Source organism: Calothrix sp. CBUCES-K 9914, assembly GCF_059640475.1.
The window spans coordinates 1-57,671 of sequence record NZ_JBXXZH010000017.1 but is presented as its reverse complement, the minus strand read 5'-3'; the positions used below and the strand labels follow the sequence as shown (position 1 = coordinate 57,671).

General features: G+C 37.8%; 41 protein-coding genes and 1 tRNA gene (1 of these 42 running past the window's edge). 13 read left to right on the top strand and 29 right to left on the bottom strand.

Features of this window, described 5'->3' with window-relative positions; translation table 11 throughout:
* The 4 genes from ligA to AC2JBO_RS05835 all read right to left on the bottom strand — a co-directional run.
* Positions 1 to 580: the 5' portion of an NAD-dependent DNA ligase LigA gene (gene ligA, locus AC2JBO_RS05850; protein ID WP_496952692.1), read on the bottom strand. It extends 1,511 nt beyond the left edge of the window; the window shows 580 of its 2,091 coding nt (coding positions 1-580); its start codon is at positions 578 to 580; its stop codon lies off the left edge, out of view.
* 151 nt (positions 581 to 731) lie between these two features.
* The gene (locus AC2JBO_RS05845) at positions 732 to 1,790 is read right to left on the bottom strand and encodes a vWA domain-containing protein (protein WP_496952691.1); all 1,059 of its coding nucleotides are present in this window, start codon (positions 1,788 to 1,790) and stop codon (positions 732 to 734) included.
* Between the two features lie 483 nt (positions 1,791 to 2,273).
* The gene (locus tag AC2JBO_RS05840) at positions 2,274 to 3,644 is read right to left on the bottom strand and encodes a hybrid sensor histidine kinase/response regulator (protein ID WP_496952690.1); all 1,371 of its coding nucleotides are present in this window, start codon (positions 3,642 to 3,644) and stop codon (positions 2,274 to 2,276) included.
* A 52-nt stretch (positions 3,645 to 3,696) separates the two neighbouring features.
* On the bottom strand, positions 3,697 to 6,051 hold the full coding sequence (locus AC2JBO_RS05835) for an ATP-binding protein (protein WP_496952689.1): 2,355 nt from the start codon (positions 6,049 to 6,051) through the stop codon (positions 3,697 to 3,699).
* A 310-nt stretch (positions 6,052 to 6,361) separates the two neighbouring features.
* Between AC2JBO_RS05835 and codA the strand changes: the two genes are divergently transcribed.
* Positions 6,362 to 7,615, top strand: a complete 1,254-nt coding sequence (gene codA / locus AC2JBO_RS05830) for a cytosine deaminase (protein ID WP_496952688.1) — start codon at positions 6,362 to 6,364, stop codon at positions 7,613 to 7,615.
* Positions 7,616 to 7,945: 330 nt separating this feature from the next.
* Here codA and AC2JBO_RS05825 read toward each other — a convergent pair.
* The 3 genes from AC2JBO_RS05825 to AC2JBO_RS05815 all read right to left on the bottom strand — a co-directional run bounded on the left by AC2JBO_RS05825 (position 7,946) and on the right by AC2JBO_RS05815 (position 13,072).
* A tRNA-Gly gene (locus tag AC2JBO_RS05825) sits at positions 7,946 to 8,016 on the bottom strand.
* A gap of 49 nt (positions 8,017 to 8,065) precedes the next feature.
* On the bottom strand, positions 8,066 to 9,568 hold the full coding sequence (locus tag AC2JBO_RS05820) for a hypothetical protein (RefSeq protein WP_496952687.1): 1,503 nt from the start codon (positions 9,566 to 9,568) through the stop codon (positions 8,066 to 8,068).
* A 48-nt stretch (positions 9,569 to 9,616) separates the two neighbouring features.
* Positions 9,617 to 13,072, bottom strand: coding sequence for a response regulator (locus AC2JBO_RS05815; protein WP_496952686.1), 3,456 nt, complete (start codon positions 13,070 to 13,072; stop codon positions 9,617 to 9,619).
* Between the two features lie 712 nt (positions 13,073 to 13,784).
* Between AC2JBO_RS05815 and AC2JBO_RS05810 the strand changes: the two genes are divergently transcribed.
* Together AC2JBO_RS05810 and AC2JBO_RS05805 are read left to right on the top strand one after the other, a co-directional pair.
* The gene (locus tag AC2JBO_RS05810) at positions 13,785 to 14,393 is read left to right on the top strand and encodes a GNAT family N-acetyltransferase (protein ID WP_496952700.1); all 609 of its coding nucleotides are present in this window, start codon (positions 13,785 to 13,787) and stop codon (positions 14,391 to 14,393) included.
* Positions 14,394 to 15,159: 766 nt separating this feature from the next.
* The gene (locus AC2JBO_RS05805; RefSeq protein WP_496952699.1) at positions 15,160 to 15,711 is read left to right on the top strand and encodes a hypothetical protein; all 552 of its coding nucleotides are present in this window, start codon (positions 15,160 to 15,162) and stop codon (positions 15,709 to 15,711) included.
* A 50-nt stretch (positions 15,712 to 15,761) separates the two neighbouring features.
* On the opposite strand, the gene AC2JBO_RS05800 is transcribed toward AC2JBO_RS05805, so the two are convergent.
* The 5 genes from AC2JBO_RS05800 to AC2JBO_RS05780 all read right to left on the bottom strand — a co-directional run bounded on the left by AC2JBO_RS05800 (position 15,762) and on the right by AC2JBO_RS05780 (position 21,515).
* Positions 15,762 to 16,901 carry a histidinol-phosphate transaminase gene (locus AC2JBO_RS05800; protein WP_496952685.1) on the bottom strand — a complete coding sequence of 380 codons (1,140 nt, stop codon included), beginning with the start codon at positions 16,899 to 16,901 and terminating at the stop codon, positions 15,762 to 15,764.
* Positions 16,902 to 16,960: 59 nt separating this feature from the next.
* Positions 16,961 to 17,590: a YqiA/YcfP family alpha/beta fold hydrolase gene (locus AC2JBO_RS05795; protein WP_496952684.1), complete on the bottom strand. Its 630-nt coding sequence runs from the start codon at positions 17,588 to 17,590 to the stop codon at positions 16,961 to 16,963.
* A gap of 114 nt (positions 17,591 to 17,704) precedes the next feature.
* Positions 17,705 to 19,084, bottom strand: a complete 1,380-nt coding sequence (gor, locus tag AC2JBO_RS05790; RefSeq protein ID WP_496952683.1) for a glutathione-disulfide reductase — start codon at positions 19,082 to 19,084, stop codon at positions 17,705 to 17,707.
* 122 nt (positions 19,085 to 19,206) lie between these two features.
* The gene (gene gorA / locus AC2JBO_RS05785; RefSeq protein WP_496952682.1) at positions 19,207 to 20,553 is read right to left on the bottom strand and encodes a glutathione-disulfide reductase; all 1,347 of its coding nucleotides are present in this window, start codon (positions 20,551 to 20,553) and stop codon (positions 19,207 to 19,209) included.
* 320 nt (positions 20,554 to 20,873) lie between these two features.
* Positions 20,874 to 21,515 carry a restriction endonuclease subunit R gene (locus AC2JBO_RS05780; RefSeq protein WP_496952681.1) on the bottom strand — a complete coding sequence of 214 codons (642 nt, stop codon included), beginning with the start codon at positions 21,513 to 21,515 and terminating at the stop codon, positions 20,874 to 20,876.
* 104 nt (positions 21,516 to 21,619) lie between these two features.
* On the opposite strand from AC2JBO_RS05780, the gene AC2JBO_RS05775 reads away from it, so the two are divergent.
* The gene (locus AC2JBO_RS05775) at positions 21,620 to 22,558 is read left to right on the top strand and encodes a competence protein CoiA family protein (RefSeq protein ID WP_496952680.1); all 939 of its coding nucleotides are present in this window, start codon (positions 21,620 to 21,622) and stop codon (positions 22,556 to 22,558) included.
* On the opposite strand, the gene AC2JBO_RS05770 is transcribed toward AC2JBO_RS05775, so the two are convergent.
* Positions 22,555 to 23,010 carry a hypothetical protein gene (locus AC2JBO_RS05770; protein WP_496952679.1) on the bottom strand — a complete coding sequence of 152 codons (456 nt, stop codon included), beginning with the start codon at positions 23,008 to 23,010 and terminating at the stop codon, positions 22,555 to 22,557. The two genes, AC2JBO_RS05775 and AC2JBO_RS05770, sit on opposite strands and share 4 nt — an antisense overlap.
* A 35-nt stretch (positions 23,011 to 23,045) precedes the next feature.
* On the opposite strand from AC2JBO_RS05770, the gene AC2JBO_RS05765 reads away from it, so the two are divergent.
* Together AC2JBO_RS05765 and AC2JBO_RS05760 are read left to right on the top strand one after the other, a co-directional pair.
* On the top strand, positions 23,046 to 23,525 hold the full coding sequence (locus AC2JBO_RS05765; RefSeq protein ID WP_496952678.1) for a DUF4112 domain-containing protein: 480 nt from the start codon (positions 23,046 to 23,048) through the stop codon (positions 23,523 to 23,525).
* Positions 23,526 to 23,672: 147 nt separating this feature from the next.
* On the top strand, positions 23,673 to 24,701 hold the full coding sequence (locus AC2JBO_RS05760; RefSeq protein WP_496952677.1) for a cyanophycinase: 1,029 nt from the start codon (positions 23,673 to 23,675) through the stop codon (positions 24,699 to 24,701).
* Positions 24,702 to 24,915: 214 nt separating this feature from the next.
* Here AC2JBO_RS05760 and AC2JBO_RS05755 read toward each other — a convergent pair whose 3' ends face one another.
* Positions 24,916 to 26,097: a serine aminopeptidase domain-containing protein gene (locus tag AC2JBO_RS05755; protein ID WP_496952676.1), complete on the bottom strand. Its 1,182-nt coding sequence runs from the start codon at positions 26,095 to 26,097 to the stop codon at positions 24,916 to 24,918.
* 155 nt (positions 26,098 to 26,252) lie between these two features.
* On the opposite strand from AC2JBO_RS05755, the gene AC2JBO_RS05750 reads away from it, so the two are divergent.
* Both AC2JBO_RS05750 and AC2JBO_RS05745 read left to right on the top strand, forming a co-directional pair.
* Positions 26,253 to 26,552, top strand: coding sequence for a type II toxin-antitoxin system RelE family toxin (locus tag AC2JBO_RS05750; RefSeq protein ID WP_496952675.1), 300 nt, complete (start codon positions 26,253 to 26,255; stop codon positions 26,550 to 26,552).
* A complete protein-coding gene (locus tag AC2JBO_RS05745) occupies positions 26,549 to 26,791 on the top strand; it encodes a hypothetical protein (protein ID WP_496952674.1) in 243 nt (80 codons plus the stop codon). The genes AC2JBO_RS05750 and AC2JBO_RS05745 overlap by 4 nt, the downstream gene beginning before the upstream one ends.
* An 8-nt stretch (positions 26,792 to 26,799) precedes the next feature.
* Here AC2JBO_RS05745 and AC2JBO_RS05740 read toward each other — a convergent pair whose 3' ends face one another.
* On the bottom strand, positions 26,800 to 27,435 hold the full coding sequence (locus AC2JBO_RS05740) for a macro domain-containing protein (protein ID WP_496952673.1): 636 nt from the start codon (positions 27,433 to 27,435) through the stop codon (positions 26,800 to 26,802).
* A gap of 182 nt (positions 27,436 to 27,617) precedes the next feature.
* Between AC2JBO_RS05740 and AC2JBO_RS05735 the strand changes: the two genes are divergently transcribed.
* Positions 27,618 to 28,562, top strand: a complete 945-nt coding sequence (locus AC2JBO_RS05735; protein WP_496952672.1) for an NAD(P)-dependent alcohol dehydrogenase — start codon at positions 27,618 to 27,620, stop codon at positions 28,560 to 28,562.
* Between the two features lie 244 nt (positions 28,563 to 28,806).
* Here the strand turns inward: AC2JBO_RS05735 and brxL are convergent, their stop codons facing one another.
* The 6 genes from brxL to dpdE form a co-directional block, all read right to left on the bottom strand.
* Positions 28,807 to 30,255 carry a BREX system Lon protease-like protein BrxL gene (gene brxL, locus AC2JBO_RS05730; RefSeq protein ID WP_496952671.1) on the bottom strand — a complete coding sequence of 483 codons (1,449 nt, stop codon included), beginning with the start codon at positions 30,253 to 30,255 and terminating at the stop codon, positions 28,807 to 28,809.
* Positions 30,256 to 34,785 (bottom strand): methylation-associated defense system protein kinase MAD6, encoded by a 4,530-nt coding sequence (gene mads6, locus AC2JBO_RS05725; RefSeq protein ID WP_496952670.1) that lies wholly within the window; start codon positions 34,783 to 34,785, stop codon positions 30,256 to 30,258.
* The gene (locus tag AC2JBO_RS05720; RefSeq protein WP_496952669.1) at positions 34,785 to 40,196 is read right to left on the bottom strand and encodes a hypothetical protein; all 5,412 of its coding nucleotides are present in this window, start codon (positions 40,194 to 40,196) and stop codon (positions 34,785 to 34,787) included. The genes mads6 and AC2JBO_RS05720 overlap by 1 nt, the downstream gene beginning before the upstream one ends.
* Before the next feature lie 63 nt (positions 40,197 to 40,259).
* Entirely contained in the window at positions 40,260 to 40,688 is a 429-nt protein-coding gene (locus AC2JBO_RS05715; protein ID WP_496952668.1) for a hypothetical protein, read from the bottom strand.
* Positions 40,678 to 41,502: a hypothetical protein gene (locus AC2JBO_RS05710; RefSeq protein ID WP_496952667.1), complete on the bottom strand. Its 825-nt coding sequence runs from the start codon at positions 41,500 to 41,502 to the stop codon at positions 40,678 to 40,680. Before AC2JBO_RS05710 ends, AC2JBO_RS05715 begins: the two co-directional genes overlap by 11 nt.
* A gap of 653 nt (positions 41,503 to 42,155) precedes the next feature.
* Positions 42,156 to 45,566: a protein DpdE gene (dpdE, locus tag AC2JBO_RS05705; protein WP_496952666.1), complete on the bottom strand. Its 3,411-nt coding sequence runs from the start codon at positions 45,564 to 45,566 to the stop codon at positions 42,156 to 42,158.
* A gap of 279 nt (positions 45,567 to 45,845) precedes the next feature.
* On the opposite strand from dpdE, the gene AC2JBO_RS05700 reads away from it, so the two are divergent.
* Positions 45,846 to 46,499 carry a 3'-5' exonuclease gene (locus AC2JBO_RS05700; protein ID WP_496952665.1) on the top strand — a complete coding sequence of 218 codons (654 nt, stop codon included), beginning with the start codon at positions 45,846 to 45,848 and terminating at the stop codon, positions 46,497 to 46,499.
* A 66-nt stretch (positions 46,500 to 46,565) separates the two neighbouring features.
* On the opposite strand, the gene AC2JBO_RS05695 is transcribed toward AC2JBO_RS05700, so the two are convergent.
* The 6 genes from AC2JBO_RS05695 to AC2JBO_RS05670 form a co-directional block, all read right to left on the bottom strand.
* Positions 46,566 to 47,477: an ABC transporter permease gene (locus AC2JBO_RS05695; RefSeq protein WP_496952664.1), complete on the bottom strand. Its 912-nt coding sequence runs from the start codon at positions 47,475 to 47,477 to the stop codon at positions 46,566 to 46,568.
* Complete coding sequence (locus AC2JBO_RS05690) at positions 47,470 to 48,492, bottom strand: ABC transporter permease (RefSeq protein WP_496952663.1); 1,023 nt, start codon at positions 48,490 to 48,492, stop codon at positions 47,470 to 47,472. The genes AC2JBO_RS05695 and AC2JBO_RS05690 overlap by 8 nt, the downstream gene beginning before the upstream one ends.
* A gap of 229 nt (positions 48,493 to 48,721) precedes the next feature.
* Entirely contained in the window at positions 48,722 to 49,297 is a 576-nt protein-coding gene (locus AC2JBO_RS05685; protein ID WP_496952662.1) for a DUF1877 family protein, read from the bottom strand.
* 3 nt (positions 49,298 to 49,300) lie between these two features.
* The gene (locus AC2JBO_RS05680) at positions 49,301 to 50,728 is read right to left on the bottom strand and encodes an ABC transporter ATP-binding protein (RefSeq protein WP_496952661.1); all 1,428 of its coding nucleotides are present in this window, start codon (positions 50,726 to 50,728) and stop codon (positions 49,301 to 49,303) included.
* A gap of 48 nt (positions 50,729 to 50,776) precedes the next feature.
* Positions 50,777 to 51,775, bottom strand: a complete 999-nt coding sequence (locus AC2JBO_RS05675; RefSeq protein ID WP_496952660.1) for a BMP family protein — start codon at positions 51,773 to 51,775, stop codon at positions 50,777 to 50,779.
* 133 nt (positions 51,776 to 51,908) lie between these two features.
* Positions 51,909 to 53,303: a transglutaminase domain-containing protein gene (locus AC2JBO_RS05670; RefSeq protein ID WP_496952659.1), complete on the bottom strand. Its 1,395-nt coding sequence runs from the start codon at positions 53,301 to 53,303 to the stop codon at positions 51,909 to 51,911.
* 313 nt (positions 53,304 to 53,616) lie between these two features.
* Here AC2JBO_RS05670 and AC2JBO_RS05665 point away from each other — a divergent pair, with 313 nt between their 5' ends.
* The 3 genes from AC2JBO_RS05665 to AC2JBO_RS05655 all read left to right on the top strand — a co-directional run bounded on the left by AC2JBO_RS05665 (position 53,617) and on the right by AC2JBO_RS05655 (position 55,322).
* The gene (locus tag AC2JBO_RS05665; RefSeq protein ID WP_496952658.1) at positions 53,617 to 54,063 is read left to right on the top strand and encodes a DoxX family protein; all 447 of its coding nucleotides are present in this window, start codon (positions 53,617 to 53,619) and stop codon (positions 54,061 to 54,063) included.
* 109 nt (positions 54,064 to 54,172) lie between these two features.
* Positions 54,173 to 54,667 (top strand): ureidoglycolate lyase, encoded by a 495-nt coding sequence (locus AC2JBO_RS05660; protein ID WP_496952657.1) that lies wholly within the window; start codon positions 54,173 to 54,175, stop codon positions 54,665 to 54,667.
* A gap of 133 nt (positions 54,668 to 54,800) precedes the next feature.
* Complete coding sequence (locus tag AC2JBO_RS05655) at positions 54,801 to 55,322, top strand: DUF4330 domain-containing protein (RefSeq protein WP_496952656.1); 522 nt, start codon at positions 54,801 to 54,803, stop codon at positions 55,320 to 55,322.
* Between the two features lie 52 nt (positions 55,323 to 55,374).
* Here AC2JBO_RS05655 and AC2JBO_RS05650 read toward each other — a convergent pair whose 3' ends face one another.
* Positions 55,375 to 55,818 (bottom strand): retroviral-like aspartic protease family protein, encoded by a 444-nt coding sequence (locus AC2JBO_RS05650; RefSeq protein ID WP_496952655.1) that lies wholly within the window; start codon positions 55,816 to 55,818, stop codon positions 55,375 to 55,377.
* A gap of 19 nt (positions 55,819 to 55,837) precedes the next feature.
* A partial coding sequence (locus AC2JBO_RS05645) for a poly(A) polymerase (RefSeq protein ID WP_496952654.1) occupies positions 55,838 to 57,671 on the bottom strand: 1,834 nt, incomplete at its 5' end.

Genomic DNA, 57,671 nt, shown 5'->3' with positions numbered 1-57,671 from the left:
GTAACGGTAAAAACGTCTCTCCTCGTACTTCCACACGTTCAGGGATGGCGCCACCAAAAGCTTCGGCATTTAACCGTAATGGTATTGAACGTATTGTGCGTACATTTTGAGTAATATCTTCACCCGTTAGACCATCACCTCGTGTGGCACCGCGCGTTAATAAACCATTCTCATATGTTAAAGCTAGGGCATTACCGTCTATTTTTAACTCACACACATACTCAACGTCTTTCTGGTTCTCCTTTATTAAAGACGGAGGTAAATGTCGGCGCCAGCGTGCATCCCAGTTTTTTAGCTCATCAACATTAAAGGCGTTTTCTAAACTATATAGCGGCACATTATGACGTACCGTAGTAAATTGCGTAGCAGGTCTTTCACCAACCCGTTGCGTTGGACTATCAGGCGTAATGGTTTCAGGATACTTAGCTTCCAGGTCTTGCAATTCCCGATAAAGCCTATCATAGACAGTATCCTCCATAATCGGGTTATCTAGAACATAGTAAGCGTAGCTGGCTTTCTGTAAAAGCAACCGCAGTTCTATAATTCTCGTTTTTACATCCGTTACCGTCGATTCAACCATATTCACTTTCATCGCGCGCTGGATTTATATAGTAATAAGGGAAAGGGGAAAAGGGAAAGGGGCTAAAGAAGTAGAAAGTGCGCTCGTGCTAGGTGCTGAGTATCTTAACTCCTAACTCTACTCAGCACGAGCGCACTTTTAACTTAACACTCTATTTATGCCAGTCTTCTACTTCATAGAGGAATTTTGTACCACCGATTAACTTACGATTTGCAGAGGTACTTTGCACGAAAACCATGTACTTTTCCAAGTTGTTTGGTTTTATACGCGCGGTTTCACCTTCGGGTAGACCCAACATTTCGCGCGCAGCTTGTCCCTCAAATAAGTCCCCTGTTACCCTCTCCATCAAAATAATTTCTTTATAACCTTGAATAGTCTCTGTTTTGGTAAACTCGTAAAAACCGCGTCCAACTTTGAAATTTAAACCGTTTTCTAAAACAAATCCTTTTATAGAAACATTATTGTCAATGTCGAGAACCTGAAATCTACCTGGAGATACCGCGCGTAAATCAGCAGCTTGAAACATTGTAGTTTCTTCACGGTTCAACATCGAGTTAAAAATCCGGTTTAACCCACGACTCATTCTTCCTTGCGCGACTACTTCTTGTTCGTATGCTTGCAGTTGTTCGTTCGAGGACTGCTGATAACAAACTGCTAAGAATAAATCAGTAATATATGAAAACTGGTCAAGATTAACGTGAAAACCACCTGATTGTTCAGCTAATTCTTTATAAAATGGTGTTGCATGTGAACGATTCAGCGCTTGCACTCCGTAAACTGTAACGCCTTTGTCTGCTAGTTTGTTTATTTCCTGGCGCCAGTTTAATTTTTGCGGGTTTTGTGCAGGTGCATGAGGAATATCATCACCAATTAATACTAAAGATTTTGATGCCGACTCAGACCAAGCAAAAGACTGCGCTTCGTGTAATACCAATTCATAGCATTCTGGTGCATCACCACCACCTGTTGGTTCAACGTTTTGAACAAAATTACAAATCGCATCTATATCGCTTGATAAATTGAAATGTTTGGTGACATATGTTGAACCTGCATCGCAATAGTCACCATGTGCAATAATACCAATCTTAATTAATGGAATCTCATTCATTAACCGAGTTACGGTTTCTTTGATTTTTCGTCGTACCTGTGTTAAGCAAGGATACATACTGCCTGTAGTGTCAAAACTAAAAACAACTTCTATGCTGCTCATAATCAAAGCCTCTTTTTTACTAGTTTTTTGTGTCGATTTTAACTTTTATTAGTCAGGAAGTTACAACAAACGCGCGTAAAATTTATCTAAGTTTTACACTTGCGTTTATATTTAATGAAGTACTAAAAATTCTGTTGTTTACGATTTTGATCCCCCCAACCTCCCTTAATAAGGGGGCTTAAAAAATACTATCCTTGTTCCCCTTCGATGCGAAGGTTAAGAAAGACTATTCTTGTTCCCCCCTTATTAAGGGGGGCTAGGGGGGATCAATTATCGAAAGTTATGTTTGCAATTCTTGTAAGCAGGGTTGAATTATAACTAGAGTTATAACAGGCAAGCAATCGCTGAAATTTAGCATTGTAGGCGCCTTCCTTAACTTGTTAGTAATATTATACTACGAAAATCAAAAAAAAGCAAGGTTATTCATGAGATTTGCTTGATTTAATAAAAATTAATTTAGTTTAACTTAATTTAATACAAGCCTTACTTAGTATAAAAAGGAAGCTGAATAATAAACTCTGTACCTTTACCAGGTGAGGAAATACATTCGAGGGTGCCACCATGTTTTTCGGTAATGATATGGTAACTGATGGAAAGACCTAAGCCAGTACCTTTACCTTCAGGCTTCGTAGTATAAAAAGCTTGAAATATTTGGTCACGTATTGATAAATCCATTCCTTTACCGTTGTCACCGATTTGAATTGTGACATTTTCCCTATCAGCGGTGGTGCAAATACAGATTAAGGGAATTGTGAGTACATTGTCAGGAGTTAAATATTTATCTTTAGTAGTTGGGTAGTCACTATCTTGTAGTCCTTCATCAATAGCGTCGATAGCGTTAGCGATAAGATTCATAAAAACTTGGTTAAGTTGTCCCGGATAACATTCAATTAAGGGTAGATTTCCATATTCCTTGACAACATGAATTGCTGGACGAAATGTTTGGGGTTTGAGACGGTGTTGAAGAATCATTAAGGTAGTTTCAATACCTTCATGAATATCCACAGCTTTTTTCTCTTTTCCATCAGCGCGTGAATAAGTTCGCATCGACTGCATAATTCCACGTATTCTGTCGCTTCCCAATTTCATAGACGAAATTAATTTTGGCAAGTCTTCAGCAATATGGTCTAAATCTACTGACTCAATAATTTCTTCAATCTCACTACCTGGTTCGGGAAACTTTTCTCGATAAAGTTTAAGTAGGTTTATCAAATCGCGCGCATACTGGCTAGCATGATATAAATTAGTTGAAATAAAGCCAATAGGGTTATTAATTTCATGTGCAACCCCCGCAACCATTTGTCCTAGTGAGGAAATTTTCTCGGTTTGCACTAGTTGTAACTGAGTTTTTTGAAGTTCTTCTAATGCTTCTGTAAGTTCAGAAGTTCTTTGAAGAACCCGCTCTTCTAACTTTTGTTTCTGCTGATCTAACTCGATGTTTAAACGTCGTAGCTTTAATTGTACATTAATTCGCGCGATTACTTCTTCTTGCTGAAACGGTTTTATTATATAGTCTACAGCTCCCATCTGGAAACCTTTAACTTTTTCGCTAGTGTCAGATAAAGCTGTCATAAAAATAATGGGAATATCCTTTGTGAGGGGATTTGAGAGTAACTTACGGCAAGCTTCAAAACCATCTATTTTTGGCATCATTATATCGAGCAAGATTAAATCGGGTGGATTATTTAGTGCTTGCTCAATACCGGAAAGTCCATCCATTTCTATCAATACTTCATACCCAGCATCTGATAATGTTGTATATAGAACTTCTAAGTTAGTTGGACTATCGTCGATTACCAAGATTGTTTCGACTGGTCTAATATCTGAATTTTGTGTTTGATTATCGTTTATCATTGTTTTACGTTATAGTATTTATTTATATGTATAATAATTTAACTCAGTTTCTTTATGACCGTATATACTCCTGTATAAAGTTTCTGATCTTTTGTATATTAAGATTCTTTACATACTTATTCAGTTGCCTAACAAAAATATGATATTTTTCATCCATTCGGGCAATTTTATCTAATTCTTGTTTTATTCCTTTTATTTGTCCTTTGCGTGCGTATTCTAGCAGCATTGTTAAATCTGAAACTGGCGGTATTACCATTGCGCTTGTGAATACTGTTACAGACTCACTCGATGACTCAACAGGAGGCGCCGCATAAGTCCAATTAATTTTGAGATGCTTGGTTAACATGTTATATAATTCCTCTGGCTGTATTGGTCGCGTCAGAAAACCATCGGCGCCAGCGACCAAAGTTTTTTGACGGTCGATTGCATAGACATTCGGTGATGCAATAATGATTACAATATCTTGAAAAACTTCTGATTGACGCATTTTAGACAGCATTTCCCATCCGTTCATTATTGGCATAGTGATATCAGAAATTATTAAGTCAGGATGATATTGATGTGCTTTATGAATACCCTCCTTACCATTACTAGCTTCAATAACTATAAAACCGAGCGGTTCGAGTAAACTAATAAATAAGGAGCGATTTTCCCAAGAGTCATCGACAATTAATATCTTCCTCTCATTACCCGAATAACCAATAATTTTACCGCGACTAGTAATAGTGCTACTTTCTGTCCAGTCTTCAGCAATTCGACATTCGATTTCAAATTCAAATAAACTACCAACTCCCACTTGACTTTTTACTTGAATATTACTACCCATCATTTCTATAATCTTTTGGCTAATAGTCAATCCTAATCCAGTGCCTTCGTTTTGTATTTGATTACTCATCACCTGTTCAAAAGGTAAAAATATTAGTTCCATTTGCTCAGGTTTCATTCCAACACCTGTATCTACAACAGTAAAATTAATCTTGATATGATTGGATTTACTAGTATAAAATTTTACTTGTAATTTGACACATCCGGCATCGGTAAATTTGATAGCATTACTAAGCAGGTTTATTAAAACTTGTCGTAATCTTTTTTTATCAGTGCTGATTCCTGCAGGTAAGTTAGGAGGTGATTCGTAGACAAAATCAATACCCTTTTGTTCAGCTTTAATTCGACATACTTCAACAACTCCTTGTAGGAAAGATGGTAAATGAAAATCTACAAGCTGTAGTTCCATTTTTCGCGCTTCAATTTTGGATAAATCTAAGATGTCATTGATTAAGTTAAGTAAATTAAAGCCACATTCATATATCGTTTTAATTCCATGCTTTTGTTCTTCTGTTAAATTTTGTGAGTTAGCCAGAATTTGAGCATAACCAAGAATACCATTGAGTGGAGTTCTTAATTCATGACTCATCGAAGCCAAAAATTTGTTTTTAGCCTGATTTGCTGTTTCTAAGCTTAATTTGGTCTTTTTGTGTGCTTCCACGACGGCTTTAAACTGGTTTAATAAGTCATAAACAGAATTCGCTAGTTTTGATGTATCATAGTCTTTAGTTACAGGAAATTGAAAGTCAACTTGAGAATTTTTTTTGACTTGATTACTTGCTCGTTGAGTTATATCAATGATATTTGTAATTGGATTTGCAATTTTATAACTTAGTGAGCGAATAAATACATATGTAAATACAAGACTTATATTAATACTAACAACAATAATAATTATCCGGATTAATTGTAAGCGACTGAAATCGTTTTCGGCTTTTTCTTCTTGCTGCTCTGCTATTTCGATTACACTAGCTAGTTGGTGTGTAAATTCTTGCGTTTCTTCTGTTTCCTTACTGACATATAAATCCGAGAATGATTCTTTAACTCGAAATGCTTGCCTTTCTAACGATTTAATATCGGTTTTCTTCAACACGTTTTCTAAACTTTGAAGATAATCTAAATAGTTATCCCTATATTTATCGAATAAATGCTTAAACATTTGATTCGAGGATTTTTCTTTTTTGCGGTTGAGTTCTGTAAATACTTGTCTACTTTGTGTGATTCGTGTTAAAGCTGCTGATTTTGCCTGTTGAAAGCTTTTTGGTTTTTGTAGTGAGCTTGGAAAACTATTCACTGTTAATAAACTCAGTGTATTTGAGTGTAAATCACTTAATAACTTACGTTCACGTCGTACTCGAAGACGCTGCTCATTCGCTTGTGATTGAAAAGAATCACTAATTACAATAGGCGCTAAACTACCAAACATCGCTATGAATACCGCGATTACATATCCAAAAAAAATTTTTCTTTGGATAGTCAAGCGATTATTTTGATTTACTAAGTTAAGTAGCCATTTCGATATTGCTACTCTCGGTTGTCTCTTGGGAGCTGGATTTGAGTTTCCATTTGCACGGTGGTTCATGAGTAGCACATAATTTAAGTAAAATAACGTAGACGCTAGTAGCACATATTTAAATTTTTACGTATTACAACAGTTGACAATCTCCAGAATGTAGAGACGTGATATATCACGTCTCCATAACCCCAAATATCAGAATGAACGTGTATCTGTATAAGATTTACATCCTCCTAATTTATAGTTCCCAAAAAGGAAGTAAGAATTTACACACTTTTTAACTTTAAATTGGCGCCTGTTGGTACAAACGGTGATGTAAGTATTATTATTGAAGAAGTGCTGAAGCATTTATTACGAGTAAGGGATGCACGCGAGTATGACTCGTTATGATTTACTGTTACGCCAAGCTAAACTGATAACGGTGCCCCATAATTCTGGGTTGGTCGATATTGGTATTAAAGACGGGCAAATTGCTGAAATTGCATCCGCTATCACTGGTGATGGATTAGTCGAGCTTAATCTAGATGGTAAATTAGTATCACCACCCTTTGTTGAGTCACATATTCATTTAGATTCGGCGTTAACTGCTGGAGAACCTCGCTGGAACGAAAGTGGCACTTTGTTTGAAGGTATCCAAATTTGGAGTGAGCGCAAACAAAACTTATCGGTAGAAGATATAGTGACGCGCGCTGTCGCAACTCTTAAACAGCAAGCCGAACAAGGAATTTTATTCGTGCGAACACACGCGGATGTTAGCGAACCGCAATTAATTGCACTCAAAGGTTTACTCGAAGCGCGCGAACAAGTAAAAGACTGGATAACTGTACAAGTAGTTGCATTTCCCCAAGATGGTATTTTCTCAAATCCTGAAAACGAAGTGCTACTCGAAAAAGCTTTACAAATGGGCGCCGATGTCGTAGGAGGCATACCCCATTACGAACTTACCCGTGAATATGGGGTAAAATCGGTTGAGCGAACCTTTGAATTAGCTCAACAATACGACCGCTTGATTGATATTCATTGTGACGAAGTTGATGATGAGCAATCACGGTTTCTTGAAGTTGTCGCAGCAGTTGCCACACGTACCGGAATGGGTAAGCGTGTCACAGCAAGCCATACAACTGCCTTTGGCTCATACAATAATGCTTACGCTTTTAAATTAATGGGGTTTTTACAGCGTGCGCGAATCAACTTTATCGCTAATCCACTCATTAATATTACTTTACAAGGACGTGCTGACACATACCCCAAACGTCGAGGTGTAACGCGCGTTAAAGAACTTTGGCAAAACGGATTAAATGTTAGCTTTGGACACGACTGTATTCAAGACCCCTGGTACAGTTTAGGTACAGGAAACATGCTCGATGTTGCCCATATGGGTGTTCACGTATGCCAAATGACTGGAATACCTGAGATAAACGCTTGCTACAATATGGTAACTGTAAACGGCGCCAAAACTTTACACGTCGAACATATATATGGTATAGAAGTTGGAAAACCCGCATCGCTAATTGTACTAGATGTCGATAGCTGTTATGATGCGATTCGGTGCCGTACTAAACCACGCTATGTAATTTCACAAGGTAAACTACTCACTCAAACTACACCTGAAGTAACAAAATGGTTGTAAATTTTGATGCTGTCAAGGTTTAGCTTCATTTTGACTCTCGAGCTGCTCTATCATATTGATGTGTCTTCGTGCTTTTTGTGTAGGGAATACTTCCAGAAATACAAAAGTCAGCTATCAATCCCTGTGCGGGTATAGTCGAGAAAACTTTTATGCTAGCTTCCTGGGCTAATCGTTCTTGAGTTGACTGTTAAAGCTGGTAAGCTCGATGATAAGGGCTTCATGTTTAAACATTTTTCACTGTCAATTAAAATGACCTTTCCCAAATACTAACGAAATTTCAGCTTCATGCTATTCTGCCATAGAAGCCTGACAATATATATTATAATAGTAAGCGGGTGAGGGGAATCGAACCCCTATCATTAGCTTGGAAGGCTAAGGTTTTACCACTAAACTACACCCGCAAATTTCTACTCTAAAATTTGCGCTCTATATAATATATCAAAACTTTGGCTATGGGTCAAGCATTCGTCCTGGTAATTTATCTTTTGTGTTTGTAGTATCGGTGGGCTGGATGGTTAAGCTAACTGCTAATTCACCTGCTAATGGTTTTCCTTTTCCGTCTTGGGCTGGTTCAAATCGCTTTTGCTCGAAAATTTTTATCAAAAACTGCTCGTATCGTTTTGTATCTTCAGGGTTTAATTGGGGTTGTGCTTGAATAATTCTTGGTCTAACGGCAGCTGCTTGTGTTCCAGACTTCACACTAGTTAATAATTTACCTGTTTCGTCAATTGGTAGCACAACTTCTAAATTGACTTTTTCTATTTTGATACCGCTTTCGGTTAAAACTTTGACAGGAATATCAATCGAGGTGTTGCCTGTGTATTGAGGTATTTTATCTGGTAGTGGTGTGCGAATTTTTTTTTGTTCAAATAAATTTTGTAGTGTTTCGCGTCCTAAAGGTGTGAAATTTGCCACTATTGCCGTACTCTGCGACGCCTCAGATGGAGTGTTATTAGTGCGCGCGGGAGAGGGATTAGTTGATGGCGCCTGTCCAGTATTATTTTGGGGTAGTGTAGAAATTCGTTCACCTGGAGAATTTGGAGTATCTTTCTCTCTGCTGCCTGTTCGATCAGGATTGTTATTTATATCACTGTTATTATCATTAATATTTGGATTTTTTGTAGGCGCCTCTGGTGGTTGAGTATTTTGAGAAATTGGAGATTGAGTATTCACAGGGGGTTGAGCAGGTTCAATGTTTTGACCTGCACCCTGCTTCACAGGTGGTTCTGCTGGTTGGGTATTTTGAGGACGTGAAGGTCTAACAGGTGGTTTTGCTGGTTGGGTATTTTGAGGACGTGAAGGTCTAACAGGTGGTTTTACTGGTTGAGTATTTTGAGGAGTGGGAGGTCTAACAGGTGTTTTTGCTGGTTGAGCATTTTTTAATGGAGTGTTTTTAATATTTGGTACTTGTGCAACCTGATTGTTTTTTATAGGTGATTTTTTTTGCTGGATAGCTTGTGTATTTGTACGAGGGAATGGTCGCAAGGTTTTGGCGACAGGTTTCTTAGGAGTTTGCTTGCTTACAGGTTTCCTAGGCGATGCAATTTTTTTATTGGTATTCTTTTTCTTTACATCATTTGTAAAGGCAATTGTGTCCTGTGGTTGTGTCTCCGTTTGAACTGGTTTGACCTCACTAACTACGGGTGCTTTTGGGACAGGCGCCGTTTTGACCTGAACTTGCTGCGATGGTTGTTGTACCTGGGGCTTTTGTGCAATTACTCTCTTGGTGTTTCTGGTTTTTCTAGGTACAACTTCTACAACTTGAACTGGTATTGCTCCAGCATTTGACCTACGACTAACCAAATTTAATTTGGATGATAACATCAACCAAACTAACAGTGAGTGTAGCACCACAGAACCAATCAGAATGGCTATCCACAAACCCGGTGGGTCAATGTGGCGCCGTTCGATTGTTGTTGGTATTGGAGTTTTATCAGCTACCGATTCAGGCATTGATTAAATTTTCGCGCTGGCGGTTATTATAAATAAACACTTGCCATTCTAGCGATTTGCTACTACTTCTGGTGTAACTACAAAAGTTAAAACTGTCTCATCAACTCCTTTTAGTTCCAATGAACTACCTTTAATTATTTCTTCATCCTGCAGGTAATCTGCAACTGCTGCTGAAACAAGAATAGTTCCTGGTTTCGCTACTTGCTGTAAGCGCGCGGCAATATTAACGCTTGGACCAATTGCTGTATAGTCCGCACGTTCAGAACTACCGAACATTCCAACTACTGCCGTACCTTGATGGATACCGCAGCGGAACAAAACACCGTTTCGTCCATCAGTATCAAAGACTCCTTGGTCTCGCCAGCGTTGGTTCAATTTTTCAAGACAACGTAACATTGCCCTTGCCGTGTTAATCGCTCGCCGCACTTGTTCGTTAGGTGTCATTTCTTCAGGCGCCCCAAATAGTGCCAAAATTGCATCTCCCATAAACTTATCGACGGTTCCACCATTGTCAAACACTGCTCGTGTCATTGTTTCGAGATACTCGTTGAGCAATTCCGCAACTTTGCGTGACCTGAGTGTATTCGATAACTGCGTAAATCCTACGATGTCACTAAACAGCACCGTAATTAATCGTGGTTCAGGGCGTAAATCGAGGACTAAATTGCCTGCTGCGGCTTTTTGTACCAGTGCAGGAGGTAAAAAACGCTGCAATACAGATTCAGTCAGGTACGTATTTAATTCAAGAACGCGGCGTTCGTTTTCCTTTAATGCGACGAGATTTCGCACTTCTGCAAGTAACTCACGGTCATTAAAGGGTTTTGCCAAGTAAGCATCGGCGCCTAACTCCGTACCGGATATACGGGTTTCTTCGTCGATTTTGGCGGTTAAGAGAATAATTGGTGTTCCCTTTAATTTCGCTTCATTACGAATCATGCCAATCATTTCCAGTCCTGTCACCAACGGCATCATTAAATCGGTGACAATCAAACTTGGTTTGAGATTTTGGGCACTCTTGAAACCTTGGGCGCCATTACGAGCAGTATGCACCGTATACCCATTGGCGCGTAAAATCCCCGAAACATATCCCCGTAAATCTGGATTATCGTCAACTACGAGAATAGTATGTCCTGTAGGAGTAATTTCCTGATGAGCTTCAGAAAAATCATAGGCGCCCGTAGGAGTCTCATCAATATCTACAAGTTCTAAATCAGCCAGTTCGACGGAAGCACGGTTAATATCCAACTCAGCAGGTGCATCAATAACGCGGTCGGTTGCCAAATGGTCGCTTCCAGCAAGTAAGTTAATAGTAAAGGTTGTTCCTTCACCATAAACTGAGTTAACTGTGACTTTACCACCATGAAGTTCCACTAGCTCTTTAACCAAAGACAAACCTAAACCGCTACCTTCATACGAACGGTTTTCCGAACCTTCGGCTTGACGGAAGCGCTCAAATAGGTGTGGAAGTTGTTCTGCCGCAATGCCGATACCAGTATCCTGAACTTGGAGGATACAGTTAGAGCTATTTGCAACTAAGGAAATGGAAATTGTGCCACCATCAGGTGTAAATTTCATCGCATTTGACAGCAGGTTATAAACCACCTTGTCAAATTTTTCTAAATCCAAATACACAGGTGGACATTTACCAAAGTTACTAATTAGCTGCAATCCTTTTTTCTCGCAGTAGGTGCGGAATGACTCGACTATCTGACTGGTAAATTCTACCAAATCGCACTTGCGGAAAGTTGGTTGCATCCGACCCGCATCAAGACGTTGTAAATCAAGTAACTGGTTAACAAGTCGCAGTAATCGACGCGAGTTACGTAGAGCAATAGTACTCTGTGCGTAAGATAACCCTTCTTTACTAGCAACAGCTGATTCGAGTGGCCCTTGAATTAGTGTGATTGGTGTCCGAAACTCGTGCGAGATGTTTTGGAAAAACTCAGTTTTTTGTTTGTCCAATTCTAATAACCGTTCGGCTTGTTCGCGCGTTTTTTGGTACAAACGTGACTGCTGCACAGCAATTGCAGCTTGAGCAGCGACAGCTTTCGCTAGCTCGATTTCTGAGAAATGCCATTTGCGAGCTTTTTTGTCTTCTCGCAACGTTATGCTACCAATACTTTTCCCATCTGCCAGCAAAGGTACAACTATTAATGAACGCGAATGACCTCGCAAAGGTAAGTTAAACCCTGCTAACTCTGGCGTACAGTCATTCATATCCGTTACCACAACTGGTTCGAGTGTTCGTAACATGTGTTGTAGTATTGGATTTCCTTTTATCGGCGCCGAAGATTGAGGTAATTCATCTAAGAATATATCATGTTCTTTTTGTATAGTTTTATTATCTAGATGAGATTCGTCGCTTTCGTATAAACCGACACACTTAACATATTCATCGTCCTCAGTCCATAATGACAAGACGCAACCGTCTACTTGTAAAGCTTGTCCAAGTTGTTGGGTGATAGCAGCAAAAATATCTTGCTGGTTAAGGCTGGAACGAATGGCACTCGTAATTGTGTTAATGAGTGCTTCTCGTTTTGCTAGCGACCTTACCTGTTCATAGGCGTAAGCTTGTGATAGCGCCAAGGCAGCTTGGTCTGCCACCATTATCACCAGTTTAACTTCATCATCGCTCCACATACGAGCTTCGTGACATTGATGTAGCGCTAACACCGCCATTAATTCTTGCCGAAGAATTAATGGCACTACCAAACTCGAACTGATATTTGCTGCTGCAAACGCTTCTGCTCTACTAGTTAATTCGGGTGCCTCACCCTGGATACGCTCATCACTGTTTACATCATTAATGATTTGCACCTCGCGCGTTTCCCAAACGGTTTCACCCAGGAGGGAAGATGCATTATTTGATTCCAAATCATTGTCCGACGTGGTGGTCAGGGGCGCCTTTTGATAGATAAAACCCTCGTCTGCTAACTGTCCATTTAAATTTGGACGTAATAAACAAACATCGACTTCGAGCATGTGACCAACAGTATCGACAATCGTTTGTAAAATTTGCCGATAATCAAGGGCACTGCGAATAGTATTTGTAACTGTATTTAGTAGTGACTCCTGACGCAACGTTCGCGTCAGTTCGCGAGTGCGGGCTTTTAAGACGTTGTGAGTATCCAAAGCTTGGCGTACCACAGCCTTTAATTCTTCCGCTTCCCACGGCTTTGTAACATATTTAAATACTTTACCAGCATTAATCGCTTCTACCAAGTCTTCGACATCGGTATAGCCAGTTAGAATAATCCGAATAATATCGGGATACTGTGTAGCTGTCAGACTCAAAAATTCTGTACCGCTCATCATTGGCATTCGTTGATCAGAGATGATGACTGATATATCTCCTTCAATAGCCAATAATTCGAGCGCCTCAGGACCTGAATTAGCTTTAATCACCTTATATTCACGATAGAAGGTGCGGTAAAGCAAATCAAGGTTGTCGGGTTCGTCGTCAACAACTAAAATTTTGGGCTTACTGTTTGCTTGGGGTTTCATGCACCGCTTTCCTGAAGCAACGGTATTTGGATAATGAACTTACTCCTCAAGTTATAAAACACAGAGAAGTTAATAGAGAAGTTAAAAGTGTCGCAGAACCAAACGGTGGTTAGGGCTTGGCGCCTGCACAACTGCACTTTAATCAAGTATGTGTTCACGTTAGTTTACCCCAATCGCCTTGCATAGTTTGCTTTTGAGTACACCGGCAGGACTTGTGACTGGTGTTATCCCTGTAAAAAAATATTTTGAGAAAGCGTACCAATTACCTTACCTCCAAGCTCGAACAGTTGAAGCGGACATGCAGCTACTCTCGACTAACTGTCTTGTCCACATGTATCCGCATATTAAGTTTTCCCGTTTAAGCCCCAACACTAACATTTACCCTGTTAATTTTATTTATCTTGCTCATTGTAAAGTAAAAAATATTACATTCCTTCCGGAAAGTACAAAGTATATTATTAGACATTTGTGAGAAAATAGTTTTTACTTTAAAACGCCACTCACACGGACTCTTGGCTTTCAAAGAGCGGGCAATCATCATTTACAGTTTTAGGCAACTTATCGGTTTCTCCCCTGTTTTAACGTTTTGGACGTAATATTGTCTCAGGAGCAAAGAAAAAAGAATGCGTGATTATAGTTCTTTTTTCCTTCCTAACAAGAGCGCAGTTAATACATAACCTTGTTTTTGTACAATCATCATTACCTACTTACCTTGATTCCCTGGTTTTCCAATTCATCTTACCAACCTGACTCTCACGCTGCTCACTCGTCAGAGTCCTCGTTCCAAGTACGTAATGCAACGTATCATGATTTAAATGATGTTGCCCAAATTATCACCGACAGTTTTCATTCGCCACATGGGTTTTGGGGATGGACTTTACCTCTCCTACGCTTGGGCATTTATGAAGATTTGAGGCATCGTTTGGCATCGCCCGCACCATACCATACGTGTTTAGTAGCGGTTGATACAACTATAACTTGCTATAGCTTGGCTGGCACTGTTGAATTGGGTGTGCGTTACAGTGATGCTTGGGCACAAAAAAGTAAAAGTTTTGTTTATTTATCTAATTTAGCAGTACACCAAAACTATCGCAGGCAGGGTGTTGGTTCCAGTCTGCTTATCGGTTGCGAAAAGCTTGCTACTGAATGGGGATTTCAGGATATTTATCTCCATGTCTTGGAAAATAATCATTCCGCGCGTCAACTTTATTTTAAGCTCGGATACTGTGTACATAAAGTCGAAACCGGGTTTACTCCCTTTTTCTTTAAACGCGCGCGGCAAATACTTTTACACAAGCGCTTGAGTTCAGACCGCCTATAATCGTGCGTAGAGACAGTATTGTTAAGTATCATTAATAATAATTCAATAAATTCCTTTGATCACAGATACTTATGTATCTAAAGACGTAGATTATTTAAAAGCAATTAGACAACTATGTTACTCAAAAGTATTATGTCACCTGGAATTAATATATCTTAGGACAGGTAAACTATTAAGATGTAAGGGGTTAAGTATAATCATTCTAAGCTAATTAGCTATTCAAAACTTGGTTTCTACATTAACAAGAGCGAAATTGAGGAGTTTTGATAATAAGTCTTTATTCTTTATCTAGACTTTACAAAACTATAGAATATTATAAAACTATAAAATATAAAGTCTCAAATTGTTGATTAATTATGAAATTAATGGTTTTATCAAGCCAATAACCACTTTTTGACGTTTTTTTCATCACTTGATAGGCAGATGCTTATTTATGGTTAAATAGTCGAATTAGACTTACACTCATTAAAATTCCATACTGTCATCAGTAATAATACGTGAAAAAGGGCTTGAATTTCTTACCATAACTTTGTAATCTAGATATTCAACTTTATAAAAACTTTAAGGAAAAACTTCTGTTTATCAAGACAAAATTAGTTAAATCTCATAAAATAAGATTACTAAATTATTTCAAGATATTGATTAGTTCTTATCTAACTTGAATAATTGAGTAAATTATTGATAATAAGAAGAACTCAGCGATTACCACTGTCCAGATTCGTCATGAAAGTTCACATTAGAACTAACTGTATAAATTAAGAAAAACATCGATAGCCAAAAGTTAAGCTATCAGGTTATTATGGTATCAACTTATTATCCTGACACCAGTTTTCTCGAATATATTGTAGCGCCAGATGGAACGGAGCAATTTTATGGCTCGGACTTTCTGAGTATGTTACATAGCGGTCAAGTGTTTATGGTCAACAGCCGTAGGCGAAATGGTCTAATATTGTTTAAACGTTACCACGCCGAGTTTGCAGGACCTGGAGCTGCTGTTGGTGGTGACTATGACCGTGATTGCTTATACGCCTTGCCAATTGGTAATCTTTCTTTATTGAGTCCTGAAACTCATGAAGAACGCCAAAAAGCATATTTAATTAGGCGCCAATGGATTCGATTAATAAAGCAAATTACTGAGTCTTCAGTCGCTTCTAAGCGAGTATTGAAGATTCTCGACCAATTTGAGCAATATTTTCCGTCAGAGATGGTATCTCGATTGCCGGATGAAGCATTTGCACTACTAGTCGGTGTATTACCACAAACGGTAGGAATGGTGCGTCGTTCAGCTAGTGATATCGAAAATAAGTTTGATGATTAAAATTATTTTACAGAGAACTGAATATAAATAAAATGATATTAATAAAGCTTTTATATAAGCTTTTCTAACACTTTGTTGATATTGCTCAAAGTGCGTGCATTTTCTTGAGGAGTTCCAACAGTGACTCTTAACCCACCCCCAGTTTGACGCAGCAAAGTACCCATCGCTCTCAATTCCTCAGCAAGACAAGTTAAATAATTCTCAACCGAATCGGTTTTTTTAATTTTTGGCTGTAGATAAACAAAATTAGCAGCGCTATCCCAAACTTTTAATTGTGAGTGTTGTGCTAAACCCGCTTTTAGTTTCTCTCGTTCACTAATCATTTCGGGTATTGCCTTAAGGAGTAAGCTGCGATTTTGCATCGCGAGTAATGCAGCAGCAATAGAAAAGCTAGGAAGATTGTAAGGTAAACGGACTTTTTCGAGAACAGATATTAATTCTGGATGAGCGATGCAATATCCAACGCGCATTGCAGCAAGTCGAAAAGCTTTAGAAAAAGTTCGCATCACTACCCAGTTTGGATGTTGAGATAGCTCTGACACAAGAGTATTCTGGCTGAACTCAAAATAAGCTTCGTCAATAACTATTAATATATGTTCCGATATACTTTTAAGCCATGCTAATTCTCTATTCGTTAATGCATTCGCGGTAGGAGAATTGGGATGAACAACGAAAATTGCCCGTATTGGGGGATTTTGCTGCGTAGAAAGCGCTAGTGTTGCCGCATCTAAATCAATTTCAAAATCAAGATTCCGCGCGACGTTGACCACGTTAACTCCGAGCGTTTGCGCTAAAATCCCATACATGGAAAACGTCGGATTTGCCACTAAAATCGAACCATTACCTCCGACGCAGCTAGCGATTAACAGTGAACGTATTAGTTCATCAGAACCATTACCTATAGATATATTAGATTGAGTGATAGTTGATGGCGCCTCAACTGATTCGTTAACATATTCGGCAATCGCGCGCTTTAGTTCTGAGTGTCCACCATCTGGGTAACGATTTGTTTCAATAAGTTGCTCATAACTCAAAGCTAGCTTCTGTTTTAACTCAACTGGCAAATCATAAGGACTTTCATTGGTATCAAGTCTATCGAACACAGTTGCTACAGGTGAAGCTGTATCACTTGCTGGATGAGGCTTGTAACTGTTAAACTGTGCGAGGTCTTGACGAATATAAGGAAGCATAGGGATTTTTGGATTTTACTGCGTATATGAATGGATTTTGGACTTAAGATTATACAGTATTATTGCAACTGGCAAAACTGTGAAATCGCGATATTGATTTCTGAGACTACATTTAACAGTGCGTGGTCGCTGTCTAGTTCAATTAATTTCACCCAAGGACGGGAACGCGCGAAGTCTCTGCTAGCCTGAATTGGTATAACGTCATCATTAATACCGTGTAATATCAGAGTTGGTATTGGGCGCCGTAATTTTTCTTCTTGATACTGCGCGGCATCTGTAACAAAATCGTAATGTAAAGGTAACTCGGACAGCGAGCCATGATGGTAAACCATCCTATACTGGGTTTGCTGCCAGCGCTCTTGTTGTTCACCAAGTTTAGGCAACCAGTGCGATAAAAAATTAAAAGCAGGTGCAAGTAGAACAAGACGTTGCACACAAAGATTATTTTCACCTAAGTGAGCGGATGTGAAACCACCTAAACTTGAGCCAATAAGTGTTACGGGTGTTCCATCTGACAGCAATTTCTCTACTTGTTTGAGTTGACGAGTGATGGTTAAGTGCGAAAAATCCCCGTTGTTTAAATCAGGGATTTTGATATCTATTTGTAAATTGGCAAAAAATGACTTGATTTCGCGTGCTTTAACTGAATTTGGGCTAGACGCAAACCCGTGTAGGTAAATATAATGCATAGTTATGAGTGCTGAGTGCTGAGTGCTGAGTGAGGAGTGAGGAGTGAGAATTAGGAGTAAAGAGCTAAGAGTTAGGATATTTACTCAGCACTCAGCACTCAGCACTTTCTACTTTTATCTCATTGTTACGAATTCTTCAGCAGCTGATGGGTGAATACCAACGGTTGCATCGAAGTCTTTTTTGGTCGCGCGCATTTTGACTGCGATGGCAACTCCTTGGATAATTTCGGCAGCGTTGTCACCTACCATATGGGCGCCTAATACTCGGTCGGTGTCGCTATCGACTATTAATTTCATCATTGTTCGTTCGTCGGCACCTGGTAGGGTATAGTACATTGGACGGAAACGAGTTTTGTAGATTTTAATATTATCTCCGTATTTATCCTTAGCTTGTTCTTCGGTTAATCCAACGGTTGCTGCTTCGGGTGTGCTAAATACGGCTGTTGCAATGTCATCGTGACTAAAAACACGTCGGTTATTACTGAATTCACTATCCGCAAAAGCACGTCCTTCACCAATTGCAACTGGAGTTAGGTTGACTCTATCTGTAACATCACCTACAGCATAAATGTTTTCCTGAGAAGTTTGACTATATTCATTAACGGCAATGGCTCTCATTGTACTGTAGCCCGGTCCCTCAATTAAACCTTCCACTAATTCAACTCCAGCATTTTCCAAGCCTAAATTGTCTACGTTTGGCGCCCTTCCCGTAGCAATTAAAAAGACATCAGCATTTAAAGGCGCCAAGTTTTCATCGGATAAAGTCAACTTTAAACCGGATTCAATTTTCTCTACCTGTTTGACAATATTATTACGAATCAAGTTGATACCATGATTCTTCATGCCCTCTTCAATATTGTCGCGAATATCTTCGTCAAATCCTTTCAGAATTTTTTGCCCGCGTGTGATTTGAGTTACCTCACATCCTAAACCCCGCATGATGCAAGCAAACTCAGTTCCGATATAACCAGCACCGGCAATAACAATGTGCTTGGGTTTCTCCTTGAGGTGGAATATTTCGTTCGATGTAATGCCATATGAGTCAAAACCTGGCATATCTGGTTTAACTGGGCGCCCACCGACAGCGATTAAAATTTTGTCAGCAGTATATTTCTTATCGCCAACTTCAACAGTGTGAGGGTCTAATATTTTACCTTTGCCAGAGATTAATTCAACTCCAGCTTTTTCCAAAAAGTTGATATGCAAATGCGACAACCGCCGAACTTCTTTATCAATGGATGTAATAAAGTGTTCCCAGTCTAATTCCGCGTCACCAACTTTCCAACCATAACCAGCTGCTTCTTTGAATATCGCAGGAAAATGCGAAGCGTAAACCATCAGCTTTTTTGGTACACAACCCCGAATGACGCATGTACCACCAACTAAATCATTTTCAGCAATTGCAACTTTTGCCCCATAACTTGCCGCACGCTTGGAAGCTGCTAAACCACCTGAACCGGCGCCAATAACGAACAAATCATAATCGTATGTCATATTACAAGTTCCTGGGCTATACAAAACTGAAGACGTATTTTATCTATATATATATGTTAAACAAATACGATTTAATGCTGGATTTGAAAGCACAGGTAAGATACCTGTGCCACCAGATTATATCAGAGGGTCATGAATTCTTCGGCTGTAGTGGGGTGAATACCGATTGTTTCCACTAAATCTTGCTTGGTGATACCCTTTCTAATGGCGACACCTAAACTTTGAATGATGTCGGCAGCATGTTCTCCTACCATATGGGCGCCTAATACTCGTTGATTTTCACTTTGAACAACGATTTTCATCATCGCTTTCTCATCTATACCACCAAATTGTGATAATAGCGGTTTGAATTCGGTACTGAAACATTCTACAGCATCACCACCAAATTTTTGGCGCGCTTGTTTTTCGGTGATTCCAAAACTAGCACCTTCTGGACGGGAGAACACCGCAGTCGGAACTTCTGAATAGTTTACTGTTTTGGGTGTCTTACCAAAAACAGTTTTAGCAAAAGCTTCACCTTCTGCTTTCGCTACAGGTGTTAGCTGCAAACTACTCGAACAGTCACCAACTGCAAAAATATTTTCTATGTTGCTGCAACTGTACTCGTTTACTTTAATAGTGCCTTTTTCACCTAGTTCGACACCAACTTTTTCCAAACTCAGCTTTTCGAGGTTCGGCTGGCGCCCTGTGGCAACTAAAATAGTGTCAGCGGCAACGGTCGCTTGTTTATCACCTTTAACATTTACAAGCAACCCATCCTCGCCAAGTTTAATTTGTTTTGCGGTGCTGTTGTGAAAAAACTTGATACCTCGGTGGGTTAAACCTTGCTGAATGCGAGAGCGAACGTCATCATCAAACCCTGATAGAATTAGTTCATCGTTGTTGATGACGGTAACTTTACAACCTAAAGCGTTCATCATGCTGGCAAACTCTACACCAATATAACCACCGCCAATTACTACAAAGCGTTTGGGTAAGTAAGGTAGATGAAACATCTCGCGCGATGTTATGGCAAATTCAATACCAGGAATATCTGGTAAATTTGGGCGGGCGCCAACAGCGATTAAAATTTTGTCAGCCGTAATTTTGCGCTCACCTACTTGGAGGGTATGGTTATCAACAAAGCTTGCATAACCGTTTATTACATCTATCCCTGCTTTCTCTAGCTGTTTTGAAAACGAGTCGTTGAGACTTTCCAGGTGCTTGTCTACTGACTTAGTAAACCGCGTCCAGTCAAAATAATTATCACATTCGCTCCATCCGTAGCGGTTCGCCATTTGATTTTGTAGCGCAAAATCAGCAGCGTAAACAATCAGTTTTTTTGGTATGCAGCCACGATTAGCACAAGTACCGCCTAAAGCTTCGTGTTCTGCTATACCAACATGGGCGCCGAAGCTTGCAGCTGCTTTGGCTGCTGCTAGTCCACCTGAACCAGCACCAATTACAAACAGGTCGTAGTCAAAAGTCATGAAAACCTCCTAGAGTTTGGAAACCCCTACCTGAAGATAGGAGAAGAAAAACGAAATAGACCCGTTTTAACGGGCGTGTAATTTCGTTAGTTCAGGCATGAAGCCTCATACCCTAGTACGGGGTGCTGACGGCTGTAGAGATGATGGCGTTTTCTATTATCTTTACAAATCTTTACTATTTTGGCATCTACCTCAAATAGATATTTATCAAAAATATAAATCTAGCCAAAGTTTGAAAACCACATCTTGTAGCACAAGTATCTTGACTGTGCAGTCATAGTATTTATTTTTACCACAGAGGCACAGAGGACACAGAGGGGTTATTTTCGAGGTTCTGAGATAACTGAGTGAGTAATACCCTTAAGAATTTTCAAAACATCATACAATTCATTATCAGGGTTGCGAAGTTCAAAAATCTTGGAAGTAGCATACTGTGGTTGTTCTGTTTGAACTAGCTTTATAAATACAAAACTTCCTCCTGTTGTAATCATGCCAAAGGTAGGTTGATTTTGGTAAGGATTTGCTAACATATAAGCTAGTATCTGTGCTAAACCTGCTTCTATAGAAAAAGCTGCTTGTTTAGATTCAATTACCATTAGCCATAGCTGGTCTTTTAAAACGAGGACATCCAAGTTTCCCTTGATAATGGTATCTTTATCAAGAGCAGAAATTTCGATGGACTTTTCAGACTTGACGCAGTATGGCGAAAGATAGAAATCACCAATAAATAAAAGTGGGTCTAACACTGCCATCTTAACAACGTTTTCAAGAAAAGGCGGATATCTAAGTAGGTTGAAGTATCCGGCCTGTACTTTATCTAACTGCTGCTTTTCTAATTCGGTCAGTTCTGGTAAATTATCTTGCCATTCACGAAAAAATTGTCTATCTCTAATTAGTTGAATGCCAAATAAGGTTTCTAATTCCAATAATGTGGTATCTCTTGGCTGTATTGTCTTTACCATAATGTTGATGGTAGTGTAGATGTTCTTATTGTATAGCAATGTTTGAGTAACGAACCGCAAAGGACACAAAGGACACAAAGAAAGAAAGAAGAGGATTTTTAACTGTGTGGTTAAATTATGGTGTAGATAATGAAGGGTTTTTGGTATATACTGAGGATGTTAGTCGAGGGAAGACAAGACTGAAGTGTCCGTATTGTAACGGTGGGTTGACTGCTAAGAAGGGTAAGAAGAAGGAACACCACTTTGCCCATACTGATGAAACTTGTCGTTCTGTGGCTAATGAGGAATTTCCGGTTTTACCTTTCTATGACAGTTTTGATATTCATTTATCTGGTAAGGATTTAAAGTTACTTAAGTTACTGTGGACTGAGTATGGTTCTAGAAATTATGCTGTAAGTTCTCAGTTGCTTACTCCTGGTTTATTGAAGTCTGGGTTGTTAAATAAGAATGTTTATATAATACCACCTGGGTATGAGTTTAATGATTTAGGCAAAATACCTGTTGGCGCCCTCGACTTGGCATTATTTAATTTGGTGCAGGAACCTTTGATACTAAAGAAATTATTAAAGTTGGAGTTGGCGGTCGAACACGCTACATTTAAGAAAAGTTTTGATTTGTCTAAGCGAATTATTGATTTACAGCTATATCGCGCACAGCTAAAACGGATTTTATCATATACTCTGTATTTTTTGAAAATTCAGACGGATAAGGAACTGTTCTATAAAGTTGGTGTTACTGGGCGCCAGATTCAAAAGCGTATCAAAGAAGTAGAAATAGATTTGGTAGCACATTACAAAAATATTGATATAAAAGTATTGGGAACTTGGGAAAATCGCGGAAATATTGAGAAATACTTTAAACACCGTTATCAAAGCTTTAATTATCCAATTGGCAGTTTGACGGAATATTACAAATTTAGTGCAGAGAAAGCCAAAGCTGTAATGTATGATTTGCAAAAAATGCAACCGAAACAACTTAGTTCAATCGAGTTAGATTTATTAGCTGAAGATGCTAATCAGTTGAAAGTAGTAGTTCGTCGTTAAATAATACTTACTTTTTCTGTATTAATTAGAACAAAAACACTGTTTCCATACTTAATGTCAGGTATGGGAACTGCAATAATCTCCATAACAGAAGTGTCTTGAAAGTGATTGATTTTAGTTTCAGGATGTGGGTAGTATATTAGTGCATCATAGCTACCACCGTTAAATATTACTTGACAATGGGAAAAAGAAAAGTCTTCTGTATCATGTTCAGGCGACCACTTAACATTTCTAAATGTATATTCTGGATTATTTAGCTTAAACTCTTTAGGGCTAATCGATATATTCAAAGTGCCCAGGTAGTATTTACTTATGTTAAGTCCTAAATCTTGAAAAAAAGGTAGCTGCATTTCTAAAGTGCCTCTAGGATAAGGACTATTTTTGGATTTACCGGAAGCGACTTGATATCCAGATGTTACAACTCCTTCAACAGTTGTCCATTTTTGACTCATAATTCATTCAGCTAATCATTACGTTTCCTTATTATATGCATGATACAAGTGCCAAACTAGCCAAACTGCAAAATTTACGCAAACTAAGTGATTTATGGGACCGTTCGCTTGGTGTTCCCGGAACGAGATTTAAAGTCGGACTAGAGTCACTTGTGGGATTATTACCTGTAGGGGGGGACTTTATTGGTATTTTACTATCAGTATATATATTATTCCAGGCAATTCAATTTAAACTGCCTAAATCTTTATTAGCTAGGATGATATTTAATATAGTGATTGATGGTGCAGTTGGCTCAATTCCGATATTAGGAGATATATTTGATACAACATGGAAAGCAAATACTAAAAATGTAAACTTACTCGAAGCACATCTACGTGAACCAGTTAAAAGTCGTCAAAAAGATGAATTGTTAATTAACGTAGTTTTAGGTGTATTAATTTTGATTCTAATTGGCTTAATATGCTTATTCGCTTTTGCCATTTGGTTAGCAGTGAGATTTTTTGGAAATCGGTAATGTACGTCCCGGCACCAAACTCATAATCAAAATGTGCGGTGCCAATAAAAATTAATAAACATCTTGGACAGTTTTCACAGCATAAATATAAAATATAAGTCTCTGCCTTACGCTTCACAGGCAAACTAAATAACTTAAATCATATATATGCCAAATCTGTTCTCAACTATCTCCTCAGTAATTGTCCAAATCGATAAGTTAAAATACTTCCATCTAGCAATTATTACCTTACTTGTTACAGTTATTTCACTTCCTGTTGTAGCTCAAAACCGTTATATTCTTGGCAACCCGAAGAACGTAAACCCGCCCCTTGCTGGGTCAGTTTATAATTTGGGTGGTGGTGGAACTGATGTAGATTCTGCAATTCAATGGATGATTAATCAAGCGCGCGGGTGTACAAAGTGTTCCAACAAAGTTGATGTAGTAATAATTCGCGGTTCAGGTGATGATGCTTATAATGAACCAATTTATCGAATGGATGGTGTAGACTCAGTAGAAACTATAATTATTAATGATAAGAGTATCGCAAATGCAGCAAATGTAGTAGAAAAAGTTAAAAATGCCGAGGTAATTTTCTTTGCAGGTGGCGACCAGTGTAAATACCTTCGTAACTTCCAAAATACTAAATTAGAAAGTGCTATTGAATCGGTTTCTGCTCGTGGTGGCGCCATTGGTGGCACAAGTGCAGGTGCCATGATACAAAGTAGTTTTGTTTACAATGCTTGTGGTCGTGCCGTAGAATCGCGCGATGCATTGTATGACCCATACCGCAATATCGAGTTTACCTACAACTTTTTACCGTGGTCTAGTTTGAGAAATACGATTGTAGATACACACTTTGATAAACGCGATAGAATGGGGCGCCTGATGACATTTATCGCGCGGCAGCTTCAAGACAGAAAAGCGAAATCTGTATTAGGTATTGGGATTAGCGAACAAACATCTGTCGTAGTTGATAGACATGGAATAGCCAGAGTCATGGGTAGAGGGCCTGCATATTTTGTACTTGGTGACCATCAGCCAGAAGTATGTGAAAGAAATAGATATTTAACTTATAAAGATTTTAAGATTTGGAGAGTTAATAGCGGAGAAACATTTAGTTTGAGAAACCGACCAACACGAGGTTATTACTTGAGAAGCGTCGAAAGAGGCAGGTTAAATTCCAACCCATATTAATTACACAAAACCCCTCACAAAAATGTAGAGACGTTACATGTAACGTCTCTACAATAACAATATATATAGCAATCCTATATGAGTTGTAAAAATTATATCTACGTAGAGACGCGATGTTCCTCGCGTCTCTACAACACGCGGATTTACCTGCGGTACACTTCGTGAACAAAAATGATGCGCGGATTGCTATATAACGGCGCCACATTCTGAAGAATTAAACAGGCGCCACCTGTGGTAAATTAGGGTCTTGTTCAACGGTGTCCATATTGCTAGGGTCATATTCACCCGTTGTTAAAAACCTGAAAGTCTCTTGATACAAACTTTGCCAAAAGCGGTTTGTCATTCCCTGACTTTGAACATTAGGTTCAGCGAGTGGATGGGGTACTAAGTCGGAAGCTGCATATTTAAACAAACGATGTCCTGCATCAGTTCCACCAATTTTACTGAAAAAGTCTTCATTGGTTGGAATACTCGCAGCATCTTCATTTTCTGTAAGCACCATCCAAGTAGGAACATTTTTGAGTGCTTTAATATTTTTAGGTTCACGTACAAAAGCACCATATTTAGCTGCTGCACTTAAGGCGCCTACAGGAAAACTTTCTCCAGGGTGCCAACTCTTCTCGTACATATCCAAAGGACCTGCTAGTTCAATATACCGCTCAACCGTTGGCTCGTAAAGTTTTAATAGCGGTGTGTATGCAACTACTTTTGCTATACGTTTTGGTTGGTCTGCTGCTAATCCTAATGCTATCGCGGCGCCTACCGATAATCCAATAACATAAATTGGTCCCGGCATTGCTTTGAGGTCGTCCAAACGTTGACGCGCGTCGGTGAGATAATCCATGTGATTGGAAATAAAGTAGCGCGAGAAATTTGGGTCATTATCGTTTTCTGCTGCTGCCATAATACTCATCAAACGTGGTTCGATTAACATTAACCGCGAGACTATATTAGCCATTTGCAGCATTGGGGGACGCTCATATTTACTTGGGTCTTCTGGTAAACTGGCGATGAACTTCTGTAAAACAGGGTCTTTCTGTACTTTTTCGCGTAGAGGATTGAGAATTTCTGGCTTTAGATCAATTTGACACCAAAACTTATCAGGTGGTTGTAATGTATGATTAGCTAGGTTTGCTTGGTAATAATTAAAACCGTTATTGTACAAATAATCAGACAGCGCAGATAACTGAGTTGGTTTAGCGCTAAAACCGTGAAATATAATTACCGTACCGCGTACAGCTTCGCCAGCAGCATGAAAACCATAAAATGGAGCAGAACCTGTACGGTAGTTAGGGTTAGCTTCTACATTTTTAATATAAGCGTTTATCTGGTTTTTAGTACGCGCGATTTGGTCTCCAGTGGGAGTCACCCAAGTTTCAGAATCAGCAGTCATCATATATAGTAGCTCTTAATATAGTCTCTTAAGTAGAACTACCCAAGATGTATATACAATTCCGCAAAATAAGAAAATTATCTCCGTGGAACAGGTGTCTCGCCTGTCCTACAATATAGACACTTCCTTGACTGGTCAATTGCCAAGCAATACATGTAATGTACGAAATTATCTATACGGAAAGCGTTTTTCAGGATTTGAGAGAACTACGTGCTGATAAACGAGCTAAAATCTTAGATAGCATAGAGGAACAGTTAACTTATGAGCCAACCAAGATAACGCGAAATAAAAAGATTTTGGTTAATTTAGTACCTCCTTGGGAGTATGTCGAGCCAATATGGGAATTACGGATTGATCAATATCGAGCTTTTTATGATGTGAATGAAGAGGATGCATCTGTTACCGTTCGAGCAATTCGGCATAAACCACCGCACAAAACAACAGAAGAAATTTTATGAAAGAAGTAAACTTAGAAGCAATTACGTTAGAAAACTGTATTAACGATGCTCAAAAAGAGCAAATACTGATTAATCGTAACGGTAAGCCTGTTGCTTTGATAATAGGACTTGAAGATATGGACTCCGAGCAGCTAGAACTCAGCAAAGACAGTAATTTTTGGAAGCTAATTGCACAACGGCGCCAAGAAAAAACAATTAGTCGTGCAGAATTAGAAAGAAGATTGAGCCTTGAACCATGATATTATCTTCAATACTGTAGTCGTTTCGGTTGATTGGTATAAAGTAACTGGTGATTCTCGCTTGCTTCTGCCCAAGATTTAGGCATCACGTATTGACGCAATAAAACATCATTGATTGCTGTTCTTACTTGTAAAGCACAGGTTTTAGAGGTAATATTTCCGACACCTGTACCTAAACCTGGCATTGCTATAGTTTTAACATGTTCTGATATTTTTTCTCCAGTTTTGGCGCCAGACGTAAATGTACCACGTGTCACTAATATAAATACTGCCCGCGCGGCAAGGTATGCATTTACCGAGTCATGTAAAACCATTGGGACACGCATAGTTGGCGCCGCTATAAGATAAGGTATTTTAGAGTCACCCGTTTCGACAATATCAGCATTACCTACAATTAGCTCACCGTGGTGATGGTCAAAGATTTGGCGCCGGACTTTGAGTTGAATATCTTTGCCAAAATAGTCCATGTATATAAAGTCAATACCACCATCCATAAAGCCAAAGCTATTTGCCGGACTTACCACTGCGTCACATTCAACATCTAATATTGAACCACGATGCACTGTCACAAAATCCAAGTCACAGCAATATTGAGTCCAAGCATCTGCCAGTGAAGACTTTACAGCGCAAAGAATAAGACGCATAGGTTATTTCTGATGCTACTAACTCATTTTACAATTTTACATACAAAAATTCTAAATCAACTTAGTAATAAGCCTTTAGAAAGAGGTAGTAACATAACATGTTAGTTAGTCTGCAATAAATTGCTACAAATTGCAAATTCGTTCATCAGATACTGTACTTGCTACTACTAGGAGCAACGAGCATGAAAGCGGTCACTATTAACAGATATGGTTCAGGTGAAGTTTTACAGTACCAAGACGTTGAAAAGCCACAAATAAAGAGCGACCAAATGCTGGTTAAAGTTTATGCCACCAGCGTTAACCCAATTGATTGGAAAATCAGGAAAGGGATGCTCAAAATATTAACGGGCAACAAATTTCCAATGATTCTAGGATTTGACGTTTCAGGAGAAGTAGTGGAAGTAGGTGAGAAAGTTACCCGTTTCAAACCAGGAGATGCGATCTACGCTCGACTTGATAACTTGACAGGAGGAGCTTATGCGGAATATGCAGCAGTTTCAGAACAAGTTGCTGCTTTTAAACTAAGCAACATGACCCATGAGCAAGCCGCAGCTGTTCCTTTGGCTGCAATGACTGCCTTGCAAGCGTTGCGAGACCAGGGCAACATTAAGCAGGGATACAAGGTTCTGATTAATGGTGCTTCAGGTGGAGTGGGTACATTTGCTGTCCAAATTGCTAAAGTTTTGGAGGCTCTTGTAACAGCTGTTTGTGGCACGAGCAATGTTGAACTAGTAAAAAGTTTGGGCGCCGATCGCGTTATTGATTATACGCAACAAGATTTCACTAAAGAAACAGTGAAGTATGACATTATTTTTGATGTGGTTGGCAATTCCTCATTGTCTAAGTGCAAAAATGTTTTACAACCCAACGGGATTTATATTACGACTCAACCCACTCCCGACAAATTTGTGGAAAGTTTCCTGACAATGTTCACTGGCAGAAAAGCTAAAGTCATTGTTCTTCAATCAAGCGGTAAAGATTTGGCGTATTTGAAGGATTTGATTGAAGCAGGCAAAATTCGAGCTGTGATTGAGCGCACGTATCCATTGTCAGAAACAGCAGCAGCTCACGTCCATAGTGAAAAAGAACACGTAGTAGGTAAGCTTGTAATTACTACTGTTAATTGAAATTACCCAGTGTCTTGTATTTTGTTAGATAATATACATATTTGTAAGTGGGGCTATGCCCTACCTACACAATTCCCCAGCGACTTGTAAAAAATCAAGTGTAACTGCTTGTTGACCCCACAGTCAAAGATATTCTAGTGTGAGTTAATATAACATCCAGGCGCCATTTAGTTACATTACAATTCATAATGATACCAATTATTTGTAAAATTTAACACAATAGAGACGCGATTTTATCGCATCTCTACTTAGCATCGGTGTAAATTTCTTTACCTAATTGTCGAAATTCATCATCAAGGTAGTATTGCGAGTTACGAATTGATTGACGTAGTTTTATAGCTGGTTCTAGACAATCTCGATAAAAATCGGTTAATGTTAGTTGTAAGTGAGGATAGAGAATTTTTAAAAATCCTGATGCTGATTTAAGAATTGCATTTTGGTCACGGACTGTTACGTTTGCCTCAAACTCGGTATGGTCTTTTGCGTAAGATATAAAACGGTTGTCTTTACGTAAGGAAAGTAAAGCTTCACCAAAGAAGTCCATTTTTAACCCAATTTGAGAAGCTGTCATTTCTTGTTTAAATTTTGGAATTTCCCATCCTGGTATAATTCCGGCAAAACGGTCTAGAAATGCTGTTTCACTAAAGAATTTTGGTAGTTCGCTAATTAAATTATCTTCGTTGCGCGGTCGTAACTGTTCGTCTAATTCAATATTTGCTAGCATTACAAGCGAACAGTCGCTGGAAACTTCTGCAAAACCAGAACGGTTATACCGACCGCTAGCTAGATAGTTTTTTAATGGACCAATCATTTCATCGGGTGAGTCGAAAGTTAAGCTTTGAACTTCATCGAGAACTACTACATCATGGCGCCCTAATAACCCAACTTCTCTAGTTCTACCGTTGATAAATAACTGTGCTGGAGTTATTTTGCCTCCACTGATAAGAGATACTTTGCTACTAATGTTTTCAAAAACATAACTTTTGCCTGTACCTTTAGGAGCTAATTCCATTACATGGTAGTTAGGTTCTACTATAGGTAATAATCTAGCTAATACCCAAGTTTTCGCTTCTTGAGTATAGTCTGGGTGTTCAGGATTAAAACCCATTGAACAAAACAGTAAATCTCGCCATTGCTGTGTACTAAATTTTTCTCTACACTCTGCGTAAAGTTTCAAATTAACTTGGGAATACTGAAATGGGTCAAAGTCTATTACTTCCACAGTGCCATCACTAAGCGTAGCTAAAGTTATTTTGCCCCAAACTCCCTGACGTAAAAGCATTTCATGACGTTCTACGATTGTAGAAGAAATTTGACAGTCTTCTAAATTTAGTACTTTGATTTGTGCTAAAGGTTCAGGAATTAACTTGCCTCTTGGGTCTATTTTTATACGAACCTGCATCAAAGCAATTATTTTCTTTGCTTCTCCTTTGGATAGTTCAAACATGATGACGTTGTAGTCGTCTTTTCGAGGAAAAGCATTATTTACAAATTTATTAATTTTTTCTTGCTCTGCTGGCGCCAGTTTTCCAGTTCCAGGTACAATTTTATCGAGTAACCATTCTGCCACGAAGCTAGGTACACCAGCAGAAGTTAACCCACTTGATGGTAATCGAGTTTTATCGATACAAAGACTGTCAAAAACTTCTGTTACCAAATCACTATTATAAGTAAAATCGCTAGTATAACTCATTTATAAAAAGTCCTCTATATTGAAACCACTATCTCCATATATTTGTTCAATCACAATGCTTGAACTGGACAAGTTTACACTTATAGTTTCAGCATTTGCCAATTGAAAATTTAATTCACCAGATAACGATAAAACATCTCCCTGATAATTTGCTGGCAACACTGGAAATTCCGGTATATCAATTTTTAATGTTAATTTATCATTTGCTGAAACGCTGATATCTAAAGGTTGTCCTAATTTAAAAGCACTTATTTCATGAATATATAGCCATAGATTTGTAAGGGGTATGGAGTTTGGGTTATCTATGGTGATAGTTAGTTCTCCTTGCTTATTGGCTTCTCCTTTGCCGCTACATGTTACAATCACAGGCAAACGCTGGACAGTTTTTCGTAGTACGGATACTCCAACTACAACTTCTTCTGGAAATAACCCACCGTGAGAACCAATGATTTTTTTATCAGTAGTGTAGCTGAATGCCCCAAGACTAGCGGCGCCAAGTACAACGCTAATATCATGAGGAAGACCATAGCGTTCGCGGTCTAAAACTATAAGACGAGTATCATCACTTTTGCCTATAGCCATTCTGCCTTTTGTTTCTAATTTCTTACCACTCGGAAGTATCTGCTCTGAAACACCTAACATTTGACCGTGGTCACTGGCAATTACAATTTGAAGATTTTCAGGTTCTGGATATTCTTTTACAAAAGATAAAATCTCTCTTGCAATACCTTCTAGGATGTAAGGGCGCCTATTATTATAAAGGTGTTCCCAGTCGCGTTCATGATGATAAAGTTCATCAAACTGTTGTGTGTCCCAACAATATAGTCTGTGTTTACGAGACTTTAAATCTTTAAGTAGTTCTGCTGTACGATTATCTGTATAGCGTTTAGAGTAACTCCTTTTCGCAAAACCTTTCCCCGCATCACTAACCCATGAAGAATGTGACGGTAAAAGTTGAGCATACAAACTCCATTTAGCATACTCCGTTTTTGTTGGTAGGATGCTAAAGCGAGGTTCAATGTAACGTTCTATGGCAAGCTGACTATTTTTTGTCAGGTATGACAAAAGTTCTATATGGTCTAAATAACCTAGTCCATCAACGACAACCCAAAGCACAGGATTTGATTGACAAAGATTTTGGACATCATATGCAACGCTATAGTTAAGCAGTGAATGTTCAACCGCGTCAAATTTTAGTTCTGGGTAGTGCTGTAGTATCCACTGAACAAAACTATCCGCTAAAAGGTCGCTGTCTCTCTGTCCATATGGTTTTTGAGCAACAATAATTTCCCAACGACGAAAAGGAAGATAATTTTCTGTTACCCAAGTAAGTGCTTGCTTTGAACTCGCATCTATTGCTAGAGGTTCAGGTTTTGGTGGAGACTGCTTATCGTATAATGTTACTTGCTGCTGATAACTTAAATAAGCAGCAATTTTCTTTTCTCTAACCTTATTAATAAAGTTAGGACGATTATTGAAAAAATCGTAGGCAAGCTTGGCTATTCGCTCGAAACCTACTTGCTGACTTGGTATACTTATATCATCTAGACTTTTGGCTTCTGTGCTGTATAGCTGCTCTGTCCAATAATCATCAAATTCTTTTTCTAGAATACTGGGAATTAAGAACGGATACTTAGGTAATTCGGTAATAATTGGTTTTGCAATACCTAACCAACGACGTAAAAGTGCTAATTTATCTTCAGTTTGATAGTAAATTGCTAATTCGTGTTGTACTTTTTGCTGCCATACTTTTTCCAAAATTCTACATTCTTGTGGAACTTGTATTGTAAGCCAAAGTGCCAAATTTTCAACTGAAGGCGCCGCTAGCCATATTTGTTTGTCGGTTTGCGTAGCTTCTGCCAGTAAATAAACTATTGGGTTTTCTTGTGGATAAGCATCAAGTTTTGTTGCAAGAGTAAGAAGTTGTGCTTGTGTCCACTCGCTAGGTATAGTAATTGGGTTAAACAGTTGCTGTAAGCGAAGACGAGGACTTTGCTTTTCTTCAGCTATTAAGTCTAATTTATCCCAAACTCGTAACCATTCTCTTGCCCAGTCACATAGGCGCCGACCTTTAACCCAGCAAGGTAAATTACTTGTACCAAAATACCTCATCCATTCAACTTCGGTTGTAATGGAAATATAGCCAGAAGGAATTTCGTATACTCCTGTAGGGTCAAGAATTATCGGTTTATCTGGCGGTTTATCTGGGTTTATAGTATGTGTTGATTGCACATCAAATAAATTGAAATGTGTAGAACTTGCAATATTACTAATTGCTGTAATTATTTCAAGGGCGTTCGTAAATCTATCTTTCCGCTTCGGTGCAATTATCTTCATCAATAACTGCACTAATTCATTACTTAAATCCTGACAACCTTCTATTGTACAGGGATTAATAGGCGATTTATCTCTTGGTGGCTGTGCTTCATCAAAAGGGTAACGACCTGTTACACATTCATAAAACACTATACCTAAAGCATATAAATCTCGGTCGGTTTTATCTTCTAATGTTTGCGCGGTAAGTTTAGCTGTAAGTTGATAATCTGGGGGTATGTAGCGTCTTGTACCAGCATTCTTAGTAATTTCCTCACTGTCAGACACAGAAATATTGAAATCAATTATTCGTATACCCTTATCAGTTAAAATTAAGTTAGAGGGTTTAATATCTTGATGACGAACTTGATGTTGATGTAAATGTAACAGACCCAAAGCAGTTTGTTTTGCTATTTCAACGGCTTGTTCCTTTGATATAGTCTTGCTTTCAATTAAAATTTCAACATCTTGCCCATCTACATATTCAAAAGCGATAAAAGGAGTATCATCTTTTAGTAAACCAGCCCAAGTAACTTTAACTATATGAGGATGTTCTGGTACTTTTTGTAATATCTTATATTCTTGTTGCAGTCGCTCGTATACAGAAAGTTTATCGCGCGTAATTAGCTTTAATACTAATTCAATATCGCCAGTAGTATCCAATACATGATAAGCAACAGCAAAACTACCAGGGCGCCCTAATTGCTTAATTACTCGGTAGCGGTCATCTATAATATCACCAGCTTGAAGGTTGATTTTATCATTTTGATCCGCCCAATCCCCCTTAATAAGGGGGGCTAGTAGTAAATTATGATTATTTAATTCTTTATTTAATTCTTTGAGTGCGGCGCCTGCATTAGAATAGCGGTCTTTGGGGTCGAAAGCACACATTTTTTGCAGCCAATTATCCCATACACTTGAAATTTCATTTATTAGCTGAGACGGTTTGTTAGGAAATTGAGCGCTGCATTCATAAATTTGTTCTGCACTTGTAAAAGCAGGAGAACCTGTCAACAATTCATAAAATACAAGCCCAGCAGAAAAAAGGTCAGAAACAACACTAGCTTGTGCAGGGTCGTTTTGGCATTCTATCGCTTGATATGCGGCATATTGTTCCAACTCATTGATAATGTCATCTGATATAGTGCTGGTACGGTTGGAAATACGCGCGTAATCAAAACCAATTAGTCGCGCTTGCCCTTTCGCAGTAACTAAAATTGTGTCAGGAGTAATGTTACGGTGAATTACTTCATGTTTATGAGCATGTTTCAACCCTCGCAGCACATCTTTTATTACAGCTATTTTCCTTTCCCAACTAAGACTCTGCTTTTTAATGTACTGACGCAGTGCTTGTCCTTCTACATCTTCTGTCACTATAACTAAGCAATTATGTTCAGGACTTTCAAAAAACTCCTTTATATTCAAAATATTTGAGTGAGAAGGAAGTTGCTGAACTGCTAGAAACGATGTACTAATCAAATTATACAGCTTTTGACGCTCTGCTGGTTCTAGCAAAGGGTCAACTTTGTATACTCGCAAGCGTGCAGTTAGGTTACTCAGACCTATTGTTAAGCTTTTCGCGCGATACTCGGTATATTGGCACAATTCATTTTCGCTAAGTTTTTCCTCTACCTGCCAGTCACGATAGCGAAGCAGTCCTAATTTTGGACTTGACCTACCAGTAATTGCCCGTTCTACATAAGATATGTAAGGCTTAATATTGTCAAGACGATACTCAGGTATGTAAGATTTATCTTTAAAATATTTAAGACAGCGCTCATCTAAGTATGTTATGTGGGCGCCATCTCTATCACCGTAGTCAGTAATCTTGATATTAACATCTGTCATTAGCACAGATGCTTGAACATGAATTTTCTGCAAATCGTTTTGTCGCGCGCGGTTGACATCGCATATAGCGCTATTAAGAACTTTGGCGTGTTTTCTTAATTTTTTTAGCGGCGAAATAAAAGGTTGGTAGTTATCAGGGTGCCAATTTGGGTCATAAATATCAATACTGCCATGCCAGTTTTTGATATCCACAACATATACACAATGTGGCGCCATGATAATTAAGTCTATTTCATAAATATCCACACCTTGCTTAATTTCTAAATTTGTAAATAATTTATATGACTCAGGTAAGTTAGCACGCAAATACTCAAAAGCTTTGCGCTCCGATTCATTTTCGGGTTGACCAAAGGATAAGAGTTCAGCCATTAAAACTCCTCCGTTGTACTTGCACTAATATTAGCTAGTCTTTGAAGTAAACTTTCACGTTTATCCAGCGGTAATTCTTGAAATAAAGAGATAATTTTGCTTTCTTTATCTTGGTTTTGAATTTCTAGACAGTAATTGCTAATCTCGTTTAGAGTTTGTTGCTCTTCTGATTGCAGTATTTGCTCATATTGATGTTTTTGCTGTTTGATTTGCTTGAGTAAACTTATTGCATCATTTAATCTGGCAGATTCACTCTTAACTTCTAAGCGTTGTTTTTTGCCAACTATATCATCAAACCATTTTCTTGCAGTTTCCCTTTGCTGATTTTCCAATTTTTGCTTTGTTTTTTCTAACTCAGCAAGTATTGCATTATAACGATTTTGTACAGTCGCTGTAATTTCTCCTGTATTTTGGCACCAGTGTTGTAACCGTTCTTTTTCTTGTATACAGTTATCAATTGTATCAACTTTTTGAGCAGCAGTAATTTGTAACAGGTTATTCAGTGTGCTTAGTTCTGAACAAATACCTTGATAACGTGGTTCTAGCTGAGATGCTTGATAGTAAGATGACTTATTAGTCAGTTCAGTTTGCAGCGTTTGAGCTTGCTTTTGATTTATGATACTGCTTAATTTTGCTTCAAGTTCATTTAGCTGGTTAATGTAACCTTGTTTTTTCTGAGCAAGATTTGCTTGTAATTGCTCAAGTTGAGCTTCAAACCTCCCAAGGTTATGTAAAGCAGCTTTTTCTTGAGAAATGCTTTCTAAAGTACTATCGCAAGAAGCAATTGAATTACTTTGCTTGTAAAGACTCTCCCAATAGTTCAGATGTTTTATATCTTCTGCTACTGAGTCAATAACAGCTTGCAATTCTTGATAAACGTTATATTCACTGGAACCATTAAATACAAATTCTAATTTTGTATGGCTATTTTTAATATCTACAACTTGTTGAAATGTTTTAGCTCTTGATAGATTTTCTCTTATTTTATCTAATTCATGTTTATAAGTAGTTATTTTAGCTTGAAAATCTTTAACTATCTTATCAACTTCTGAAACAAATTGCTCAGGATAATTAAAATTGCTTCTTGAAGTATCTATATTCGCAATCGCTTCTTCACATAATCGAATTGTATTTGAACTTTTTGGCGATTTTTGGCGAATAGCTGAAAAACTTTGCTTATCTTCCTCGTGCTTTTGAAATTCGTCATACTGCGTTTGCAAAGTATCTTCTGCTTCACATAAATCATCTGATAATTTTCTAAAATCATCACAAGTATTGATAAAAATTTTGATTTCCCGAAGAGAATCTTGCAATTGCTGGTAGTCACTTTTTTGATTTATAGGTTGGTCACACTTTTCAAAGACTTGATTTATTTTTGCTAAAACTTCTGTATAATTTTGTGATTTTAATGTCTCTAATTCTGCTGGCTTATTTTTTAAAGCTACAGCTTTAATTTGAAGCGGTAATTTTAGCTGGTCGAGTTCTTTATATGCTTTAAAAGCATCTGACAATTTTTTTGCATTTTTCGCTTCTTCTAATTTACGCGCGGCAGTATCTAGAACATCGTTAATAACATCAGATTCTTCTGATTCTGTTTCACGCTGTAAAATTATGCCTTTTAAGCGTTCAAGAAGCTTATGAAGTCTACTTGTACTATATTCATCAGTAAAACGTTGAATCTCCTGATTGATACTACTACTCATCTGAAGTGCAGAAGAGAGAGATATATTTTGAGTAAACTGGTTTTCCCAATCAGATATTTTTTGAATGAGAGCTTCTTGCTTTGCTTTTAACTCATTAATAATATTTTTGTAAGTATCTTTCTCTCTCGCAATAGGTGCCGCTACAACTCGTTGTTCTATCTGAATTTCAATGTCATGGTAATCAGCTTGTGTTGCTAAAGCCTTTAAAGTACTGTAAAGATTTTGCACTTCATTAATACAATTATCTACTTGAGTTTGCTCTACAATTTCTGATAGTCTGAGATTAGAGACTTGTAAAGCGTTTTGTAGCTGTTCCGCAAATCGAGATGGTAAGTAATTGACTTGAGAAATTTTATTTTTAAGTCTAGTAATATTAGTTTTGTAAGTTTCACAATCTGCTTGTGAATTTAATGATTCAATACGCGCGCATTCGCTATCGATAATTTGTCCAATTTTTTCAATGACTGTTTGTGAAATTTTTTTGTGCCTTTCTTGTTGCTGCTGTGTAGGATGTATAGAAAACTTTTCTATAGAAACTGTAGACAAGGGTTTTTGTAAGACTTCAGAAATATTAAGTAAATACTGAATATCTATGTCTGTAGATACATTGTCTTTTTGAAGAAGAGTCTCAGCTTGCGTGATAGGCTCGATTAAATTATCAAGCTGTTCAGCGCCTGCTGTAAGTATTCGCTGTACGGTATTTATTTGCTTAATCTTATCTGCATCTTGCGCGGTTGCGAGGTAATTAATGATATCCTGAATAAATTGCTGTGCCTCGTCATAGTTAACAGAATTTGGCACTTGAGGGTAAGGGGTCGGTTTGCGGCGAATTATAGAATTGCGTCCATTTTTTACCCAGACATCTACAAAATTCTGCGGATGCTCAAAAACATCTATAGATGCCCAGCTTTTGACTGCTTCTTTACGGACTGTTACTTGCTCTGACCCTTTAGGAATACCAAAAGCACCGCTAATTAATAGCTCTGAACGGTGATAAGCAAGCCAACCAGCTAACAAAATTGTGAAAGTAAATTGATTATACCCATAAGGAGGGCTGGAAAGAGTTTCCCAAATTTGACTAAACTTAATAGTTTTTTCTAATTCTTCGCCTAAAGCCGTTAAATTAGAAATTTTGTCCCACGCTGCTTTGATGTTGCGATGGGTTGGAACATTTACAAGATATTGTTGATGTACTACTTTAAATAACCCCCAAGAATTTGTAAAAACTTGGTCTACTACAGTTTTAAAGCTTTTGTCCGGAAATACTTGAGGCAAAGAATCATTTTCTAATAAACATTTTGATAGATAAGCAATAACTCTGGTGCCTGTTCTGTGACCAAGATACATTTTATCGTTATTATTCACAGTTGGGACTAGAGGATATCTGTCCTCAAGCACTGCACTAACCATTTTTGAAATATTATTGCGGTCAGCAGTAGGTACTTTATCTAAAATATGGCAGTAATAAGTACAAGATTTAAATAACTCTACTGTAATATCATTGATTTCCTTATCGTACAACTGCTTGACTTGAGTTAAAGCGGCATTGTAGTCTTGAAGCCTCATGCTCTCAACAATTCCATACTCCATCAATTTTTTAGCTAACTTATCAATGGGTTGAGAAATAATTGCTACAACAATTTGACCCTTAATTGGAGAACGTTCTAATAACTGGTTTACTTTATTACGAATTCCCAACAACTGCTCCTGAGTTTCTGCAACAACATAAGCCACTATACCAGATGCTTTGACACCATCAAGAATCTTGGAAATTTGCAAAGCTTGTTCAAATCTTGTAACGGTGTAAACTTTGTTTTGATATTTCCAATCTTCACTACGCAGACCATTTTTTCCTATAAATAGACTTGGTATTGTATTTTCACTACCCACCAATTTTTCAATATTGCTTTGACAATAATTTACAACTTTTTCAATCGAAGGGGATTTATTAATGCTCTTTTCCTTAATTTGTCTTTTAATTTCATCAATTCCAAATCCATTAGAATAAAATCGATAAGTATTATCTGCTGGATTTAAATAGATAATTCCTCTAACTTTATCTAGTTGATGTAAAGTCTCTCGCGTTTTTTTTATAGTTAATCCAGTTAAAATGCTTAATAGCTCTTCATGCTTTTCTTTATCTCCTTTTACTAGCTTTCCATTACTAGTGTAGAAAAGTAATAAAGCTTTTAAAATTAGTACTTCCTCTAGTTCTTTATCGGCAGAAGCTTTTACTTTATTACTTGAGTAAGTATAATCAGAAAACACTGTTGAATATTCGGAATTTTCACCAGATTTAGAAAAATTACTTTCTAGTGCATCAACTAAATGAACAGGATATATAAAATTAATATTACCATTACCATTAACTTCAACAGGTTGTTGTTGAATAAAATTATGAACAGTTTCTTGAACAAACTGAATTGCCCCACGACCTTGAGTAAAATCTAAATTGCATAGCAAATAAGACGTTAGAGGGTATAATGGAAAACAACCTATTGTAATTTCTTTTTTAAACTTTTCAGCTTGCCAGTTACGGCTTTGATAGTAATTTGCAGTGCGGTTCTGAAAAATTTTAGTGCTAGTATCGTTTAATGTGTTTTGCCACTTCTTCTCAAATACCTGCCATGCAGACGTTTGAGTTTGCTGACTCAGTAGATTATTTAATACTGACTCTAAACTTGTTGCAGGCTCATAAGTACTAGTTAGTAGTTCAACTCTGGAAACTAATCGATTATAATCTTCAACATTCTTAGATGGAGTAACTCGCCCTGGTCTTCGCTGAGTTAAGCTAAGTAAAGTTATCTTTCCCTTATATTTTTCGCAAATATTAGTTATATTTTGTAAAGTTGTACCACCAGCAGCAACAGGGTCAGTTGACCAATTTTGTAGATAGTTATAAAGTTCATCGAATATAATTAATATTCCGTTAAAACGTCTATCATTACCAATACATAACTTCTTGACTAAATCTGTTAGAATTTCTTCAACGTCAATATCAGCATCAAAATCAGGTGTAAATTTATTAATTCTACGACAAATTTGTTTGACACGATTGACAACTTGATAGTTATTATCACGTAAATTATTTAGAATTTCATTTATGTCTCCTTCTGGATTACCAATTTCTTCTAAATAAGCTTCTGCTGATTCACGCTGCTCCAAAGTTAAATTTTCGAGATACTGAAGAGGTTCATTACAAATTCTTTGGGCTATTACGTCGTTAATTCCTTCATCATTTAAGGTTTTTTTAACAGCTTGTATAAACTGCCTTTTTAGGTCTTTATCACTTTTATCACCACTAAGGCAAATAACTAGATTTCTGCCTTGCTGTTTATAGTGCTTTAAGGCATCTAAAATTTGGTTCTTACTCGAAGTTGCATATTCAACTTGTTTTAAAACACCTTCGACTTCTGGACTATTGTAAGGTTTCTGAAAAAAATTAGCGACTGCTAAGGCAAAATGCGATTTTCCCTTACCATAATCCTGTACCATTAAATGAATATTTGGTTCGTTGGGACTGTGAAAACTACGTCTTAAAGCATCTAATACGCCAACTGTAGAAGCTTTAGGTTTATTTGAGTCATAGTTAAAGACAAAGCCTTCACATAATAGCAAATTTTTTGCTGGGTCATCCATTAACCCAAAGTTTACTGCATTCGCGACTATTGCTTTTTCATTAATTGTAACAAGTTGACTTAAATACATTTGTTTACATTATCCTTTATCTATTTACATAGTTAGTTAATAGTTGTTTTTTATATATTTTGTTTATATATATTGAATGCGGCTTTCGTCCCAATCGGTAGGCGCCAATTTACGGGGTAGTATTATCCAAAGGATGCTTTCCAAGTGTCGGGTAGTATCAAGGTTTTTCCAGAAAAAGGTAACTTTTGAATCTTGCTCTGTGTATAAATATGTAATAAAGCAATCAAAGTCAGAGAGAAGTACGACAGGTTTACTTACCTCTACGCATATTTTTTTAATTTCATCTACTTCACGAGCTAGATGCAAATTCAACTTCAAAAAGCGACTTGTTGCTGGTGTACGATCTATCAGATTATCTCGATAACTAATGCACTCAGCATTTTCATATAAAGCAAGCTGTTTTAAGTCTAAGTCATTTGGAGTGTCCCACAGCAGTAAATGAGGACGGTCACTTGGTTGCGCTTCACGTAACTTTAAATCTTTAATGAGCATAAGCTTTCTCCAATAAGGTCATTGGGTTATCCCATCGACGAATTACTTGTGCCGGAGAAACCGCGCGTCTTTGTTCAATAATTGCTAATGTCTCCATTTGATTCAAATAACTTTGAAGAGTTGAAGCATCGATACCTAAAACAGGTGCCAGTCCCATTTTCTGATTTAAAATATCATCAGTTAATACTGAAGTTGTGGCGCCAAAATCACGTTCCCACAGTTTTGCTAAAAAATATCCAATTAAATAATAATTTTCTAAGTTCGTGTTGTAAGCATAATACTGGTCATCTTGCTTAGTCAGAAAACCACAAGACGCTAAAGCTTGAGATTCTGTATACGCGCGCAATATAAAAGAGAACCTTTGAGAAATTACATCACTCTTTTCCTCAAAAATCGCTCCTCCACAATTATGTAAATCTGTAGCTGTAAATATCTTATATTGTGGTAGAAAGCTATAAACAAAGTAAGACCAACCACCCCAGTCAGAAGGTTCATTCGGTGGTTTTTGTAGTCCTTTACTTCCAAAAGATAAATAAAAATGCATTAACCAACATGTTACGTACAACTCAAGGTAGGGGTCTAATTTCCAAACAAGCTCTCCTTCTGGGGTTAGACGTTTTCCTTTAACAAAACATCCACGCTCTGCCCAGCCTTTTATCTTTCCAACTTTTGCATTGCCTAAATTAGTTCTGTCCATCAAACCTTGAAGCGTATCATCTAAAGCTTTTTCTTCACTAGCAGCTTTGAGGATTCTACTGACTTCTTCCCTTTTTAAAGCAAACGTTCCATTGAAATGCATTTCTAATCGAGCCATAAATCATTATTCTGGTTAGTGTATTTGTTCTATATGAATTGATTATTAAGCTAACGATTGATTTTATACATTTAAAAGGTATTAAATCGTATAAATTTTTTGTAACATTAATTTTTAAAACTTGCCAACCGTAATTTTTGCACCTGTTACATCTCACAAACGCGCGTGTTTCATGTTCATCATTTCTAGTTTATGAATTACATATACTGTAGGCTATTATACATCTTTTAAAAGAAACATCTTGTGGATAGACATCTTGTGGGATGGGCATCCCTGCCCGTCCTACGTTCAGAGCGGGCAAGGATGCCCACTCCACTACCTTCAGCCCACTCCAATATTTTTTAATTTATTTTAAATATACTAAGTGAAATTACGGACGGCAATAAAACTGGGAACACAATATTTACAGTGATGATGTGCATTAATTATGCTAATAAGGCAAAATACTTAGCTTGGCTTATAAAGCATAAATAAAATTTACATGCACTTTTAACTAATAAAGATTATCGTATTCCCATAAGTTTAACATGCACTATTGTAATTTTGCCACAATAGTGACGTAAGTAGTCATCAATTTACCCTCTCTGTGTACTCCGTGTCTCTGTGGTAAAAATCTTTGTACTACCACGGAGGCACAGAAATACAGAGAGTTACTAGTAGTCCTCTTCTTCTCCTTGAACAGGATGGCGCCCGGAAACGATAATAAAGCCAACGGAGTCAAGACGAATGTTTGGGTGACGAATACCTTCTACTATTGCTTGATTGAGTTTGGCTTCTTCTACTACTTCCTGCGTTAGTGCTTTGTCAATGATTTTTTCTTGTTGCTTTATGCGGTTGAGACGCAGACGCAGTTGTTCGAGTCGTCTACCTAGTTTTTGTTCAGCGTGTGTAGCTGCTTTTTCACACTGTTCAATAAAACTATCCTGACTAATAAGTAACTCTACAGAAGTGTTACGCGCGTCACGACAAAAATCTTGCCATTCGTCTGGGTCTATAAAGTTATCAAGTATCGACAAACGACTTTTTGCTAGGTTGTAATCTTGGTTTGTGGCGCCTTTAACTGGAGTTTTGACGGTCATGTTAGCGCTCGTTTTGGCGCCAGCTTTATTTGCAGCTTTATTTACAGCTTTAACGGGAGGTTTAATCGGCGGTTTACCTTTTCCTTTGTAACCGCGTTGTAAAATCTCCAAAAGGACAGTATCCTCAACAATACTCATTGGCTCCTGTCGTGCGTCAATAAAGATGCTCTCGATAATTGGAGGAAACAAACTATCGGCACGACGCTGTAATGTTTTGTACTTGATGGGGTCTAATTTGTAGCTAGTTAAATCGGTTTCGATTATATAATCAAATCGAAAACCAAACCACTCCATACCTTCCTCTGTATCCCATGTATCATCAACTCGCCACATCGCGAATGCTTGACCTCTGTCGTCCCAATGTATATAAGATGACAGAGAATCTATCAGACCTTCACCAATTCGATAAAGGTTAATATGAGGTTTCTGATTAGCTACTCTCCGATTATAAGTACCTACATCATTTGTTAACCCAACAAAATAAGTTCTTAAATCGTCAATGGGTATCAACGTTTTGGATGTGGGTTCATAGCGTTGTGCCCCTGATACATTTGCATCACCCAACTGCTTTAAGCGTAAAGCGTTACACACCCAATCTTCTGTAACTCTTTCGATTTCTTGGTGACGAGCATCAAAATTATCTAAGTTTTCAAAATACTCGCTAGCGGTATCATCAAGTGCATCGATTTCATCAAGAGCGTTTTGTTCGTTAATTTTAATTAGCTCGGCGCCTATTTCGTGTTTAACTTGCTCTATGCTTTCTAACAGCCCCTGAGCTCCTGATTTAAATAAAGCTGCTTCCAATTTTGGCAACTTTTCATCCACATAAAACTGGAAACTCGCTATCGACTGTTCAAAGATATTAAACCCATCTTTCAACAATTGATACCAAGCATCATGGGGACTGTCATCGATCTCGGCGCCTGCAAATACCGTTAATTCTACATTCAACTGGCGCCCAATACGGTCAATTCTACCAATTCGTTGTTCCAAGCGATTTGGCGACCAAGGCAAGTCAAAATGTATCATCGAATCAGCATACTGCAAGTTACGACCTTCTTCACCCGAATAGTCGCAAACGAGAATAAAGCAGCTAGGGTCATTTTTGAATCTATCAAGACTCTTTTCTACTTGTGCGCGCGGTTCTCCTTGTTGATGACTTGCTATTGACGCTTCACCAAAGCTATCTCGCAAAAACTTGACAATTTGACCACAAGTTTGTATGTAGCTCGTAAATATAACTACTTTTGGTAGTCGGTCTCCAGGTATCGGTCTTTTTAACCGCAATTGTACCTGTTCGAGTAACTTGGGTATGTTGCTGCGGAACGACTGAAGTTTAAAGTTTTCTGACAGTTTGTAAAGTATTACTATTCTTAATAACACCAAACGGTCGCCATCTTCTGAGGGTTGGTCAAGAATTTTGAGCAAACCTCTCAAAATTTCTACTTCTTTGTCAAATTTGGGAGTTTCAACGAGAATTTTCAAACTATCAGCGTCAAACTCTTTTGCTAACTCAGTCGAAGAAATTGCCTTTAAACGCGCGCTGATGACTTGGTGTAAAAGACCTAACCAAGTTCCCGAAGCGCGGAACAATAGCAAAAAGATGCGTTGATACTGTGGAGTATCAGGTGCCAAACCTCGCCATTCTTCCATTAACTCATGCAGGTCGTAAACACGCTCATCCAAATCATACTCAGCTTTCGGCGCCACATTGCGGTCAAATATTACATCCTCTACAGACGCACGACGATTGCGAAGCATTCGACGATAAAGTCTATAAGTATCGCTAATGTGAGTCCGAATCGCTCTAACTATTTTATTTTCGTTACCAGTTTTTTCTTGTAAAGAATTTTGTAGTTTTTCTGCCAAATCTGATAAATATTTATCTTCGGGAAACAAACTGCAAAGCTGTGTAACCTGATTTTTGAGGACAAAATGATTTGCACCTTCTTTGAATGAAAGCAGCACTCGACCAATATCTTGACGTTTTGCCACCCGTTCACGAAAACCTTCTAAATCATCCAATTTATAATTTGTCGGGTCGAGCAGATGCAACATCGCCAAAAAATCTTGCTCGTTGTTAACAACTGGAGTCGCAGAAAGCAAAAGTAAGCGTTCCGATTGATGAGCAAGCGTCTTAAAACTGTCAAAGCTACTACGCTTTGTTGCTTCTGTTGACCTTGCCATTGCCGCAACATGGTGAGCCTCATCTATAATTAATAGCCCAATCTCTGCCTTAGCATTAACTTTTTGAACATCCTCAACTGCTGATAGTACTACCCTGTCGGGAAAATGTGATAAATAAAACTTATTTTTCAACTCAGTACGCCATTGTTCGAGTAAATACTGCGGCGCCAATATTACTGCACGTCGCTCTGGTTCATCGAGTAAATATTGACGCAAAATGGCGCCTGCTTCTACAGTTTTTCCCAGTCCAACCTCATCAGCGAGTAAGTAGCGTTGAATAGGGTCTTCAAGCACCCGACGTACAACCTCTACTTGGTGACGCAACAACTCAATATTCGCAGAAATTAACCCCGTCATCCCCCGACTAACCGCACGCTGCGAGGTTAAGTTTTTCACAAGCGCAAAACGTCTTTGGTGGAAATAAGGCGTTTCTTGACCCTTATACGCTAATATTTCAATCGGGTCTTCGATTGGCAAATTGCAGCGAACATATACATCGCGTTCCCTAGCAAACAACGTTTTACTATCGGGCAAATCAATTTGATAGGCGCCGTGGGAATCGTCCCAACCAAAAATGCGTCCTACTAACCATCTGCCAAGGTCTTCTGACCTAACGTAGCATCGAGTTTGACGCTGAAGTGTAACTCGACGCAACTCACTGAAAGGTACTGTCTCCTCAATACACTGCCCTACTGAGCAGAAATACTCAACTACTGCGTCTTGATTACTTTGTTGAACTACCTTTCCTATACCTAGTTCATTATCAAGCGAACGCACTAGTGAACCAATTTGAACCATAGTGGTAGTCCTACATGTACTTTTGCATAAACCTTAATAAGATATCTCTTTAGTTACTCTTAATCAACTTGCACACCAACCACTAACAACAATCTATAATAACGCAACGTAGCGTTGACTGTGCGATTAAACGACTAAACCACAACTATATCCAAAATCACCATCCAAAATCACCTAGCTGTTTTTAAGTACAAAAAATACTCTGTAGCAATAAATTTTACAATAGAAGAGGTGGAAGAAGCGGGTTTCTAGGCAAAAATATTTATGGAGTAATATAGCGTGAAGTTACATTCGACACGTCCGTTAGTATTCATTGATTTAGAGACAACAGGAGTAGATGTTAGCCAAGATAGAATTGTACAAATTGCTATTTTAAAGGTATATCCGGATGGAACACAAGAGGTAAAAAAGTTTATAGTCAATCCAACTATTTCCATACCTGAAGCTGCCTCTAGTATACATGGGATATATGACGAAGATGTACTTCAGGCGCCGACTTTTGGTACTATTGCAGCATCTGTAGCTCAATATATCGATGAGGGTGATTTTGCTGGATTTAATTCTAATAAGTTTGATATACCTTTATTAGTAGAATTCTCGCACGCGGGTATTGAATTTCAACTCGAAGGAAGAAAATACATCGACGTGCTAACAATATTCCACAAAATGGAACCTCGTACACTTAAAGCCGCATACAAATTATACTGCGGTAAAGAACTAGTCGGTGCCCATGATGCTGAAAATTATATCATGGCTACATACGAAGTTCTATTAGCTCAACTTTTGCGCTATGAAAATGTACCGTATGAAAACAAAGACGGTAACATATCTTATCCTGTAACTAATAATATAGATACTTTAGCAAACTTTACACCTTTTAATTTATTAGACTCCTCTCTCTGTGTACTCTGCGTCTCTGTGGTAAAAATATAACTTGTAAGGTGCGTGACGCCACCATATGCGAGCTTCGTTTAACAATTGTTGGTAGCGTCACGCACCCTACTTTTGGTAAGGTATACCTAATGCAGCAGGAGGTGTAGATTTACCTATTCCACCTATAAGAGCAATTAGAGCAACTACGTAAGGTAGCATCGTTAAGAATTGATACGGAATATTTACACCAAAGGCCTGTATCCTTAACTGTAAAGCTTCTGTGGCGCCAAACAATAGGCAAGCCAATGTAGTACCGATAGGATGCCATCTACCAAAGATTAGCGAAGCTATAGCAATAAATCCTCTACCTGCACTCATTCCTTCAGCAAAGTAATTAATTTGTACTAAAGCTAAATAGGCGCCACCGCAACCAACAAGACACCCACCAACAACTACGGCAATATAACGCACTAAAGTTACCGAAATTCCTGCTGTCTCAGCTGCAGAGGGATATTCTCCAACCGCGCGTAAGTTCAAACCAGGATTTGTATAAAAAAGAAAATACGTAGTTAGGATAATAATCAAAAACAGTAGATATACAAGAATATCCTGCTTAAATAAGATACCTATTATCGGAATATTGGCGATAACTGGAATCTGGAGCGCAGGTACTATCGGTAAACGCTCTGTATTGCTACTAAATATGAGGCGCCCTAAAAACGAAGTCAACCCACCTGCAACTAAATTAATAGCCAGTCCTGATACTAGTTGGTTAACCCGTAAAGTTACACATAAAAAAGCATGAAGTAATCCAACTAACCCACCTACTATCAATGCAGTCCCAATACCGACCCAAACATTACTACTATAAAAAGTTGCAGCCGCAGAAGTAAAGGCGCCTGTTAACAGCATTCCTTCCAAACCAATATTTAGAACACCCGAACGTTCAGAAAAAAGACCACCCATTGCAGCATAAGCAAGGGGAACTGAGAGACGTAGGGTTGATATAAGATAATCAGTTAGGAAATCATTATTCATGTTGTAGTTTCGGTTCTAATGCCAAAGCAATTGCAATAAATAATACCGTTAATCCTTGAATAGCATATATTACAGTTACAGGAACCCCAGCACTACGCTGTATAACATTGGCGCCACTTCGTAATGCAGCAAAGAATAAGGAATTTAGTACTACTCCTAGTACATTACCACGACTCAGAAAAGCAATCGCAATTGCATCAAAACCATAACCGGGTGAGACTTGTTCAAACAAGCGATACTTTAAACCCATCACTTCTGAGGCGCCTGCTAGTCCTGCCAACCCACCACTAGCAGCCATGACTAACATAATGGTACGGTGTACTGAAATACCTGCATAGTTAGAAGCTTTCTGATTTAAACCAACTGCTGTAATTCTGTAACCCAATGTAGAATGCTTAATAATTATATACATAATTCCTGCTGCCATTAATGCAAGCAATATACCTCCGTGAGCCAAACTTCCAGGTATAATAATGGGTAGCTGTGCGGACTTGGCTATCAGCGGTGAATATGGACTAGGTGCATTCGCCTCCTTCAACGGATTTTGCACCAAATAACTAATCAAATTAATTGCAATATAATTAAGCAGTAAAGTTGTAATCACTTCATTGACACCGCGTATTGCTTTGAGATAACCGGGTATCCAACCCCAAACAGCGCCAAAAACAAACCCTGCTAGTATTGCTAATGGGACATGAATAAACCCTGGCACCTGTACATATAAACCAACTAAAGTACTACCTAAGGCACCAAAATATATCTGTCCTTCCCCACCTATATTAAATTGTCCTGCTTTCAATGCTAGTAAAACTCCAGTACTAGTTAATAATAGTGGCGCCATTTTGGTAAGGGTATTACCAAAGCCAAAATAAGTAAATAATGATTCAGTAAATAATGCTGTATAAGCTGTGATAGGATTGGCGCCTGCAATGAGAATGAGAACGGCGCCGACTATTAAGGCAGAAGTAATAGCAATCAAAGGTGAGATAATAGGAAAAAAGCGGCTAGTCTTCATGTTGTTATCTCAAAAAGGTTTTTGTGGAATGAGCATCCCTTGTGGAATGGGCATCCTTGCCCGTTCCAAGTATAGAAGGCGGTTCGGGATGCCCACCCCACAATAAAATATTAAATATTTTTTGTTAAATAATCTTCTCTAACCAAAATGTAACAACATTGCATTTTCCTTTACGGTAGCATCTTTATAGTAAGTCAATAGTTGAGTGTATATATCATTTAAAAAGTATTCATAATTTACTTCTTCTAACCCATGAAACCTTAATCTTTCTTTCATTATGAGTGTGGGAAAACTCTGATAATGCTTGAGCTATTTCCTGAACCTCTTTATCAGTAAAGTAGATTATACCAAAATCTCGTTCATAATATCCTAAATCCTTTGCCCCAAAAATAGCGTTAATTAAAGGCAAACCATCATTTTGATTCTTACCAATCAAAAACGAGAACGATATCTCAGCATCAAATTCATAACCTGTGAGTAGAAAGTGAAGAAATTTCCATGTTTTATCAATATCTAAATAAACTCCTTTTCCCTCATTTTGAATTAAGTCTATATCTTCTTTTATTTTCTCAAATTCTTGGGGTTTATCTGTTTTTAATTTTTCTAATGTTTCTATATAATAATTTGTTGCTTCATTAAACCATTCAACATCACCTGCATCACTTTGATTAATTGTAAATTCTTCCCAAAATGGTGAGTCCGGCAAGTATTTCGCATCTAAAAACAATCCAGCAAAATCAGGATATTGTTTGAGTCTATTTAATAAATAGGGGGATACTTGTTTAAACTCTAATGTAATTCCCATAATTTATCTTTCTACCCCTCCCATGAGCAAACCTATTTCTTCAACTGTCGCATTCGCTGCATCCAATATACCAACAAACATACCTTTATACATTACAGCAATTCTGTCACTCATTGCCATTACTTCTTCTAACTCGGTTGAAATATATAAAATTGCTGCACCGCGTTCTCTTTGTGCGAGTAACCTTTGCTGTACTGCTTCAATTGCTCCAATATCTAACCCGCGCGTTCCTTGCATGGCTATAATTAACTTTGGTTCTCCAGCTAGTTCGCGCGCTAATATTATTTTTTGTTGGTTGCCACCAGAAAGCCGACTCACTTTAACATTAACATCAGGCGCCCGAATATCAAACTCTTCCATAGCAGATACTGCATTACTTTTAATTGCTTCTTGCTGTAAAAAACCACGACGAGAAAAAGGTTGATTTTTAAAAGCTTTTAATATCAAGTTTTGGGCAATATTGAATTGTAATATTAAACCTGTTTTTTGCCTATCCTCTGGAATATATCCTGTTGCTACCTCAGTTTTGATAAGAGCATCAGCTAACTCTCGCTGTCCATTACCATCAACACCAGCAATACCTAATATTTCTCCCGCACGCAGTTCAAAAGAAATATTTTTAACTACCGTAACACCTCTATCATCTTTGACATTTAAATTGTTTATTGATAATACAATTTCACCTTTCGGAACAGGTTTTTTATCTAGATGTAAACTAACTTGGCGCCCAACCATTAATTCAGCAAGTTGTTGTGATGTTGTTTGCTGCGTCGTTGTTGTTGCTACTACCTTTCCTCTTCGCAGTACTGTTACAGTGTCACATAAATTAATTACTTCTTCTAATTTATGACTGATAAAGATAATAGTATGTCCAGTTGCTGCCAGTTGACGGAGAATAGCAATTAATGATTTTACTTCCAATGGAGTTAAAACTGCTGTAGGTTCATCAAGAATTAATAATTTCGCTTGACGGTAGAGAACTTTTAGTATTTCGACACGCTGCTGCATTCCTACAGGTAAATCTTCGACTTTAGCAGTAGGGTCAATTTCTAAATTATACGCTTGAGATAAAGCTTTGACTTCGGCTTGTTTTTGACGTATATTTAAATTAATATTTTTACCAGTGCCAAGAATTATATTTTCAGTAACAGTCAATTGGGGTACAAGCATAAAATGCTGATGTATCATGCCAATACCAAGCTTTATAGCATCAGTAGATGAGGTAATGGTAACGAGTTTTTCTTGTAAATATATTTGTCCTACATCTGGCTGATATAACCCGCTGATAATATTCATTAAAGTAGACTTTCCGGCGCCGTTCTCTCCAAGAATAGCGTGAATACTTCCAGACTCAACAGATAAATTTATATTATCGTTGGCAATAAAGGCACCAAATTGTTTAGTAATATTCTCTAGGCGTAAATATACCATAATCAACTGTTGTGGAATGCTCTTGTGGAACAGGCATCCCTGCCTGTTTTAAAAACTAATCTTCTTATCTATTATTTGTTGCTTAACACTCAACACTTGTTTTTGCACAGCTTGGGGTACAGCATCACTAAATTTACCTAAAGTCAAAATATCAGGTCTTTCTAAACCAAGCTTATAAACCTGTCCCTTTATTTCCTTCTTCTGTGCGAGTTCTGCTAAATATGTAATTGCCACATCTAAATGTTTTACCGCACTAGTTAAAACAGCTTTAGGTGCTATATCAAACTGGTCATTTGTATTACCAAATGCATAAACCCCTTTATCACTCGCAGTTTGTAGTACAGCAGCAGAAGCACTATCTAACCATTGGTAGATGACATCAGCACCTGTTGATATTAAAGCCAGTGTAGCTTCTTTGGCTTTTGCGACATCGTTCCAGTCACCCGTAAAAGTCTGAGTTATTTGAATATCTTTTTTAATTGACTTGGCGCCTAATTCAAACCCGCGTAACTCTTCCTGCGTTGCTTGAAATTTTTGTCCTGCTATATAAGCAAGTTTATTCGATTTTGTCATATTAGCGGCGATAATTCCGCATAAATAACTTGCTTGCAAATGGTCTATTCTCAGAGAAGCGATATTGGCGCCGAAGATGTTACCATTAACACCAATAAAGAATGTATTGGGAAACTGAGGTGCGATTTGTTGAAGTGCAGCGTCAAATTGTCCACCGTGAGCAATGACTAAATTATAGCCACGACGCGCGAAGTCTGATAATACCTCAGTTTGGTCACTTTGGGCAACTTTTTCAACGTGGGCAGTTTCTACTCCTAACTTTTGTTTTGCTAGTTGTACTCCTTCGTATCCAGACTGGTTCCAAGCTTTATCGCTGATAACTCCCGGAAGTGCAATAGCAATTTTAAATCCCCTACTACTGTTAGTTGTGGTTTGTGGTGTTTGGTTATTGCTACAAGCTACAGGAATTAAGCTACCACAAACTAAAGCTGAGGTGTATAAAATAAATTTACGTCTATTACAATTTATATTCATCGATAAACCTGCTACGTATTCCTGTTTTAATAGATGTAATATGTATTATCTCACATCTCGCACCCACACCCGACAGGGCTACTCAGGAGAAATATCAAACTCAAGTCGCGGCAGATGGGACAAGAGTGTAAAACTAAAGTACTCGAAATTTAAGCTGACCAACAGGTATATACTTTTGTTCAGAGCTATATAAGCTATATATTATAACTTGATAATTACCTGGTTTTTCAGGCTGACAAGTAATTTTAATCACTCCTTCTGGATTTGTTTGGCTTGAACATTTCTTTATATATTGTTTCTGTTGGGAAGATTGATTACTTTGTGACTCCAAAAATCTTGAAAAATTATAAAATATAGATTCGTTGTCTTTTGCTTTAGTCAATAAAGCTACAAGTTGGTTTTGATTACTTTGAACACTTTTAATTTCAATTATTGCAGTTTTTGTAACATCTGTTTGATTTTGGGTAGGTGAAATCAACTTTAAATCTTCTATAAAAAATTGAGGGGTCAAAATAGGATTATTTTCAAAGTCCTTTTGGTTTTTAGAGCTAGGTAAAAGTTGCCAGTCTACGATGTCGGGGAAATGGCTTAAAATCATTGCTTTGGGAGGAAGCATTAAATAATCTGCATTATAAGACTCATTATCATCCCAAGTCGTATCTACTAATTGCCAATGACCTGAAACTTTAACTGCATTCCAAGCATGACGTGTCCAGTTGTATTCAGAATGCAGAAGTTTTATTGTTTCAGGAATTACATCAGTAGGAGCTAAATCTTTACGAATGTCTCCTTCAATATAAACAACCTTTATACCAATAGTTTGTGCCAATGCTACAAAAAGATTAGCATAACCCTCACAAACTGCTTTACGATTTTGAAAGACACTTTGAGCATCTTGAGAAGGTCTGATTCCTGTTTTTAACACATTTAAATCGTATGTAATCCGCTTGATAACATAATCATGTAAAGCTTTAATGATTAAATACTCATCTTTTTCATGTTGAGCAATATATTTTGCAACAGATTTAATGCTTTTTTCAACACCTGACGGCATATTAGCAACAACTGGATGAATGGTATTATGTTCTTTCCAAGGCCAAGGTGAGTTTAAAATTGGAGGTTTTGGCTGGTAAATTAAACGTGCAAAAAACCCGTTTATTTGATTATTAATCATAAACGAATTATACTGAAAAATCAGTGCAGATAATAATATAATAATTCCAAATAAAGATTTAGTATTAAGACGTTTGAAACTCTTCAATTGAAAACGTTGATTTTGTTGAAAATAATTATTTGTTTTAATATAAGTAATTAGACTCAAAAGTAAAATTAGTCCCAGAATAAATATAGGTGTGATTGCAGGAATAGCGAAATTGCCGATTTTAATAATTTTATTGCTTTGAACGAATAAATATATAACTCCAACACTTACACTTAACAAAAGTAATGCAATTAAAACTGCACGTTTCTGTTGCTTTTTACGCTTACGAAGTTCTAAAATAAAACGCTCTTCAAGATTTTCAGGCATAAATAGACTCTATTTAGTAACCATTTACTGCTAATTAATAATGTAAATATATATTTGCCCAATAAAATTACTTATTTGAGTATAAGCTCATCTTATTGGGAGTTTTACCTACATCTGTAACCATATATTTCTGACATCCAGATACTTATGCAATTGGACAACGGCTGTTTGCTATAATTGTTTCGCCCTTGACAAGCGCGCGCGTTATGTCAAAAGGATTTGCACATCGAATTCTAACTGCTGACTGACGACACGTTTACACGCTTGTTGGCAAAATAAAGAAATTCGTTTGTATATAATTGGCGCCATCGCAATGAGTAACAGAAAAGAACTTTTACGGGTAATCCTTGCTGTAGCTATCATTATTGTGGGGATAACACATTTTACTGCTGTGGAACCATACGCGAGAATAGTTCCACCTCAACTGCCTAACCCAGATTTTTGGGTGTACCTCAGTGGTTTTTTTGAAATTTTAGGCGGTATTGGTTTACTTGTACCACCTGTTAGTCAAGCGGCAGCATGGGGTTTATTTGCACTATTCATTGCTGTATATCCAGCGAATATCAATATGGCAATTAACCATATTAAGATTAATGAATATATTCCAACATCAAATTGGTTCCATGCTATAAGACTGCCTTTACAATTTGTCTTGTTTGCCTGGGCACTATGGTATACTAAGCCCTCGGATGACCCAGAAAAACAAGCATCGATTATTCCCAAGCGATTCCTCCCTAAATCAGTAGAAGCTGAAATGTAATTTCCTCTGTGTCCTTTGTGTCTCTGTGGTAATAATATCTTTTTTTTCACCACAGAGACGCTCTTAGCGCAGAGAGCAAGAGGTTAAAGTTATAAAATTATTTAAAGCTATGGCGCCATCAAAAACTGTACAGCAAATCAAGGCAGAGTTAATTACACCAGAAAATTTCAGTGACTACGGACAAGTCATTTTTGCGAGTCAAGATGGTAAAAGCTTTGATAGCGAAGATGCTCAGTTAGTTTTGGATAAGGGTGTACCGCGTTTTTATATAATGCATTTAACTAAGCGTGGTAATAAATTTTACAATATTACTCGTCATAGTCAATGTACACAGTGTTTAGGTTCTTTGGAAGGAAAAGACTGGTTAATTGCTGTATGTCCAGCTAATAACAATGTGAATGAACCTGATTTAGATAGAATGAAAGCATTTAAAATTCTAGGAAACTGTTTTATCAAGTTGAATGTGGGAACTTGGCACGCAGGTCCATATTTTGAGCATGATAGTGTAGATTTTTATAATTTGGAATTGAGCGATACGAATATTGTTGACCATTACACGCATAGTTTTCTCAAGAGTCACCAAATTGAGTTTGAGATAGTTTAGCTTGGGTATGTACGGCAAACTGGCAAACAAATTAATGATTCAAGTGACTTAATAAAGGCTAGGATTAGTAAACGTAGCATCTGTAATTAGGTGTCACGACTTGTTCAGTTTGCATAATTAGGCACTTATTAGAATGGTAAATTTGAATTTTAAGAGCCGCTTATTTAGCTTGTTTACAAGACTATTATCTTTTCGTAGGCGCCTTTTACTAGTAATTTTACTGTCGTTAGTAAGTATTTTTTGTTATCCATCGTTGAGTTTCGCGCAACCAAGTTCGACTCAACCAGTAGAAATTGATTTATTTGTGCAAGGTTTGAGCGTTAAAAATCCGAAAGCTTTTCTAGAACAGGGACTAAAACCAGGTACTCAAACTGATATTACACTTAAAAATCAACCTGAAGGTAAGCTCAATATTAAATCAGTCAAACAAGTACCGATAACTGTTTCTGTACCGCAACCGGATGGTTCAGTTAAGGAGTTACCTGACCCGAAGCAAAACTTTAGGATGGATATATTAATTACTTTGACAGGTCAAGCGAGTGTGCAGGATAAGGGATTATATTTGGGTAAAAGTCGTTTAAAGATTGGTACACCTGCTGAAATCGAAGGTTTTAATTATTTCACGAGAGCAACCGTTATTGATGTGCGGTCATAAAAATGTGTATATGTAGAGACGTGACATGTCACGTCTCCACAATATAACCGTTTTATATACGAAAAACAGGAGCATCCGGATTTTTAGGATTTGGAATTAAACGATGGTTTTTATAGTCCACGAATAAATCTAAACCGAGCAAAATAGTCTGACCGATTAATACTTTATCTCCAGTAACTAATGCTGCTTGTACTGTTTTTCGTCCTTTTATTTCGATTAAAATAGCTCCAGTTAGTCCTACCATTTCTTGTCTTCCATCTTCATATGTTGCTAGTTCTTGACTACGAATACGTAAACCAAGTTGTTGTGCTACATGCATTGGAATGATAGTGCGTACTGCACTGGTGTCTATTAATGCTTCTGTTTCGTAGTAACGTAATTGGTTAGAATTAAGCAATCCACAACTTACTAGTTCCTCATCAATTGCGTTTGTTAGCTTCACGCTGACTTTAATTTCTTGATTTTGCCAATTTTGTATTTTATTGAAGTTTAGCATTTTATGATGTCCTTTCTATTCAGTGAGAAACCCGGTTTCTGTTTGTACTAGTGAGGATTGTTATGTTCAGTGTGGAAGAAACTTGGTTTCTTTGCGATATAAAGTCTAAAGCTAGTTGCTCTATTGCTTCGATATTACAATTTGGGGGAAGATGTAAGAAGAGTGTTAGAGAGGCGCCATTTTCAATTTTATCAAGTTTGGTGCTAGGTCGAACTAATATGTCGAGTTGTTCGAGTTGAATAATTAACCCAACAATACAACCTTCTAATATACCGCAGTGTTTTTCTAACTCTTGTGGGTTTGAGTTTGTGACTGTGATTTCTAGAAAGGTGTTATATTCTTGCTGTAAATTAACTTCTTCAAATAAAGATGCCCAGTTTATTGTACCAGCATTTAATATTGGCTTTGTTAATTCGGCGCCTCTTTGAATTTCTGAGCGTAGTATTTGGGATGTGGAGCGGGTAATATTACGCGCGGTATTTTGAGAAGGTTCTATAGATGTAATTATTGGCAACCTGTCGCGATATAGAGACGTTACATGTAACGTCTCTACATTATATTGGCGCCCTGCTTCTGTGAGGGAAATAGGTTGTTTCCAGTCGTGCTGGTTTAACGTTTGGAAGAAGTGAGCAAGCAGTAGTTCAACACTTTGGGAAGCTTGATTGTAACAAGTGCAACTCCAAGCTGCTAGTATAACCCATGAGAATCCACCGAGGAAACCCCAAGCATTTCCATAGATACAGCGTGATTTTGCCCAAGCTCTTACTGCTCTTAATAATTTTTTGAATAAATCAAATGACACATATTTGGAGACAGTATCTATAATTAAATCAGCTTCCCAGCAACCGATAATAGCTTTGAGACTAGCTGCGTCTATTCTACGTTCAATCGCTGATGCTGTGCTTTCGTAGCGCGCGTATAATAAATCTATAGATATTGTCTCAATTTTTAAGCGTAATACAGGAACGCGCGCGTCAAGCACTACTTGGGAGGATTCGCATAATTCTTGTAGATGTTGCTGGACGTTGTGAAGAAATGTTTCTCCAACTATATAACTAGGTATTACGCAAACTATATCTATATCGCTTTCGGGAGTTTGGACACCTAAACGCGCGGAACCAAGTAAATGCAGTGTTGGTGTAGTACCCAAACATTCTGCACACACTTGTTTAATAATGTCTATTATAGTTTGACGCTGTATTTGCTGTGTTTGGGTAAGTTCGGGTTGTAAGTGGTTGATTATTTGTTGTAATTCGTTTTTTCCTCCCAAAGGTATAATATGTTTAATTTCAAATGGTTTATCACCTCGACGACTAATTAAAGCCACTGAATTAACTGTAAAACTAACTTGGCGCCATTGAGGTAACATGGAACGTGCGGTCTCTGGGTTAGGAAATTGTCCGATACTAAGATGCGGTGTAAAACCTTTGCCAGATTTTTTGCTTTGTTCGTCGCATTGTGGAAATAGATTTTGTAAAATGGTTTGCAATTCATGTAGAGACGCGACATGTCGCGTCTCATGTTGCGTCTGTTCAACAACAGGACGTAACCAAGCGGTACAGCTTTTACGATGGGTAAATGTGCCATACTCAGTTAATGTAATTGTGAATGGTTCTAGTTTTGATAGTTCAGGTGAGATTATTTCAACAGCTTGTTCAAAGTAAGATTCTGGTAAAAAGCCATATATTAGAGTAATATGTGGCATCCAGCGCTCAAACCTGGCATCATATTTTTGGCGTATTGTTTGAATAGCTGGTAAAACGTCATCTGGTGGAATTATGACGATAGCGCTTTGATAAATTGGACTAATTGTAGTTAAGTCGATTTTATCTGGTATGTAAGGCGCCTCAACA

Bases quoted from the DNA above. Each gene is read 5' to 3' on its own strand.
- AC2JBO_RS05660 (WP_496952657.1), top strand. From the start codon at position 54,173: ATGGCGCCATCAAAAACTGTACAGCAAATCAAGGCAGAGTTAATTACA.
- AC2JBO_RS05795 (WP_496952684.1), bottom strand. From the start codon at position 17,590: ATGCATTATATTTACCTACACGGGTTTGCGTCTAGCCCAAATTCAGTT.
- brxL (WP_496952671.1), bottom strand. From the start codon at position 30,255: ATGAGTTATACTAGCGATTTTACTTATAATAGTGATTTGGTAACAGAA.
- AC2JBO_RS05835 (WP_496952689.1), bottom strand. From the start codon at position 6,051: ATGAACCACCGTGCAAATGGAAACTCAAATCCAGCTCCCAAGAGACAA.
- AC2JBO_RS05760 (WP_496952677.1), top strand. From the start codon at position 23,673: ATGCCAAATCTGTTCTCAACTATCTCCTCAGTAATTGTCCAAATCGAT.
- mads6 (WP_496952670.1), bottom strand. From the start codon at position 34,785: ATGGCTGAACTCTTATCCTTTGGTCAACCCGAAAATGAATCGGAGCGC.
- AC2JBO_RS05690 (WP_496952663.1), bottom strand. From the start codon at position 48,492: ATGAAGACTAGCCGCTTTTTTCCTATTATCTCACCTTTGATTGCTATT.
- AC2JBO_RS05770 (WP_496952679.1), bottom strand. From the start codon at position 23,010: ATGAGTCAAAAATGGACAACTGTTGAAGGAGTTGTAACATCTGGATAT.
- gorA (WP_496952682.1), bottom strand. From the start codon at position 20,553: ATGACTTTTGACTACGACCTGTTTGTAATTGGTGCTGGTTCAGGTGGA.
- AC2JBO_RS05840 (WP_496952690.1), bottom strand. From the start codon at position 3,644: ATGATAAACGATAATCAAACACAAAATTCAGATATTAGACCAGTCGAA.
- AC2JBO_RS05685 (WP_496952662.1), bottom strand. From the start codon at position 49,297: ATGGGAATTACATTAGAGTTTAAACAAGTATCCCCCTATTTATTAAAT.
- AC2JBO_RS05845 (WP_496952691.1), bottom strand. From the start codon at position 1,790: ATGAGCAGCATAGAAGTTGTTTTTAGTTTTGACACTACAGGCAGTATG.
- AC2JBO_RS05800 (WP_496952685.1), bottom strand. From the start codon at position 16,901: ATGCTTCCTTATATTCGTCAAGACCTCGCACAGTTTAACAGTTACAAG.
- AC2JBO_RS05740 (WP_496952673.1), bottom strand. From the start codon at position 27,435: ATGCGTCTTATTCTTTGCGCTGTAAAGTCTTCACTGGCAGATGCTTGG.
- AC2JBO_RS05780 (WP_496952681.1), bottom strand. From the start codon at position 21,515: ATGGTAAAGACAATACAGCCAAGAGATACCACATTATTGGAATTAGAA.
- AC2JBO_RS05670 (WP_496952659.1), bottom strand. From the start codon at position 53,303: ATGCCTGAAAATCTTGAAGAGCGTTTTATTTTAGAACTTCGTAAGCGT.
- AC2JBO_RS05675 (WP_496952660.1), bottom strand. From the start codon at position 51,775: ATGAATATAAATTGTAATAGACGTAAATTTATTTTATACACCTCAGCT.
- AC2JBO_RS05750 (WP_496952675.1), top strand. From the start codon at position 26,253: ATGTACGAAATTATCTATACGGAAAGCGTTTTTCAGGATTTGAGAGAA.
- AC2JBO_RS05815 (WP_496952686.1), bottom strand. From the start codon at position 13,072: ATGAAACCCCAAGCAAACAGTAAGCCCAAAATTTTAGTTGTTGACGAC.
- AC2JBO_RS05755 (WP_496952676.1), bottom strand. From the start codon at position 26,097: ATGATGACTGCTGATTCTGAAACTTGGGTGACTCCCACTGGAGACCAA.
- AC2JBO_RS05710 (WP_496952667.1), bottom strand. From the start codon at position 41,502: ATGGCTCGATTAGAAATGCATTTCAATGGAACGTTTGCTTTAAAAAGG.
- AC2JBO_RS05655 (WP_496952656.1), top strand. From the start codon at position 54,801: ATGGTAAATTTGAATTTTAAGAGCCGCTTATTTAGCTTGTTTACAAGA.
- AC2JBO_RS05820 (WP_496952687.1), bottom strand. From the start codon at position 9,568: ATGCCTGAATCGGTAGCTGATAAAACTCCAATACCAACAACAATCGAA.
- AC2JBO_RS05715 (WP_496952668.1), bottom strand. From the start codon at position 40,688: ATGCTCATTAAAGATTTAAAGTTACGTGAAGCGCAACCAAGTGACCGT.
- dpdE (WP_496952666.1), bottom strand. From the start codon at position 45,566: ATGGTTCAAATTGGTTCACTAGTGCGTTCGCTTGATAATGAACTAGGT.
- AC2JBO_RS05650 (WP_496952655.1), bottom strand. From the start codon at position 55,818: ATGCTAAACTTCAATAAAATACAAAATTGGCAAAATCAAGAAATTAAA.
- codA (WP_496952688.1), top strand. From the start codon at position 6,362: ATGACTCGTTATGATTTACTGTTACGCCAAGCTAAACTGATAACGGTG.
- AC2JBO_RS05720 (WP_496952669.1), bottom strand. From the start codon at position 40,196: ATGTATTTAAGTCAACTTGTTACAATTAATGAAAAAGCAATAGTCGCG.
- AC2JBO_RS05735 (WP_496952672.1), top strand. From the start codon at position 27,618: ATGAAAGCGGTCACTATTAACAGATATGGTTCAGGTGAAGTTTTACAG.
- AC2JBO_RS05695 (WP_496952664.1), bottom strand. From the start codon at position 47,477: ATGAATAATGATTTCCTAACTGATTATCTTATATCAACCCTACGTCTC.
- AC2JBO_RS05745 (WP_496952674.1), top strand. From the start codon at position 26,549: ATGAAAGAAGTAAACTTAGAAGCAATTACGTTAGAAAACTGTATTAAC.
- gor (WP_496952683.1), bottom strand. From the start codon at position 19,084: ATGACATACGATTATGATTTGTTCGTTATTGGCGCCGGTTCAGGTGGT.
- AC2JBO_RS05680 (WP_496952661.1), bottom strand. From the start codon at position 50,728: ATGGTATATTTACGCCTAGAGAATATTACTAAACAATTTGGTGCCTTT.
- AC2JBO_RS05665 (WP_496952658.1), top strand. From the start codon at position 53,617: ATGAGTAACAGAAAAGAACTTTTACGGGTAATCCTTGCTGTAGCTATC.
- AC2JBO_RS05765 (WP_496952678.1), top strand. From the start codon at position 23,046: ATGCATGATACAAGTGCCAAACTAGCCAAACTGCAAAATTTACGCAAA.